Source organism: Dyadobacter tibetensis Y620-1 (assembly GCF_000566685.1).
GTDB lineage: Bacteria > Bacteroidota > Bacteroidia > Cytophagales > Spirosomataceae > Dyadobacter > Dyadobacter tibetensis.
Window position 1 is genome coordinate 403,701 of the sequence record NZ_AZQN01000004.1, and the last position, 57,671, is coordinate 461,371.

General features: G+C 43.3%; 47 protein-coding genes (1 of these 47 only partly in view). 24 read left to right on the top strand and 23 right to left on the bottom strand.

Annotation, left to right across the window (positions count from 1 at the left end):
• Nucleotides 1–231: 231 nt before the first annotated feature.
• Nucleotides 232–672: an RNA polymerase sigma factor gene (locus tag X939_RS0113605; RefSeq protein WP_025763829.1), complete on the top strand. Its 441-nt coding sequence runs from the start codon at nucleotides 232–234 to the stop codon at nucleotides 670–672.
• 12 nt (nucleotides 673–684) lie between these two features.
• A complete protein-coding gene (locus tag X939_RS0113610; protein ID WP_025763830.1) occupies nucleotides 685–1,167 on the top strand; it encodes a hypothetical protein in 483 nt (160 codons plus the stop codon).
• Here the strand turns inward: X939_RS0113610 and X939_RS0113615 are convergent.
• Nucleotides 1,164–2,258: an MBL fold metallo-hydrolase gene (locus tag X939_RS0113615; protein ID WP_025763831.1), complete on the bottom strand. Its 1,095-nt coding sequence runs from the start codon at nucleotides 2,256–2,258 to the stop codon at nucleotides 1,164–1,166. The genes X939_RS0113610 and X939_RS0113615 overlap by 4 nt on opposite strands.
• Nucleotides 2,259–2,539: 281 nt before the next feature.
• Between X939_RS0113615 and ispF the strand changes: the two genes are divergently transcribed.
• Both ispF and X939_RS0113625 read left to right on the top strand, forming a co-directional pair.
• Nucleotides 2,540–3,025, top strand: coding sequence for a 2-C-methyl-D-erythritol 2,4-cyclodiphosphate synthase (gene ispF / locus X939_RS0113620; protein WP_025763832.1), 486 nt, complete (start codon nucleotides 2,540–2,542; stop codon nucleotides 3,023–3,025).
• Between the two features lie 50 nt (nucleotides 3,026–3,075).
• Nucleotides 3,076–4,215, top strand: coding sequence for an amidohydrolase family protein (locus X939_RS0113625; RefSeq protein WP_044199405.1), 1,140 nt, complete (start codon nucleotides 3,076–3,078; stop codon nucleotides 4,213–4,215).
• Between the two features lie 86 nt (nucleotides 4,216–4,301).
• On the opposite strand, the gene X939_RS0113630 is transcribed toward X939_RS0113625, so the two are convergent.
• The 5 genes from X939_RS0113630 to X939_RS0113650 form a co-directional block, all read right to left on the bottom strand.
• Nucleotides 4,302–5,147, bottom strand: coding sequence for an arsenite methyltransferase (locus X939_RS0113630; RefSeq protein WP_025763834.1), 846 nt, complete (start codon nucleotides 5,145–5,147; stop codon nucleotides 4,302–4,304).
• A 63-nt stretch (nucleotides 5,148–5,210) separates the two neighbouring features.
• On the bottom strand, nucleotides 5,211–5,540 hold the full coding sequence (locus tag X939_RS0113635) for an ArsR/SmtB family transcription factor (protein ID WP_025763835.1): 330 nt from the start codon (nucleotides 5,538–5,540) through the stop codon (nucleotides 5,211–5,213).
• Between the two features lie 55 nt (nucleotides 5,541–5,595).
• A complete protein-coding gene (locus X939_RS0113640; RefSeq protein ID WP_025763836.1) occupies nucleotides 5,596–7,377 on the bottom strand; it encodes an SGNH/GDSL hydrolase family protein in 1,782 nt (593 codons plus the stop codon).
• Nucleotides 7,378–7,421: 44 nt separating this feature from the next.
• Nucleotides 7,422–7,874, bottom strand: coding sequence for a DUF4920 domain-containing protein (locus tag X939_RS0113645; RefSeq protein WP_025763837.1), 453 nt, complete (start codon nucleotides 7,872–7,874; stop codon nucleotides 7,422–7,424).
• Nucleotides 7,875–8,562: 688 nt separating this feature from the next.
• Nucleotides 8,563–9,525: a DUF4625 domain-containing protein gene (locus tag X939_RS0113650; RefSeq protein ID WP_025763838.1), complete on the bottom strand. Its 963-nt coding sequence runs from the start codon at nucleotides 9,523–9,525 to the stop codon at nucleotides 8,563–8,565.
• Nucleotides 9,526–10,939: 1,414 nt separating this feature from the next.
• On the opposite strand from X939_RS0113650, the gene X939_RS0113655 reads away from it, so the two are divergent.
• A complete protein-coding gene (locus tag X939_RS0113655) occupies nucleotides 10,940–11,236 on the top strand; it encodes a P-loop NTPase family protein (protein ID WP_025763839.1) in 297 nt (98 codons plus the stop codon).
• A gap of 175 nt (nucleotides 11,237–11,411) precedes the next feature.
• On the opposite strand, the gene X939_RS0113660 is transcribed toward X939_RS0113655, so the two are convergent.
• The 4 genes from X939_RS0113660 to X939_RS0113675 are packed head-to-tail and all read right to left on the bottom strand — an operon-like array spanning nucleotide 11,412 to nucleotide 14,405.
• Nucleotides 11,412–12,032 (bottom strand): ABC transporter ATP-binding protein, encoded by a 621-nt coding sequence (locus tag X939_RS0113660; protein WP_025763840.1) that lies wholly within the window; start codon nucleotides 12,030–12,032, stop codon nucleotides 11,412–11,414.
• Nucleotides 12,033–12,058: 26 nt separating this feature from the next.
• The gene (bla, locus tag X939_RS0113665; RefSeq protein WP_198034415.1) at nucleotides 12,059–12,955 is read right to left on the bottom strand and encodes a class A beta-lactamase, subclass A2; all 897 of its coding nucleotides are present in this window, start codon (nucleotides 12,953–12,955) and stop codon (nucleotides 12,059–12,061) included.
• A 29-nt stretch (nucleotides 12,956–12,984) separates the two neighbouring features.
• Complete coding sequence (locus X939_RS0113670; protein ID WP_025763842.1) at nucleotides 12,985–14,175, bottom strand: hemolysin family protein; 1,191 nt, start codon at nucleotides 14,173–14,175, stop codon at nucleotides 12,985–12,987.
• Nucleotides 14,172–14,405, bottom strand: coding sequence for a hypothetical protein (locus tag X939_RS0113675; RefSeq protein WP_025763843.1), 234 nt, complete (start codon nucleotides 14,403–14,405; stop codon nucleotides 14,172–14,174). Before X939_RS0113675 ends, X939_RS0113670 begins: the two co-directional genes overlap by 4 nt.
• 257 nt (nucleotides 14,406–14,662) lie before the next feature.
• Here X939_RS0113675 and fbaA point away from each other — a divergent pair, with 257 nt between their 5' ends.
• Together fbaA and X939_RS0113685 are read left to right on the top strand one after the other, a co-directional pair.
• Complete coding sequence (gene fbaA / locus X939_RS0113680) at nucleotides 14,663–15,742, top strand: class II fructose-bisphosphate aldolase (protein ID WP_025763844.1); 1,080 nt, start codon at nucleotides 14,663–14,665, stop codon at nucleotides 15,740–15,742.
• 183 nt (nucleotides 15,743–15,925) lie between these two features.
• Nucleotides 15,926–17,782: a M1 family metallopeptidase gene (locus tag X939_RS0113685; protein WP_025763845.1), complete on the top strand. Its 1,857-nt coding sequence runs from the start codon at nucleotides 15,926–15,928 to the stop codon at nucleotides 17,780–17,782.
• Nucleotides 17,783–17,851: 69 nt separating this feature from the next.
• Here X939_RS0113685 and X939_RS0113690 read toward each other — a convergent pair whose 3' ends face one another.
• Both X939_RS0113690 and X939_RS0113695 read right to left on the bottom strand, forming a co-directional pair.
• On the bottom strand, nucleotides 17,852–20,365 hold the full coding sequence (locus X939_RS0113690) for a DUF5686 and carboxypeptidase regulatory-like domain-containing protein (RefSeq protein WP_025763846.1): 2,514 nt from the start codon (nucleotides 20,363–20,365) through the stop codon (nucleotides 17,852–17,854).
• A 215-nt stretch (nucleotides 20,366–20,580) separates the two neighbouring features.
• The gene (locus X939_RS0113695) at nucleotides 20,581–21,288 is read right to left on the bottom strand and encodes a DsbA family oxidoreductase (RefSeq protein WP_025763847.1); all 708 of its coding nucleotides are present in this window, start codon (nucleotides 21,286–21,288) and stop codon (nucleotides 20,581–20,583) included.
• Between the two features lie 762 nt (nucleotides 21,289–22,050).
• Between X939_RS0113695 and X939_RS24170 the strand changes: the two genes are divergently transcribed.
• From X939_RS24170 to X939_RS23340, 3 genes are all read left to right on the top strand, one after another.
• Nucleotides 22,051–22,215 (top strand): T9SS type A sorting domain-containing protein, encoded by a 165-nt coding sequence (locus X939_RS24170; RefSeq protein WP_510185983.1) that lies wholly within the window; start codon nucleotides 22,051–22,053, stop codon nucleotides 22,213–22,215.
• Between the two features lie 499 nt (nucleotides 22,216–22,714).
• Nucleotides 22,715–23,077 carry a winged helix-turn-helix transcriptional regulator gene (locus X939_RS0113705; protein ID WP_025763848.1) on the top strand — a complete coding sequence of 121 codons (363 nt, stop codon included), beginning with the start codon at nucleotides 22,715–22,717 and terminating at the stop codon, nucleotides 23,075–23,077.
• Nucleotides 23,078–23,298: 221 nt separating this feature from the next.
• Nucleotides 23,299–23,463, top strand: a complete 165-nt coding sequence (locus X939_RS23340) for a DUF1328 domain-containing protein (RefSeq protein WP_025763849.1) — start codon at nucleotides 23,299–23,301, stop codon at nucleotides 23,461–23,463.
• Nucleotides 23,464–23,568: 105 nt separating this feature from the next.
• Here X939_RS23340 and guaA read toward each other — a convergent pair whose 3' ends face one another.
• The gene (gene guaA, locus X939_RS0113715) at nucleotides 23,569–25,098 is read right to left on the bottom strand and encodes a glutamine-hydrolyzing GMP synthase (RefSeq protein WP_025763850.1); all 1,530 of its coding nucleotides are present in this window, start codon (nucleotides 25,096–25,098) and stop codon (nucleotides 23,569–23,571) included.
• A 190-nt stretch (nucleotides 25,099–25,288) separates the two neighbouring features.
• Here guaA and X939_RS0113720 point away from each other — a divergent pair, with 190 nt between their 5' ends.
• A complete protein-coding gene (locus X939_RS0113720) occupies nucleotides 25,289–25,480 on the top strand; it encodes a cold-shock protein (RefSeq protein WP_025763851.1) in 192 nt (63 codons plus the stop codon).
• 97 nt (nucleotides 25,481–25,577) lie between these two features.
• Here the strand turns inward: X939_RS0113720 and X939_RS0113725 are convergent, their stop codons facing one another.
• Together X939_RS0113725 and X939_RS0113730 are read right to left on the bottom strand one after the other, a co-directional pair.
• Complete coding sequence (locus X939_RS0113725) at nucleotides 25,578–26,312, bottom strand: SIMPL domain-containing protein (RefSeq protein WP_025763852.1); 735 nt, start codon at nucleotides 26,310–26,312, stop codon at nucleotides 25,578–25,580.
• 168 nt (nucleotides 26,313–26,480) lie between these two features.
• Nucleotides 26,481–27,965, bottom strand: coding sequence for a glycine--tRNA ligase (locus tag X939_RS0113730; RefSeq protein ID WP_025763853.1), 1,485 nt, complete (start codon nucleotides 27,963–27,965; stop codon nucleotides 26,481–26,483).
• 198 nt (nucleotides 27,966–28,163) lie between these two features.
• Between X939_RS0113730 and X939_RS0113735 the strand changes: the two genes are divergently transcribed.
• Nucleotides 28,164–29,141 carry a ComEA family DNA-binding protein gene (locus X939_RS0113735; protein WP_025763854.1) on the top strand — a complete coding sequence of 326 codons (978 nt, stop codon included), beginning with the start codon at nucleotides 28,164–28,166 and terminating at the stop codon, nucleotides 29,139–29,141.
• Nucleotides 29,142–29,146: 5 nt separating this feature from the next.
• On the opposite strand, the gene X939_RS0113740 is transcribed toward X939_RS0113735, so the two are convergent.
• From X939_RS0113740 to X939_RS0113750, 3 genes are read right to left on the bottom strand one after another with little or no spacing between them, the layout of a single operon-like run.
• Nucleotides 29,147–30,136, bottom strand: coding sequence for a potassium channel family protein (locus X939_RS0113740; protein ID WP_025763855.1), 990 nt, complete (start codon nucleotides 30,134–30,136; stop codon nucleotides 29,147–29,149).
• A gap of 3 nt (nucleotides 30,137–30,139) precedes the next feature.
• Complete coding sequence (gene cysQ / locus X939_RS0113745; RefSeq protein ID WP_044199416.1) at nucleotides 30,140–30,922, bottom strand: 3'(2'),5'-bisphosphate nucleotidase CysQ; 783 nt, start codon at nucleotides 30,920–30,922, stop codon at nucleotides 30,140–30,142.
• 56 nt (nucleotides 30,923–30,978) lie between these two features.
• Entirely contained in the window at nucleotides 30,979–31,698 is a 720-nt protein-coding gene (locus X939_RS0113750; protein WP_229236064.1) for an LOG family protein, read from the bottom strand.
• Nucleotides 31,699–31,878: 180 nt separating this feature from the next.
• Between X939_RS0113750 and rpiB the strand changes: the two genes are divergently transcribed.
• Nucleotides 31,879–32,310 carry a ribose 5-phosphate isomerase B gene (gene rpiB, locus X939_RS0113755; RefSeq protein ID WP_025763859.1) on the top strand — a complete coding sequence of 144 codons (432 nt, stop codon included), beginning with the start codon at nucleotides 31,879–31,881 and terminating at the stop codon, nucleotides 32,308–32,310.
• 4 nt (nucleotides 32,311–32,314) lie between these two features.
• Here rpiB and X939_RS0113760 read toward each other — a convergent pair whose 3' ends face one another.
• The gene (locus X939_RS0113760; RefSeq protein WP_025763860.1) at nucleotides 32,315–33,736 is read right to left on the bottom strand and encodes a hypothetical protein; all 1,422 of its coding nucleotides are present in this window, start codon (nucleotides 33,734–33,736) and stop codon (nucleotides 32,315–32,317) included.
• 157 nt (nucleotides 33,737–33,893) lie between these two features.
• Here X939_RS0113760 and rbfA point away from each other — a divergent pair, with 157 nt between their 5' ends.
• The 3 genes from rbfA to X939_RS0113775 are packed head-to-tail and all read left to right on the top strand — an operon-like array spanning nucleotide 33,894 to nucleotide 38,180.
• Nucleotides 33,894–34,289, top strand: a complete 396-nt coding sequence (gene rbfA, locus X939_RS0113765; RefSeq protein WP_025763861.1) for a 30S ribosome-binding factor RbfA — start codon at nucleotides 33,894–33,896, stop codon at nucleotides 34,287–34,289.
• Nucleotides 34,290–34,304: 15 nt separating this feature from the next.
• Nucleotides 34,305–35,534 carry an FtsX-like permease family protein gene (locus tag X939_RS0113770; protein ID WP_025763862.1) on the top strand — a complete coding sequence of 410 codons (1,230 nt, stop codon included), beginning with the start codon at nucleotides 34,305–34,307 and terminating at the stop codon, nucleotides 35,532–35,534.
• 57 nt (nucleotides 35,535–35,591) lie between these two features.
• Nucleotides 35,592–38,180: a M1 family metallopeptidase gene (locus X939_RS0113775; protein ID WP_025763864.1), complete on the top strand. Its 2,589-nt coding sequence runs from the start codon at nucleotides 35,592–35,594 to the stop codon at nucleotides 38,178–38,180.
• 65 nt (nucleotides 38,181–38,245) lie between these two features.
• On the opposite strand, the gene X939_RS0113780 is transcribed toward X939_RS0113775, so the two are convergent.
• The 3 genes from X939_RS0113780 to X939_RS0113790 form a co-directional block, all read right to left on the bottom strand.
• The gene (locus X939_RS0113780; RefSeq protein ID WP_044199546.1) at nucleotides 38,246–39,316 is read right to left on the bottom strand and encodes a LacI family DNA-binding transcriptional regulator; all 1,071 of its coding nucleotides are present in this window, start codon (nucleotides 39,314–39,316) and stop codon (nucleotides 38,246–38,248) included.
• A gap of 317 nt (nucleotides 39,317–39,633) precedes the next feature.
• Nucleotides 39,634–40,215 carry an HPP family protein gene (locus X939_RS0113785; protein ID WP_025763866.1) on the bottom strand — a complete coding sequence of 194 codons (582 nt, stop codon included), beginning with the start codon at nucleotides 40,213–40,215 and terminating at the stop codon, nucleotides 39,634–39,636.
• An 829-nt stretch (nucleotides 40,216–41,044) separates the two neighbouring features.
• A complete protein-coding gene (locus X939_RS0113790) occupies nucleotides 41,045–42,256 on the bottom strand; it encodes a hypothetical protein (RefSeq protein ID WP_025763867.1) in 1,212 nt (403 codons plus the stop codon).
• A gap of 1,008 nt (nucleotides 42,257–43,264) precedes the next feature.
• Here X939_RS0113790 and X939_RS0113795 point away from each other — a divergent pair.
• The 7 genes from X939_RS0113795 (at nucleotide 43,265) to X939_RS0113825 (ending at nucleotide 56,122) form a co-directional block, all read left to right on the top strand.
• Entirely contained in the window at nucleotides 43,265–46,534 is a 3,270-nt protein-coding gene (locus X939_RS0113795; RefSeq protein ID WP_025763868.1) for a SusC/RagA family TonB-linked outer membrane protein, read from the top strand.
• Between the two features lie 8 nt (nucleotides 46,535–46,542).
• Nucleotides 46,543–47,973 carry a SusD/RagB family nutrient-binding outer membrane lipoprotein gene (locus X939_RS0113800; protein WP_025763869.1) on the top strand — a complete coding sequence of 477 codons (1,431 nt, stop codon included), beginning with the start codon at nucleotides 46,543–46,545 and terminating at the stop codon, nucleotides 47,971–47,973.
• A 132-nt stretch (nucleotides 47,974–48,105) separates the two neighbouring features.
• A complete protein-coding gene (locus tag X939_RS0113805) occupies nucleotides 48,106–51,255 on the top strand; it encodes a SusC/RagA family TonB-linked outer membrane protein (protein WP_025763870.1) in 3,150 nt (1,049 codons plus the stop codon).
• Between the two features lie 25 nt (nucleotides 51,256–51,280).
• Complete coding sequence (locus tag X939_RS0113810; RefSeq protein ID WP_025763872.1) at nucleotides 51,281–52,999, top strand: SusD/RagB family nutrient-binding outer membrane lipoprotein; 1,719 nt, start codon at nucleotides 51,281–51,283, stop codon at nucleotides 52,997–52,999.
• A 25-nt stretch (nucleotides 53,000–53,024) separates the two neighbouring features.
• Entirely contained in the window at nucleotides 53,025–53,876 is an 852-nt protein-coding gene (locus tag X939_RS0113815) for a hypothetical protein (protein WP_025763873.1), read from the top strand.
• Nucleotides 53,877–54,045: 169 nt separating this feature from the next.
• A complete protein-coding gene (locus X939_RS0113820) occupies nucleotides 54,046–55,290 on the top strand; it encodes a pyridoxal phosphate-dependent aminotransferase (protein ID WP_025763874.1) in 1,245 nt (414 codons plus the stop codon).
• A gap of 10 nt (nucleotides 55,291–55,300) precedes the next feature.
• A complete protein-coding gene (locus X939_RS0113825; RefSeq protein WP_025763875.1) occupies nucleotides 55,301–56,122 on the top strand; it encodes a queuosine precursor transporter in 822 nt (273 codons plus the stop codon).
• A 138-nt stretch (nucleotides 56,123–56,260) separates the two neighbouring features.
• Here the strand turns inward: X939_RS0113825 and X939_RS0113830 are convergent, their stop codons facing one another.
• Nucleotides 56,261–57,019, bottom strand: a complete 759-nt coding sequence (locus tag X939_RS0113830) for a TrmH family RNA methyltransferase (RefSeq protein WP_025763876.1) — start codon at nucleotides 57,017–57,019, stop codon at nucleotides 56,261–56,263.
• A 38-nt stretch (nucleotides 57,020–57,057) separates the two neighbouring features.
• On the opposite strand from X939_RS0113830, the gene tamL reads away from it, so the two are divergent.
• Nucleotides 57,058–57,671: the start of a translocation and assembly module lipoprotein TamL gene (gene tamL, locus X939_RS0113835; protein WP_025763877.1), read on the top strand. 1,810 nt of this gene lie beyond the right edge of the window; 614 of the gene's 2,424 nt are visible here — the first part of the coding sequence; the start codon lies at nucleotides 57,058–57,060; its stop codon lies off the right edge, out of view.

The following is a 57,671-nucleotide window of genomic DNA, read 5'->3' on the forward strand; positions in this document are numbered from 1 at the left end:
TGCAAAGCTAAAAAAAACTAATATCAACTTTACACTTCCTGCTTAGGATATGCTTGATTTTAAGGCGGGGTCCACAGCTATACGCAGTTAATTTCATTATAATTTGTAAGTTTTTTCTATCAAAATAATCGAAAATACTCTAATGTATTTGAAATTATATATATCTTTACTATCCTTTGAACTTGATAATCTTCATAAAATTACCTGAATGCTCCCAAAACGACCGAGGTTATGACCGATTTGAAAAAGCCCTCCATGACGGAAACTGAACTGAACAGAAATAAGCCCATAACCCCTGCAGAGGCATATGATCGCTATGGAGCAATGGCCTATGGGATCATACTTCAGATAGTGCCTCAAACTCATTTGGCTCAGGAAATTTTGGTAGAGGTCTTCGCCTCGCCCTTGTTAAAAGCCTGTAACAGTTATCCATTTTCATATGCTGTTTGCATCATTAAGCTAGCCAGAAGCAAGGCCATAGAGGCAAGGCGTAAAGTCGGGTCCTATATTTCAGATCCCTTGACTGAACCAGAGTTACTTACCGAACGCGTTTTTGAACTTACCTTCCGTCAGGGTCTAACTCCTGAAGAAGTAGCCGAGCGCCTGCAGATTACTAAATCAGAGGTCTTAAAATCATTCCATGCTTTTTTTGTCACTAGTAATAACATCTAATTTTATTAAAAATTGAAATTACAGGACCTAATTAGCAGTGGTTTGTTAGAAGCCTATCTCCTAGGCATGGTAGATGCCCAGGAGCGGCAATCGGTAAATGAAATTATTGACAATAATCCAGAGGCAATGGAATATCTTATTGCTCTGGAGAATAGAATGCAGAATTACTTTCTCCAAGGATCTGTGTCCCCTCCCGAAGCTACCCGTGAGATACTCACTTTGAGGTTGCAACAAGCTCGTTTCGAAAGGACTCCCAAGGGAGGAACTTCCCATGACAAAAAAGCTTCAGCTTCACCGGAATACCTGGACATAGAAGTTGAAGACACTCAGATGAAAGTACATAAATTCTGGCGCCCGGCATTTATTGCAGTTTTTATTCTTTCTAAAATATTCCTGATACTTGGCCTATACTTTTACTTTAAAACCGCAAGCCTGGAAAAGGAACTCGATGCCATGCGAAAGCAGGTAAAACCTACACCTACGGTTAATCTCTAACCAAGTTCCCACCATTCGGAATTGGGCCACGGTTTCCCGAGTATAATCTGTTCTCCAATCATTGGCGTGGCCAGGGGCATATTCAGCTCATGGGCCTTGTGGGCGATACGTCGGGCGGGCTCATTCCAATCGTGCATGGCCAGAGCATACTTTCCCCAGTGAACTGGCCATAATGCCTTAGCACCTAAATCAAAACTAGCTTGCACTGTTTGCTCGGGCATCATATGTATATAGGGCCACCAGCGATTGTATTGTCCGCATTCCAAAATCGCCAAATCGAAAGGACCAAATTTTCTACCTATTTCTTTGAAATGCTGCTCATAGCCAGAATCTCCACCTAAAAAGAGTGTCTCAGAAGCCGTTTTAAATACATAGGAAACCCAGAGGGTCTGTCCTCTTTTTAAACTCCTTCCAGAAAAATGCCTGGCAGGAGTAGCTGTAAGATTCACGTCCGGAATAATGGAAGTGGTCTCCCACCAGTCTAGCTCCGTAATTCTCTCTGCAGCAATGCCCCAGTATTCAAGGTGTGCCCCTACTCCCAGAGGAACAACGAATCTGGTGGGTGAGTCTATCATTGCTTTTATGGTATGATGATCCATATGATCATAATGGTCATGTGTCAGTACTACGAAATCAATGGACGGCAAATCTTCTAACCCATATGCAAGTGATCCCTTAAATCCCTTTGTACCTATAAACGAAACCGGCGAGATACGTTTACTAAAAACAGGATCGACTAAAATATTGATTCCATTTCGCTGAATCATATAAGAGCTATGACCGAAATAAGTGATGGTAGGATTGGGTGATGGAGCTATCAAAAAAGCGGTCCGAACAACAGGAACATCAGCTTTTGGCGAAACATTAGGATTGGGGTTGATCAGCATTTTATGAAGCATTTTGATCAGGCTTGCATCCTCCGATTGCACGGGGGTCGGCGTAAGGTTCTGGAAGCTTCCATCTTTATAATGCGGTGATTGCTTAATCCGGAGTAACCGATCCCCCTTGGGCGCCTTGCCCAGTGATTCCATCCGCAAACTAAAAAAGACGGTTCCGCCTAGTATGGCTAGAAAAATAGTAAAAGTGATCATGATAATCTTTTGAGATAAAAAACACAGACTGGAGGTCAGAAAAGCAAATGGAACGGATAAGAACCTAACTTACAACGGACTATTCCTTTTCATATATTTATATTCATATGGACAATTAAGGATTTCATTCCCTTTTTATGTCATACCCATTTCAATACAACGTACGAATAAATTAGGTTCCTCATAGCATTATAGGGCTTACGTGGAGGACTATACCGATAGCTTCTCACTTGCAATTACCAACTATTTTATAGATTCTTGCAAAAACATAAACCTCATTCATGTTTCCATTTCGTATAGGACAGGGCTACGACGTCCACCAGTTAGAAGAAGGCCGGCCCTTTTGGCTCGGCGGCATCCAGATTCCACATTCACACGGAGCCAAGGGACATTCAGATGCCGACGTGGTCTGTCATGTACTTTGTGATGCCCTCTTGGGAGCGGCAAATTTGCGCAATATAGGTTATCATTTTTCCGACAAAGATCCTCAATGGAAAGGTGTGGATAGCAAACTCTTGCTAGCAAAAGTCCTTGAGATGATCAGGGAAAAAGGCTATGAGGTTGGCAATGTAGATGTTACCATCGTATTGCAGCAACCCAAACTGAATCCCCATATCCCAGCTATGAAAGTCTGCCTGGCCCAGGTCATGCAGCTGGATGAAGAGGCAATTTCCATCAAGGCTACCACCTCCGAAATGCTAGGTTTTGTAGGCCGGGAGGAAGGAATAGCGGCACATTGTGTGGCCTTGATTCACCGTCCGGAATAACTTAATATTGATTACTTATTGAATTCTAACAGCTAAACAGCCCAGAATATATGTTGATCAAAAAAATGCTTTTCGCGGGAGTACTGGCGGTGGCTGGCCTCGGTAGTTTATGTGCACAACAGAGCCGACTTAAGGAAGAACCGCTGGGATTCGAAGAATACGACCCCGTGTCTACACTGATCGTGGAGGAGAATCCCGTTACTAAAGCGAAATATCCGTTTATCGATGTGCACAACCACCAATATCGGATGCCGACGCAGGATTTGGGCCAGTTAAAGCTGCAAATGGACAGTCTGAATATGGGCATCATGGTGAACCTCAGCGGCCGGGGCTGGTTTCAGGAGTGGGCCGAAGGCACCCAACATTTGAAAGGAGCCCTTGAAAATGTAAGTAAAAATGGCGGCAAAAGAATTGCCATCTTCACCAATTTGCAGTTTAAAGATTTTGGCGAGGAAGACTGGAGCAAAAGAGCCGTAGCCCAGCTTGAAGAAGATGTTAAAATGGGTGCGAAGGGGCTAAAGATCTATAAGAGCTTAGGCTTTAGCGGTATCCGCGACGAGAAGGGTAAGCGGGTAGCCGTGTCCGATCCCCGCCTCCAACCCGTATGGCAAAAATGTGGCGATCTGGGCATTCCTGTACTGATTCATACGGCCGACGTTCCTTCGTTCTGGGATCCGATGGATCGGTATAACGAGAGATGGCTGGAGCTTAAAACGCACCCAAATCGCCGCCGAGGTGATGTAGACCCTATACCCTTCGACTCCCTGATTGCGGAACAACATGCCATCTTCCGCAACAATCCCAAGACCACCTTCATCAACGCCCATATGGGCTGGTATGCCAATAACCTCAGGAAGCTCGATAGTCTCATGACTGTTTTTCCGAATACCTATGTGGAAATTGGGGCCGTGATAGCCGAGCTGGGACGGCAACCACGGACAGCCAAAAAGTTTTTTGACAAACACCAGGATCGGGTACTATTTGGAAAAGATAGCTGGGTACCTTCCGAATATTCGACCTATTTCCGGGTGCTGGAAACGGAAGATGAATATTTCCCTTATCACAAAAAATACCATGCCTTCTGGCGCATGTACGGTTTGGGACTCTCCGATGAAGTATTGAAAAAGCTTTATTATAAAAATGCTTTGAAGATTATCCCGGGCTTGGATAAAACGGCATTCCCCGACTGATGCCGTATATACTCAAGCAAGCAAAAAGCGATACAGCACCTTCCTTAGTTTAGGAAAGACTGTATCGCTTTTGTTTTAAGCATGCCTTAGCAGCAACCCGAGCCCGGAGCGCAGACCCCTGCCTCCAAGGGCTTTTGAGCAAAAACGGTAACACTCACAATACGTGCATCGCCATTTCTGTAAGTCTCAATTTCCTCGGCGGACAAATAATTGTTCAGAATATCATCGGGAATTTCAATAGGCTTTTGCTTCTGCACGGTTAATGCTGCAAAGCCATTATTGACGATTAAGTCCAGATATTCCGAACGTTGAATGGCCCCCGACACACAGCCGGCATACATTTCGGCAGCCTGCTGTATGGGCTCAGGAAGGTTGCCCTCCAGCACAATATCGGAAATACTAAAATGCCCTCCCGGTTTTAATACCCTATAAATCTCCTTAAAAACCGCATCCTTATTGGGTACCAGATTCAACACACAATTACTTACGATCACGTCGGCGACATTTGCCGTTACAGGCATGTGCTCTATGTCCCCCTGCCGAAATTCCACATTATTAAATCCCCTCTTTTCGGCGTTCTCTCGGGCTTTATTAATCATAGCCGGGGTAAAATCGATGCCGATGACCTTTCCCGACACTCCTGCCTCCTGACGTGCGACAAAGCAATCGTTTCCAGCCCCACTACCGAGATCGATTACCGTATCACCTTCCTTGATCAGGGCGAATTGAGTGGGTAATCCACAGCCGAGGCCCAAATCGGCCTCAGGTTGATAGCCTTCCAGATGCTGATAATCTTCACTCATAATATTATATACCTCGGTAGAGCAGCCCCCTGCCCCGCAACAAGAGGCCATATTGTCGGCCTTATCTTGTAGGGCTATTTCTCCATATTTTTGTTTTACCAGCTCTTTGAGTTCCTGTTCTTTTTCCAAACTATTCATTGCGATATTACGATTAAATGTTTATATTAATATACTACACTGACCACGACGGGGTTAGTTACAACAAGAGGTATTCAGATCGGCAGCAAACAGTCCACCAAACATCTGGCGGGCCTCCTCCCACACTACCTCGTTGATACAGTAGCAGACCCGAGGAGGATCAATCTCCCCTTTGATTAATCCAATCCCCTTCAGTTCTTTTAAATGTTGTGATACGGTGGCCTGTGCCAAAGGAAGCACATTGACCAGATCGCCACAGACACACGATTTCTCCTTTAACAAATGTTGCAAAATGGCTATTCTGGCAGGATGTGCTAAACCTTTCGCTAAATCGGCCATCCTATTCTGTTGCTCCGTAAAGCCTCCTGTTTTTGTTACTCCCATGCTGTAAAGGTAAGAATATTTTCATTAATCGCAATATTGCGATTAGTTATTATTGTCAAGGTCTAAGTAATCTGCTATATTCTTTACCCACTAAATCATATCCTTCGGTATTCGGGTGGAGCCCATCACTAAACCAGCGCTCTTCAATCTGTCCATTCTTCAGAAACACCTTTCCGGGATCAATAAACCTGACCCCTTTCTCAGAAGCCAAGCGTTTCATTGATTCATTAATAATCCGGATACGTTCCTCATCGTTGCGCCGGGGGTATATTCCCACCATATAGAGCTGAGATGCTGGTTGTCTGTGACGAATAGCTTCCAGGAGCATATCCCAGCCGGCTACCATCTCCTCATCGCTGGTGAGATGTAAATTATTGGTCCCGATCTGCAACAGGATTCTCTTGGGTTTCATTCCGTCCAGCTCTCCATGGTATACCCTCCAGAGCACATTTTCGATACGATCCCAGCCAAAGCCCATATTAAGGGTTCTGCTATAGCCAAATGTACTGTTCCATGAAGCCTTCCCCCTGGCCGTATGTCCTTCGGGCTGTCCGCCCCAGAAATGCGTAATAGAATTACCAATCACGACGGTTTCGATATTATTCTGAGTCGCGACTTGCAGCACTTCCTGATGTCTTTTCTCCCAGTCGTAACGCATCAACTCCCTAAGCTGGGTTACTGGAATGGTGGTACTTACCTTTCCTACAGGCATCGCCAAAATGGTCCTGATATGTCTTTCATACCCTTCTGCATAGCGCATCATCCCCAGATCGTTGGGGTGGGTACCATCCACCATGGTGTCGATGTCCTGCCCAAAATCGCCGATGGGTATGAGGTACAAATCCTTAATCCCCTCTTGCTGAAGCTGGGCGAAGGCTTCCCGAATCACCTTGTTTACCTCCTCGTAATACCCTTTACTCGTTGGATTGATGGCGGCATCGGTATAGCCCGCATGTTCCGACAGTATGATGGGACTGCCTGGCCGGCGTTGCCGGAGGGATCGTACGCTCTGCAAAATACGCTGACGCACATATTCTATCGTATAGGTTACGGTGGGCCGCACCGTCAGATTGGGCAGACAGTCCAGCACATACATGCGGGCGTCCTGTTCTCCAATCAGATCGATCAGCTCGGGCTCCAGACGTCCATTACCCGAAAAGGCCACGTTCAGCACGGGAACATCCAGTTTCCGACTCAGGATATTGGTCCAGGCCATTCCCGGGCGGGAGGTGCAGGCCCCCTGGGCGATGGAAGTACCATAAATAACGATGGGCTTTTCGGGCCTGGCCTGCAAGGGGGTAAAATCCGAACTATCCGCAACACCAATCTCCAACCATTTCACCCCGTTATAAAGTGGTAAATAAAGGCGATATTCTCTTCCGAGATCGTGTTGGGGATCATGAGCATTCAGGTTTGCAAACTGAAAGGAGACCGTATCCTTAAACGCATATTTCCCAGCACACCAAAGTTGTTCTCCATCGTTGGAAACGGCATACAAATCCACTCCACTAACCCCCGTAGCAGGCATATGGGGCAGTTCCATTTTTCCAGTTACCTGGTAGCGTATCCTTATTTCGGAAGCATTGCTACGAAAACGAATCATCATCCCAGCCGTTTGCCGGGACAGGTTCCAGACCGCCTCACGCACCACGCCATGGGCTTTAGCCGGCAGGCGGTCGTAAGGATTTTCGAGGCCGGTACGCCAGCCTTGCCCTTCCAGCACCGAATCCACTGAAGCAACGGGGTTGTACCAGGTAATGGGTGAATCCTGTGCGTAACCTTTCCAGGCGCAAATTTGAAGAATAAACAGGAATAAGAAACGGGTAATTTTCATCATTATTAGAAATGGTTTAGGGAGGGATAGTAAAGGTCAGGAATGAGCTATTTCACAATGAGGCCATTGGCTACGAAGGTAAGTTCCTCCGAGGGCTCTGTAATGGCATCGATCTCTGCCTGACTTTTGCCAGCATCCTTGGCATAATGCTGTAGGTGGTCGACAGAGACTATTTTCTTAAGCGCCTCCCCTTCCATAACTACTGTTTTACCGGCTATATCTTTGGGAACGAAAAAAGCATACTCCTTAAACATCACTCTCATGGTATGTCCATCATTTAAATTAACCTTCATCCAGCAGCCCTTCATCTGGCAGACCGACTCAACAGTACCCGTCACTTTGGCTTTCAAGGCCGGCTTGTCTCCCATTTTACTGGGCAAGTCTGTGGCTGCCATGGCCCTGTTTTCGTTTATTTTCTTACCAAAATATTCCCTATTCTGGGCCCAAGCAGCCTGACCCCAGGTAGACAGTGCCACCAGCATTATAAGTATCGCTTTCATCAATCCGTGTTGGTTGGTTCTAAAAGGCCCTAATTTAATTAAGTTTTGGCTATACTCTGAGTTTGTAGGTAAAAAGTGAGGTCCTGGGGGTGTAATGGCTAATGGACAGACGATATATAGAGCCCAGAGGATCAGGTAAAGCTTTAATCTCAAATTATTTCCTAGAAAATCCTATCAAGATACTTCAATAAAGGATATTTCTATATAAGTATTCTTACAAAGAATTAAATTTATTTTTGATATAAAACCATAATACATTATACTTACCCGTTGTGCGGTTTAAACGAACAAGACAGTTTTTAACAGCTTAATGGGCCTATTATTTTGTAAATTCAGGAACTGAAGTACTGCTACAGCAATCACTTTGGCAACCACTCTTGGCAAAAGACCATCTAAAGATTTAGAATAATTTCATTTAAACATCACCTGATCACAAAGTTGGGAGAATATAGTTTCGATTCTTTTTCGAATATATCTATGGGAGCTATTACATTCTATCCCACTCCCTAACATAAAGATTTCAAGTTTACGACTTTAGAAATTAAAATTGCAAATGATAGTGGTTCATTATACTGATATTTCAAGAATATATGTGGAACAAAAAAGCCCCGAAGGGCTTTAACTTTTTCATGATTCTGCAGATTTTGGTTCTTTGACAAAAGAATAAAATACTATTGTTGTAGGGATTTTATAGATCCATATTAACCTCTACTCCTACATAATGGAATATGGTCATATTGTACGTGCTGTTGTGATAAATAGTCCCAACATAATAGTCACCTGATTCCCATTCTTTAAGTCCAGAAATAGTGGCAGGGATTGGGGAATTATTATCTTTTTCGGCTCCAATTTTCAACCTTGAAATAATTGGAAATCCCTCTCTCTCAAAATTTATATGACTCCACCTTTCCGTCTGTTCCAAATTCTTATGTTCAAAAACATCTACTACCATAGCTTTAGTAAAATCAATTGCATCAATAGATTCAGGACGATGATTATGCTTTTTGTTGATAAGTAAAACATAGAGCTTCCCCTCCCCTTTTATGCCTCCAACTGTCGCAGCAGCATCAAGAACTTCGCCTTTATCTATACCCACTTGAAAATTACCATATTCTAAAGAAATTGGATCACGGTATCCACCCTTAGATAAAATATACAAGACTTTGAAACTTTCGCCTCGGGCAGAAACGGTAAACTCTGTAAGCTTCGGATCAACAGGCAGGTTTTCTGGAGCATATATGTTAATGGCTCTTTTTTCTTCTAAAGTGGTTCCGTTTTCATCCTGTATTACAATAATAAAATCATACCTCCCTTCTACCGCATCTTCGGGAATGGTGAAATGCTTATGCAAATTCGTATTCTTCGCCCCCTTGTATTGCTCCCAAGTCAGTTCAAATTTCCAAGGACTTGTGTAGTTTTCACCCTCAATAGGCAGCATTTTCACTTTGACTAAGTCAATCTTGTCCCCTGCAATTATATCTGCATTCACATGGAAGTCTCGTCCAATTATTCCAATCTCATTATTATTTAGACCTACCTCAACATTTTCAAGAGTGGGCATAGGCAATATTGGTTCTTGATCATTTTCACAGGAACTCATTAAGATGGATGACAGAACCATTAAAAGCAGTGCGTAGATTTTGTTTTTCATTCTAATTCAATAAAAGTTAAAATTGACGGTTTAGGGAAAGTCCATTAATCCTTTCTATCTCTGATAACTTGATCCATCTGTAGAATACTTTATCTGGTATATGTTATTATATAGATTCTTTACCTGGGCACCTACATGGATCTTTTTGTGGATAAATAGAAATAAATAAGAAATCCTAACCTAAAGTTGCTTTACTATGATGCACTTCATCTAAAAATTTTCCTACCAAAGAATTAACTTCAGCGGCTTGGTTAAAACAAGCTAAAAAGAAGCATATTAAAGTAGATTATTAAATAACAAATGCAACAATGTTGCAAATATAAAGATGCTGTTTGTGTTTTACCAGAATTCATAGTTTTTTTTTAATTTTAAATTATTGTTGCCAAAAAAACGGATGTGTGAAAATTATCCTCGTTTGTGTTGTGAGAAAGGTTGTTTTAGTCGGATTTTCAAAACTAAGCCTCTGTCATTTCAGGGAAAATAGGATTAAGAATTTTCATTTTTTGTTTATTGATAATAATCATCCTACTCTTCTCTTGATTTTACAGAAATGCGTACAACATGGAATAGTGCATTGGCTGCCCTCTGATGATGAACACCATGTTTGAAAAGACCCAATTCCTTTTTAGTGTGCTTCTTACGAGTGTAATTAACAAGTTGGCAAGCATCGTTATACACATTTGCCTTTCAATCGCATTTTCATTGTCCCCAAGAAAGTACTTGAGTGGAAAATTCTGCTTCTATTGCTTGAAAAGCAGTTCCATTTACCTTCTTTTTTTATTAATAAGCGCGATTCTTCCGGCTGACAACTCAAAATTATTACTCAGAAATATAAGTAAGCGCTCATTTTGAGTATTCCACTATGCTATTCGCCGGCAACGATGCTCTTTGTCCTTTCTATTGCCATATTTAAGCACACTTTGTTCATCCTTTAAGATGCCCGAATTCGTGCCCTCTGCAAGATCAAATTCCTTTTGAGCAAGGTAATTCGTATTATCTTTTTGGCGGTCACTTACCACATAGATTCATCTATAACGGTCAGATTACGAGCATAAACTAGACACCCTTTATCAAAGGTAATAATGGAGCCTGGAGCCAAACTCTGGACTTCATCTAAGAATAAATTGTCGTGGCTTGCGACTGCGCTGAAACGAGCCAAATAGGATAAGCCCAGATGTGAAAACTAATGGGCATTGGCCAATAGGCCAAAAATAGCTTATTGAATGAAGTAATACCCTTCAAAGGCAACGAAAAGCATCACAACTAGGTAGTTATCTACTTTTTTCGCAGTCGAACGATGGTAAAAACAGTATCCCATACCATTCCCTAGCCCTAATCGTGGGAATAATAGCTAAATCTGCGTTTTAATCGGCTGTAAGCATTTTCAAGCTTACTGTCCACCATAGAGGCAGCCATGTTCCATGCAAATAAGGACCAATGGCTGGCCGATTTTAAATTCACGGATAACCATAACCATCTGGATACCTATTCCACAGGAATGAAAAAGATTGTTGGTTTCCTCTCTGCTTTTGTAAACGATCCCGCTTACGTTATTTTGAACGAACCCTTTGAAGGGGTAGATGAGGACAATACTGGCCTGATGCTTCAAATTATCAGGAGCTACCATGCTACCGGAACCACATTTTTAATTTCTACACATCGACCTGATTTGCTTCAGTCCGTGACCAGTGAGCGGATTGTTTTGGGGTAAAAATCGTTGCAAAGAAAGGGTTCTTAATAATAGATTCAGTTTTAGATAACCAAGAAATCACTGAACCTTACTTTACAACCATCTAGAATCAAAAAAAACTAGGTACGCTTTTTATTAGGGAGTCGATCGGCGCAGACAAGAAAAACATCACTACAAAGTCTCAAATCGGCTTCTCCTACTTAAACTCCCCCACAGAAATGATATTCTTGCAGAATTCGTATTCCTGGAGGACGTTAGAACCTAAAATCAGGATCTGATGAGCGGAAAGCCCTTGGACATGGCGAAGATACCAGTCGATACCCTGCACGTCGAGGTTACTTGTTGGCTCGTCGAGGAAAACCACGGGAACATCCGACATAAAGGCCAGACCCAGCTTCACCCGCTGCTTCATGCCCGAAGAAAAATATCGGATGGTTTTATTACGGGCATGGGAAAGTTCTATAAAGTCTTCAAAGCCCGCAGCGGACAAATTATCCTTCATGGGTTTGAAATTGACATGAAACTCAAAAAGCTCCCGGAGCGTAAATTCTTCTATCAGCTCCAGATAAGGAGCGGCCATCACCAGTTGTTTATACCATTTGTCGATATGTATGCTGCGGTTGGCCTTATCGAAATACTGGATGGCCCCTTCGGAAACGGGAACCATGCCGGTCAAAAGTTGTATTAGTGTAGACTTACCACTGCCATTGGGCCCCACCAGGGTATAGGATTGCCCAGCCAATAGCTCAAAGCTGGCTTTACGGATGATCCATTCCCGAACAAATTTCTTCCCAATATTTTCGACGCTGATTCGCAAGACTTCTTATTCGTAAAATTCAAAAACTATTTTAATTGGCTATACTGGTCCCATACCGCCTTAGAAATTCGGGCGATTAGCCTTTCTCTTGCTGAGTCGCTGGCCTTGGAGTTGGACACAAAAATGACAAGGCCAACCGCCTTCCCATTCGGCAGTAATAGCACGCCAGCATCGTTGGTTGCCGCCGTAATGCCCTTCGCATTGGTGGCAGATCTACCCGTCTTATGCGCCACCTGGGCACCTTTGGGAAGTAACCCTTTCATACAAGCCTCGCAGGTATTTGTTTCAAACAGCACCTTTTTTAGATACTCTGTGCTGGCTGGGGATAGGATACGTCCGGCCCAGAACTTCTGAAAAAGATCCATCATGGCAACTGGTGTACTATAATTGCCAAATTGTACATCCCAACCCTTGGCCATACCAGCCTCATCAGCGACGATGGCAATTCCTTTGGACGTCATTTGAGCAACTGCTTTATTGACTTCTATGGGACCGTCCAGCAATCTAAAAAGAATATCGCAGCCATTATTATCACTTTGGGCAACCGTATACCGAATGATCTCTGCAAGGGTGAGGGTAATATTTCCATTGGGGTACCGCTCTCTAATAGGGCTCCAGGTATTTGGCAGTAGGTCAGCAGGAGTAACTTCTATGGGCATATCTAGTGACCATTCCCCTGCATCTACCCGCTGCAATACGGCCAAAGCCAAAGGAAACTTAAACACGCTTTGCATAGGGAAACGCTCCTGAGCATTGAAATATATGGATTCATTCGTTTCAAAATCCACAACCCCTACCCCTACCAAACCGTCTGATTCGTCAAGGATGGCCTTTATTTCCGTCCTTAATTGCTGCCCGCTAGCCGGAAGGTACATCCATAAGAGAGCAAAATAGATTAGAAACTTACTAAAGAAATTGTTCATAGGGAGAAATCCAGTTAAATAAGCATACATCAAGAGCCTGCCTGACCTACTGAAATTTTAATAAGTTCGATACGGGTATCCTGCATGGACACCACCTGGAAAAGATGGGGCTTTAATTCCAGCACATCGTTCACCTCCGGTAAGTCACCATAATGATCAATAAACATACCTGCCAAGGTATCATAATCTCCTTCGGGTAGTTCCCAGCCATATTTATCGTTAAGGTAATCTATTTCGTGTCTGGCACTGAAAATATAGGTATCTTCATCTACTTTTCTTTCAGTCCAGTCTTCGGTGGAGTCGTACTCATCCTGAATTTCTCCAAAAATCTGCTCTACCACGTCCTCTACACTCACCAGGCCAGAAGTACCTCCAAATTCGTCGACTACCAGGGCGATGCTTCTTCGTTCTTCCAGAAACTTTAACATCAGGTCGCGTACTGGCATAGCTTCAGGTACGATCAAAATGGGTGTAATAATACTGGCAATTTCCTTGGGTTTCTTAAAAAGTGCCAAGGCATGGCAATAACCCAAAATATTATCCACCGAATCGCGGTAGATAATTATTTTTGAGTGGCCGCTAGACAAGAAAGCCTTTCGCAAGTCCTCTATGGAGGCTGTCACGTTCAAAGCTGAGATTTCTGTTCTTGGGATCATACAGTCCCGAATCCGCAGATCCTTGAAATCCAGGGCATTGATAAACATACGCTCCTCAATGCTGTGGTCTTCAAAATCGGGATCATCTGCCGACGCGGCATCGTCGCGATAAGAGGTAGAAAGTATATTGTCCTTAACAAAGGGCTCTACCAGCCAGTAAATAGGGGTAATAAACCATTCGGCAAAGCGCACTGGAAAATTTGTAAGGGCGATCATCCCTGGAAAGATCCGGGCCAGTTTGACCCATAACGTATAACCAAACAACCAGCAAACAGCCATGACCACGAAAAGAATTAACACATTGATCCAGAGGGCCAGGTGCCAATATTGATCGATCAGCGGCGACAAGCAAGCCACAGTAAAGAATACCCCCAGGGCCACCACCATCAAGCGGGCCATTCGAAGAATACGACGCCAGTAAAGGGCCTTTACCAACTCTTCCGTTTTGTCGTAGCGCATCATATAACGATCCAGAGAAAGCTCTGAAAGTATAGAACGCACAGCGCCATAGTAACCGGCAAGCAAGAAGAATCCAAAGGTAATGATTAATATAAAGGCATTCATGGGAGGTTATTTTTTCGAGGTGGAGTTTTGCCGGATTTGGTATTGGTTTCGGATTTCTGCTCTCCACTATGCTTCAGGCGGTTGTACTGAAAGCTGAGAAAAGCCACGATACTTAGTAATAGCAGCCAATAACTGGCAAACATGCCAGCTCGGCGATATTCCATAATCCAAAGTATAAAAAAACCGATACCTGCAGCCAGAAGGATGGTGCGAATTAATTTCTGTGACATGAACTGAACTTCCTATGTTGAAACCAAGGCATTTGCTGTTTATTAAGGCCAGGCTTGTGATTATAAAAACAAGATGCCAAATATACACATTACAAATTAGGGGATTATAATTATTGCTGAGCTAGTTTTGATACGATAATAAAGCCCGCCAAGCCTTCACCTTTTCCTTAAAATAACTAACTTGCAAGCATTGTCATTATTCCAGCCCTTTAGATGTGAATTATGCAATTATTTCCTGAAATTTACAATATTTTACTATGAGCGAAACAACAAAACGCTTTGCACCAGGTGTAGTTACCGGTGACGGAGTTAGCGAAATTTTCCGCCATGCCAACGTTAATAACTACGCGCTTCCAGCCGTAAACGTGGTAGGTACCAATTCTGTAAATGCCGTTCTTGAAACAGCAAAAGCGGTAAACAGCCCAGTGATCATTCAATTCTCCAATGGAGGAGCAATATTTTTTGCTGGCAAGAGCCTGTCCAACGCCGATCAGAAAGCCGCTATCGCCGGAGGTATCTCGGGAGCTCAGCACGTTCATCAGATGGCAGCCTTATATGGTGTTCCTGTGATCTTGCATACAGACCATTGTGCCAAGAAATTACTTCCCTGGATCGATGGTCTTCTGGATGCCGGTGAAAAGCACTTTGATCAGTTTGGCGTTCCGCTTTATAGCTCTCATATGCTAGACCTTTCCGAGGAGCCTATTGAAGAGAACATCGAAATCTGTAGCAAATACTTCGAGCGTATGGCCAAAATGGGCATGACTATAGAAATCGAATTAGGTGTAACTGGTGGAGAAGAAGATGGTGTGGACAACACAGGCATCGACAGCTCTAAAATGTATACACAACCTGAAGAGGTAGCTTACGCTTACGAAGAACTAAGCAAAATATCACCTAATTTTACCATTGCAGCTGCATTTGGTAATGTTCACGGTGTATACAAGCCTGGTAACGTAAAGCTTGAGCCGAAAATTCTTTTGAACTCACAAGCTCATATTAAGGAGAAATTTGGCACTGGCGAACTTCCTGTAAACTTCGTATTTCACGGTGGATCAGGCTCTTCACGTGAAGAAATCCGCGAGGCTATCCAGTACGGTGCCATCAAAATGAATATCGATACCGATATGCAATGGTCTACATGGGAAGGCATTCTTAAATATTACAAGGAAAAAGAAGGATATCTTCAGACTCAATTGGGTAACCCTGATGGAGCCGATGTACCCAATAAAAAATTCTATGACCCTCGGGTTTGGCTAAGAAAGGGCGAAGAGAGCATGGCTGAACGACTTAAGTTGGCTTTCGAAGATTTGAACTGCATCAACCAATTGGGTTAAAATGCGTCAGGAGGCAAAATCAGCCCCCTAATAGTCATATTGATTATATCCCAGCAATCTTCATTGCTGGGATATTTTCTTTACTGAGCGAATCCCTTGCCCATAGAACGCTCTGCCTGATATGTTCACCAGAAATGAAAGGATTCTGACCTAATTAATACACTTATATCATTGACCAAATTAATGAAACAAACGTTTTTACTTTGCCTGATGGCCCTAGTTGCGGCTTCAAGCATGGCTCAGAGTGATCGCTGGCAGCAGCGTGCCAAGTACGAAATGAAGGTAGACTTCGACGCTGCCAAACATCAGTATAAGGGGACCCAAAAACTGACCTACACCAATAATTCACCCGATACGCTTACGAAAGTATTCTATCATCTTTATTTAAACGCCTTTCAGCCTGGTAGCCTGATGGACGTTCGCTCACGCACTATTGCAGACCCGGATCCCAGGGTAAAAGATCGCATTTCTAAGCTCTCTCCCCAGGAGATTGGCTATGAACGCATAGGTTCTTTAAAGCAAAACGGCAAACCCCTAAAGTATCATGTTCAGGGTACTATTCTGGAAGTGACCCTCAATGAGCCGATTCTCCCGAAGACTAAACATGTTTTTGACATGGAGTTTGAGGCACAGGTACCCGTACAAATTCGACGTACTGGACGTGATAACAAAGAAGGCATTGAATATTCTATGGCTCAATGGTATCCTAAAATGTCAGAATATGACTACGAAGGATGGCATGCAAATCCATATATAGGCCGCGAATTCCATGGGATATGGGGAGATTTTGATGTGAAAATAAATATTGATGCTGCCTATGTTCTTGCCGGAACAGGATACTTACAAAATCCTGATCAGATAGGTCACGGGTATTCCAAAAAAGCGGTAAAGCATAAGGTGGGTGATCGCCTCACCTGGCACTTCGTAGCTCCTGACGTTCATGATTTCGTGTGGGCGGCCCACAAAAACTATAAACATGACATCATGAAGGTTGATGATAACTTAGACCTCCATTTCTTCTATCAGTCGGATAGCTTGGCGGCTGTCTGGAAACAAATGGAGCCTCTTGCTGTTAAAGCCTTCAAAATTATGAACGAAACATTCGGTCGCTACCCCTATAAGCAGTATTCCATCATTCAGGGTGGCGACGGAGGAATGGAGTATCCAATGGCCACGCTCATCACAGGTCGTCAGACTCTTCCGGGACTGATAAGTGTCACCGTTCATGAGTTAATTCACAGTTGGTTCCAGGGTCTCTTGGGCACCAATGAATCTAAATATTCCTGGATGGACGAGGGCTTTACTTCATTCGCACAAAATATTGTAATGTCCGAATTATTTCCGTCTAAAAATGATCCTCAGGGCCGTAGTACCCAAGGTTATATCAATCTGGTGAAATCTGGTGATGAAGAACCTCTCACCACTCATGCCGACCATTATCATACCAATCGGGCCTATAGCGTGGCTAGCTATTCCAAGGGAGCCGTATTCTTAAATCAGCTAAGCTATATTATGGGTGAGGCCGACTTTATGAAGGGTATGAAGCGATATTTCAATGAATGGGCTTTCAAGCATCCTAATCCAACAGATCTTAAACGGATTATGGAGAAGGTTTCAGGGCTTGAGCTGGACTGGTATTGGGAAGATTTTGTTGGTACCACCCGTTTCATTGACTATGGTATCAAAGAGGTTGTTTCGGAGGGAAATAATACGCAGGTAGTACTCGAACGTATTGGCCTAATGCCTATGCCTCTGGATGTTGTGGTTAACTATAAGGATGGAAGCCAGGAGTGCTTCTACATACCTTTGGAAACCATGCGTGGTGAGAAGAAGGAGAATCGCTATACCAAAACCAGTCAGCTCAGCGACTGGGGATGGACCTATCCGGAATATGGCTTTGCCATATCGAAACCCTTCGATCAAATTATCCGGATCGAAATCGATCCCAGCAAACGGATGGCCGATATCAATCCAGAAAATAATGTGTATCCATCATTGCCCAAATCTACTCCGCGATTACAGGGCGATTTGGTAAAATAAGTTATATTAATAAAAAAATGACAGCTAGGATGAATTTCCAGGCTGTCATTTTTTTTATTATTTCATCTACTATCGCCGCCCCTTCCCTACCTGTATGGAAGTACCCACTCTGAAGCCCAGGCCTTGGAAACGCGCGCCATGGAATTGCCCAATCACCTCAATACGGGCGATCCTCAATACCTCATCGAGTCCATAACCCAGTTCCAGATAATTACCCATTGACGGCACCTTAAGAGCATGTAGCTGCAACGTTTCTTTCACACCCGTAAGCCTTACAGCCTCTAAGCGAGTCAGCATAAACCGCTGAAAGGTCCAGTACGCATGCGCCTGCGCAAACCATGAATTGGTACTATATCGATAATATGGTAGCATTCGAAAATTATTTAAGGGATCGCCAATTTGAAGAAAGAATTCATTCCCCATGAAATGCTTATAATCTGGAAAATACAAGGTTGATTTTCTTGTGAAGCCCCCTCCAGATACAGCATATTTCAGATTACTGCGAGGGCCTAACCTTGCGCTGTGCGTAACACCCGCTTCTAAAAAAGTATAGGACACATCTCCTAAACCACTAAAGGCTTGCTTATATTGCGCATTGAATACAGGACCCCTATTGGGCAAATAACGTTTCTGCCCATTACGGACAATATATTTTGCCCATGGCTTCAGAGTAGCCCTCAGAGATAACATAACTGCCCGATGCTCAGGAAAAGCTGTAGAGGAAATTTCATCATTGAGTGGTCGGTTGGGGGTATAACCATACCGATCCCATCTTATCCAAGATGCGGCACTTTCCAGATTATATAGCTCTTTTCTTGATTGCAATTCTAAGGAGCCGTACAGATCAAGGATGTCGCCCATATTGCGAAGAAAAAAATCGGTTTTAACAAATTGATTCTGGTATAACTTCACTAAATTTCTGTCAAAAAATCTGGATGCAACACTATTGGGAAAGGGCTCCACTGGATTCTCCTCATTGAGCTGTGATGCGAGTTCTCCACCCACCAGACTAAAATCCCAATTCCTATTGCCAGTTCTTAGTAGCAAAGTTCCGTAGAGTCGCTTGCGACCGATTGAATAGCGTAGATATGGGCTGGCTAGCAGATATCTGGATATGCCCCACTCCTTACGCCATTCAGTAAGAAAATTCAGAGCCGCTCCTTCCACTGAATTATAGTTCAGACTTACCACCGGACTTTCCAAGTAATTTCTGTTCCCCAAAGCATATGAATTGCCCAGTATGAGGTGTTGGAGTTTGAAATGTGTGGAATCAGGCTTTTTTACCTCATTTCTTACCTCCTTTACTAATTTGATACTATCCTGAATGGCATAGCTCTTTACTTCCAAAGGAGTCAATGGTACCGGCCTAAGCTCGGCCCAATAGGTCGTATCACGCTTATTGGCCATCGAGTCTATGGCAATCGAATCGCTTCGCACCATCCGCTTGCTCAGGCCGGGATTTTCCTTTATTTTCTCTTTGGCATATTCCTTACTAAGTTTGCGGAATGCTTTGGATGAAAATTGTTTTTGTTGTTTAATAAGATCTTCTAAATTTTTCTTTCCCGATAATTTGGGTTGTACAACCCTATCATTAATAATTACCTCTTCCTGCAGATTGGGATCCACGTCTAACTGGCTATAATTGACAGATACCAGATATTTAAACTGACCAGAGAATCCCAGATAGCCGCCCTGTAATTTAAATTGCTGATTAACAGGGAGCCAGACCCGTTTTACAGGACTAAAGATCTGCTTTGCTGCAATATCTAATCCACTCGTCGTCGTTTGTAGATCATAGCTATGAATAGCCCATAAGCCCTCAATGATATAGATGCTACCTTTGAAAACACCCTCTCCATACGCCTTCGGAATTACCTTGATTTTATTAATAATATGACCTTGGTCTTCGAAATAACCTTCATAGGAAAATCGATAATAGCTGAATGCTTGAGGGGAAAGTGGGGTGATTGCCCCTGCAACGCGCGGACTATATATGCTGGCCATAATGAACTCGTTTGGCGAAGGAAAGCTATTGTCCAGACTATTACGTGTAGACACTATCTTCTGCTTATAAGAATTAGGTCTTCTATACTTGACCTCCGCTACGCTTTCATTTAAAAATGCCTTTCCTTCTTCTATGCCCTCTTTTTTCAATCGTTTCTGTAAAAGAGTAGGTATCCCGGTTGCGACTGCGGAGGCTCGGGAGTATACCTTGGCAGTATAGCTCCGCACCTGGAGCTGATGGAATTTGGCCTTAGCAATCGTTTTGCGCATAATAGTAGTAGCCGGATCCTCTTTAAGATCACCAATCACTGCCTCCGAAAGATTAAGAGCCTGTACTTCCATGCTCACATTCTGCTCCTGAAAGTCGCCATCTACGATTACAGCCAACTCTTTAGTTTTAAAACCTAAATATTGGAAAACGAGTACATAATTTCCCGGCGCTAGCGCAAAAGCATACACACCTTCCTCGTTGGCCATGGTACCTTGCGATGTCCCTTTTACCGTAATTCCGGCGTAGGGCAAACTTTCCCCTTCCATAGTAGCCACTCGTCCCTTCACCCCTCCGGCGTAGGTAAGCATGGAAAAACATGTAAATAGGAGGAAAAGCAGATAACGAACCATACACAGGAATCAAATAAATACGAGAATTCACAAAACTAAGGTTAAAACTAGCAAACTAACATAGCTTTTGAATAGTCTTAAACATAAATAAAGCCATGCCGACAATTTTAATAGTCAGCATGGCCATAACTTTTCCCGCCGATCAGGCGTTTGGTATTCAGAATCATTGTCCTTTAATCACATACCCCGTCTGGCGAACAGCCAGGGCCATCGGCTAAGGAAGTGATTTTGACTCGATTATTTTCTGCCCACTGTCCGAAGGCCTGATGCAGAGCCCCTACAAATGTTTCGGGTTGTTGTGCTCCAGAAACCGCAAACTTACGATCTAGCACAAAAAAAGGGACCCCCCTGGCACCTACCTGATGCGCTTCGTAAGCATCCATTCGTACGGCCTCAGCAAAGTCATCGCTCTCCAGAACTGCCCTAACGGCCTCAGACTCCAGGCCGACATTCGCCCCGAGAGACACCAGGGTTTCAAGATCTCCTGTATTTTTTCCGTCTGTAAAATAGGCTTTAAAAAGCTGCTCTTCGGCTTCGTCACCCTTTCCCATTGTTTTTGCATATTGAACGAATCGATGAGCGTCAAAAGAGCTGGCCACAACAGCCTTATCCATATGGTATTCTAGCCCCACTTCAGCTGCAATTCCGGTAACATGATCACTGACCTCAGCAGCGTATTCGGGGGACCAGCCTTTCACTTCTGCCAGATAATCATTGATGCTGCGTCCAGGCTCCGTTTTCATAGCTGGATTTAGCTGGAAACTTTTCCACTCAATTTCAACCAGGTCCTTATGCTCAAAGTCCTTTAATGCCTTTTCAAATTTTCTTTTGCCTATATAACAAAAGGGACACATTACGTCACTCCATATTTCTACTTTCATTTTTTCCATAACCAATTCTATTTTGACAGACCCTATCTTTCTATAAATAAACAGTGTTTTTAACTTCTAGGATATCGCAACCCAATTCTTGACAGGTCCGCAGTAGGAATAGCGGGTCGTCTTGCAATTACAGATCGAGAACATCAAATGATTGACTTTTTTCGCGGAGTTGGTGCACCAAACGTAGGTAATAGTATAAGAAGGGTCTCTCCAATTAACCCTCCTGGTATAATATATCATAATTCATTTAACACTTATTTTGGTAACATAGCCTCTTATACAGTTTTTAAAAATAAAAGATATGAAAAGGATACCTACTTCTACAATTAGGAATAAATATTACAGTCTTATTGTCTTAATTTTTTCGTGCCAAACTTTACTGGCTCAAATAGTTTTCACTCATGCTGATGCTGGAAATCGCATTTAAAGAAAACAAAATGCCCCACTTCCCATAACTCTGATCAGCCTCACCGCTACCAAAGTATCCGGAGAAGCTGAAGGATCCATTGCGTTATTAAACTGTCAAAGGTCATCCGAAACCAACTCAACTCGGACGGTTTCGTCATCGAGCGTAGCCAAGATGGAAATAAATGAATCAATATCGGGAATGTAACAGCTAACGAGGATAAGAAATTCAACTCTTCCTACTCATTCCCAGATAAAAGCCCGATGGATGGAGATAACCTGTACCGGCTAAAAATGATCGACCGAGATGGCTCATTCTCATTCAGTCGGATACAAAGCGTGTAATTTGATGCTCAGATCACCTTTTATCCTGACCCGGTTAAAGACATGCTAAAAATAAAGGGCGCTACCGCCGGAAAGGTTCAGTTAATCAATAATGCAGGCAAAGTGGTATACAGTTCTGACAATAAACCAAGCGAAGGGTTTGAATGGGCAATCTATCCGCTGCTATTTACCCGATAAGAGTTACACATAAAGATGGCTGGTATACGATCGGGAAGGCCGTAAAACAGTAAGGCGGATATTTTTTACAAACTTATTGTAGACATCAGCGACAACATCACTGCGGAGATCGAAGTCAACGAGCATGTATACTTTATCATCAAATGCTCTAATTTCAGGAAGGAAGAACAATTAGAACACTTGCATATATTCGAAATCCAAGACGAGTAAGCCATCAGGGTCATCACTGAAATCATTTAGGGTACGATACATACCTGGTTAGATAGAAACGTTAACGTATTTTCTATAACGCGCTCCCGTAACTGTAGGGTTCTCACCCGAGGGATTTCACCCGAGGGTCTTCACCCGAGGGTCATCCTTTTCAGGAAATGGCGATATCGGTTTTACATAACCATTTCTTTCATAAACCTTCTCTAATGATTAGCAGCAGAAAAATTACTATATCTTTGTAAGTACTATACCATTGGATAGTATTAGTTTAAAAGAAAGTAGCATAATTATGAAAACAGAAGAAAGGAATTTCAGCACCTGCTCCAAGCATATGTTCCCAGTACACGACGCATTGGCGGTACTCAACGGAAAGTGGAAGCTTCCCATAATCATTTCTTTAATGTTTGGCAACAAGCGGTTTTCGCAGATTGGGCGGGAAATACCTAAAATAACAGACAAGATGCTATCTAAGGAATTGAGAGACCTGGAAATGAACGAGTTAGTTAAGCGAACGGTATACGACTCTATTCCTGTAGTTGTGGAATATACCCTCACCGATTATGGTCATACCCTGGAACCAGTTATAGAAGTGTTGCGAAAATGGGGCGAAAAACATAGAGAAAGAATTATGAAGGAAGAATCTACAGAATAAGGTCTTTCGATCAGAAATGCAAAAACAGACCCTTACCGGAACAATATATAAAACACTGTTTATCAGCGCTTAAACAAAAAGAATAAAGTATACCCATCATTCAACTCTTCATAAAAAAAATGGTCATTACAAGTAATTCTTTTACAGAATACTCTGCTTGTGGCACAACTTTGGTATCTGTTATAGCCAAACTCTATGTTAAACTTTAACCTTTGTCAATTATGTTAAAATGGACCATCACTTTTTTAGTAGTAGCGATTATAGCTGGTATATTAGGTTTCGGAGGAATAGCAGCAGGAGCGGCTGGTATAGCCAAAATTTTATTCTTTGTATTTATAGTACTTTTTGTACTAAGTCTGATCAGCAAAGGCTTCGGAAGGTCTTAGAAAGAGACCGGGAATTATACACAGCACTATATAGGAAAAGGCGGGATATACCCGCCTTTTCCTATATTATTGCCTTAATTTTATTCTTTAAATCAGAATCAATTATTATTCCCATTCAATGGTAGCAGGTGGTTTCGAGGAGATATCATATACCACCCGGTTTACGCCCTTTACCTTATTAATAATATCATTAGAGACTTCAGCTAGAAAGTCGTAGGGTAGATGCGCCCAGTCAGCTGTCATTCCATCTACAGACGTAACGGCTCTTAGAGCCACTACATTTTCGTAGGTTCGCTCATCACCCATTACACCAACGCTCTGAACCGGTAATAACATGACTCCTGCCTGCCAAACTTCCTTATACAAATCCCATTTACGAAGACCGCCAATAAAAATGGCATCCACCTGCTGCAAGATATGTACCTTCTCGGCGGTAACATCACCCAATATCCTGATGGCCAAGCCAGGGCCAGGGAATGGATGACGACCTAAAATATTTTCGGAGATACCTAAAGTGCGTCCAACTGCTCTCACCTCATCTTTGAATAATGTTTTAAGCGGCTCCACTACTTTCAATTTCATAAAGTCGGGTAGGCCTCCCACATTATGGTGAGATTTGATCGTGGCAGAAGGACCTTTTACGGATACGGACTCGATCACATCGGGGTAAATTGTCCCCTGACCCAGCCACTTTACATCTTCTATTAAATGTGCTTCTTGGTCGAAAATATCTATAAATGCCTTTCCAATTGCCTTTCTCTTGGCTTCCGGGTCCGATAAGCCTGCTAGTTCCTTATAAAATAGATCTTTGGCGTCTACTCCTTTAATATTGAGCCCCATATTCTCGTAAGAATGTAGAACCTGCTCATATTCATCCTTGCGTAGTAATCCATTATCCACGAAAATACAGAATAGGTTCTTGCCTATAGCCTGATGTACGAGTACGGCAGCTACAGAGGAATCGACACCTCCAGAAAGTGCCATCACCACCCGGTCATTACCCAGCTCCATTTTAAGCTCGGCTATGGTCTGCTCGGCAAAAGACTCAGAAGTCCAGTCCTGTGCACATCCACAAATTCCTACCACGAAGTTATGCATCAACTGCTTCCCTTCGGAAGAATGAGTCACTTCCGGATGAAATTGAATACCATAGGTAAGCTCATCCTCAATTTTATAGGCGGCTACACGCACAGACTCTGTAGAAGCAATCACATGAAAATTATTAGGTGCCTGCACAATGGTATCGCCGTGAGACATCCATACATGCGAAGACGAGGACAGGCCTACTAATAATGACGAGTCATGATCGGCAATATCCAACTTAGCGCGGCCATATTCCCGGTGCTCTGAGGCCTTCACCTGTCCACCACTCATATCGGCCATCATCTGGGCTCCATAGCAGATTCCCAGCACAGGTACCTGTCCGCGGATTCCGGTCAGATCGACCCGGGGAGAATCCTGATCACGTACCGAACAGGGACTTCCGGAAAGTATTACGCCCTTGATATTTGGAGTAAGTTCAGGAAAATTATTGTAGGGGTGAATTTCACAATATACATTAAGCTCACGGACACGGCGGGCAATCAACTGGGTATACTGCGATCCGAAATCAAGTATTAATATCTGTTCTGTCATGAAAATGCTGTCTAAAACGCAAAGGTAGCTACATTTGACCGAAACCAAAAGCGTGAACGCTGCGGATAGCCAACATTATTTGAACAGTATAAACCGTTATAAAAATAATGCTTAGCGGAAAATTGAAAATTATTTGTAGTTAATTACAAATATGAGTACATTTGTTCAAATTTATAATTTAATTGATAATATGAATCAAGGAACAGTAAAATTCTTCAATGACTCTAAAGGATACGGGTTCATTAAAGACACAGAATCAGGTCAGGATTATTTTGTACACATCTCAGGACTGGTTGACGAAGTTCGCGAAAACGACGAGGTTACTTTTGACCTTCAGGAAGGCCGTAAAGGCATGAACGCCGTTAATGTTAAGCTTGCATAATCGTAACTTAATATAAATGTAATACATAAAAGGCCTCACTTCGGTGAGGCCTTTTATTTTGGCTGAATTTATCTTTTCCCTCTTAAATTCCTAAGTATTATTCCGTTTCATACTCGAGTCTTACTGTAATATTCGCAGTCTTTCGCTTGGAGGAAGTATTGAAAGACCCGCCCCAGGAAAACTCTTCTGAAGAGTTTTGAGCTACGATTTGGAATACACCCATATCCGCCTTTTTAAGGTCGCCTACCTCACTATCTGAGTTTTGAGCAATTTTTTTGGCACGCATATTGGCGTCCTTAGTGGCCTCAGCTATCATCTCAATCTTCAATTCCTTAAGTTTAGTATAGTAATATTCGGGACTGTTGGAATAGAATTCTACGCCACTGTTGATAAGCTCACTCACTTGCCGAGAAATACTCTCTACCTTATCCACTTCATGCGATTCAATTTGTACATTCTGGCTTAAGTGATACCCCGTGAATGTGGATCGTATTTTCACCCCGTTATCTCCATATACCTCATCAAACTCTTTGGCTATCTGAACGGCAGAGAATATGATCTGATCATTTTGAATCCCTTTCGAAATTAGGTACTTCCGGATATGCTCACGATCCTGATCTACCATCGCATAGGCACTTTTCAGATCCACGCTTTTTTTACTAAACGAGCCGCTCCAGACAATCAGATCTGAAACAAAATCCTTGGTACCTAGCCCTGTTACATTAATGGTATTACCTGATTTATTCCGATTCTTAAAGGCATTTGATAGAATAAGGGCGGTAACTATGATGGACAGCCCGAGGATTAGGGCGTTCAGAGGTGATTTATTCATGCTTTGTGCGGATTAAGTTTTATTAGCAACGCTTGAATCCTATGTATATTTTCTGAGAACATTAGGAATATTTCTGCAAATGAACATCCTATGTAAGATAGCCCCGGATAAGAAAAACAGCCTCTTTTGTCATGGCAAAAGAGGCTGCTCCTGGTTCCTTTTCCTTGATCAAATCACCTCCAGAATGCGCTCCATAGCTACCTCATGGCCTATTTTGGTTTTAAGGTCAGAAATAGCGATTCGCTCCTGCTCCATACTGTCACGATGGCGAATGGTGACAGTATTATCTTCCATCGTTTGGTAATCAATCACAATACAGTAAGGTGTTCCAATCAAATCCTGACGGGTATAGCGCTTGCCAATTGCGGCACCATCGTCATATGTCGTCCTGAAAGATGACTTCAAGGAAGCAGCAACCTCCTGAGCCTTTTCGGCCAATCCATCCTTTTTCACCAATGGAAGCACAGCCGCTTTAAAAGGTGCCAAGGCTGGATGAAGCTTTAAATAGGTGCGCTGCTTAGCTTGATCACCTTCACCTACCTTCTCTACCGTATAGGCATTGCAAAAAGTTGCTAAGAATAAGCGGTCAGCCCCCACAGAAGTTTCTACTACATAAGGAATATAATTTCCATACGGCTTTCCATTCTCATCTAACTCGGCATCAAAATATTGTTGCTTTTTACGACTTAACTCCTGGTGATTGCGTAGATCGAAGTCGGTCCGGGAATGTATCCCTTCCATTTCACGAAAGCCGAAGGGGAATTTATATTCTATATCCACTGCAGCATTGGCATAATGCGCCAATTTATCGTGGTCATGAAATTTCAAACTTTCGGCCGGAAGGCCCAGAGCTATATGAAATTTCATCCGAGCCTCTTTCCAGGCATTATACCAGGTCATTTCGGTACCAGGGCGTACGAAAAATTGCATTTCCATTTGCTCAAACTCGCGCATACGGAAGGTAAACTGCCGGGCTACTATTTCATTCCTGAAGGCCTTGCCAATCTGAGCAATCCCAAATGGGACCTTCATTCTACCACTTTTTTGAACATTTAAAAAGTTTACAAATATCCCCTGTGCCGTTTCGGGGCGGAGATAAATGGTTGATGAATCTTCGGCAACTGATCCTACCTGGGTGCTAAACATCAGGTTGAATTGGCGAACTTCTGTCCAGTTTAGCGTCCCCGACACCGCACACTTGATATCCTGAGATATAATAAGCTCGCGAACCCCAGCAAGATCCTCTGCACTTAGCAACCGTCCCATTTCGGTCAGGAGTGACTGAGCCTTCTCTTCTTCTCCTGCTGCGGCAAGTTCTTCTGCTTTAGCTTCCAGAAGCTGATCGGCGCGATATCGCTTTTTGGAATCCTTATTGTCAATCATAGGGTCGCTGAAGCCATCGACATGGCCCGAAGCCTTCCAGGTAAGGGGATGCATAAAGATGGCCGCATCGATCCCAACGATGTTATCATGTAATTGGGTCATCGCCTTCCACCAGGCAGCCTTCAGGTTATTTTTCAGCTCTACGCCATTCTGGCCATAATCGTATACTGCCTGAAGGCCGTCGTAGATTTCCGAAGAAGGAAACACAAAACCATATTCTTTAGCATGCCCCACAATATCTTGTAGGGAAGTAGCAGGTGCCTGATCCATTATATTCGTTTATATCTATTAAAAAATTACTTCGCAATTTGATCCCCTCGCTGGGGAACGGGCAAAATTAGGAAATTTGATGGCAAAGGTGGAAGATGTACTGTTTTTTTGTAAATTAATGTTGCTGTAGTCGTCAAGTAGCGTGCCTGTCCCTCCCCGACCGCTGAATTTTATTCCGTTTTATTTAAATATCAGGCCATGTTCAGAGGGATCATCAACGAGCTAAAGGATTTTTTTGGCCTCACTCCTAAACAGGCCAGGGCCACGGTTTATACGATTTTTGTGATGATTCTCCTGGCAATTACCCCGATACTGTTCAACCGTTTTCTACTACCCCTGTTACCCATTGATGATCCGACTCTGGAGCCGGAAAGACTGGATAGCCTGGCCTCAAGAATTGAAGACGAACTAAACAAAGCCGATAAAGCTGATCAGAAGGTTGACGGGACCTTCCCCCAATCGCCCCATCGCCGTCCCATTCGACGTTTCACTTTCAATCCTAATTTGGCGTCCATAACGGATTTTGAAGACCTGGGCATTCCTGGTTTCCTTGCGAAGCGGATTGATAACTACAGACAAAAAGGTGGGAAATTCAGACGCAAAACAGACTTATTACAAATTTACGACTTCCCTTCAGCTTTATTCGAGGAGTTAGAACCCTATATTATACTCACTCCAGAAGTCAAAAATGAGCGAGCTGATAATAATAAAGAAAAAAGCTCAAATGCAGACCCACCCAAGAGCAGCATCAATAGCTTCAGCAGTAGCAAATCGATAGGGCATTTCGACATAAATTCTGCAGACAGTAGTCAATTGCTACCGCTCAAGGGCATAGGAAACAAGCTTGCCCAGCGAATCCTCAAATTCAGAGACGCTCTCGGTGGGTTTTATAGTAAGAAGCAGTACTCCGAAATCTATGGACTGGATTCGCTTACCTTACAAGAGTTGAGCCGCCATACAGATATTACATCACCCACCCAGAAAATCTCCATCAACACGGCGACAGTCGAACGCCTCACGTCCCATCCTTATTTAAGGAATAAGAAACTTGCCTCTGTAATCGTAAATTACCGCAATCAACATGGTCCCTACCACTCGGCAGAAGACCTTATGAAAATAAAAGTGCTGGATACTACCAGCCTGGAGAAAATCCTACCTTATATCTCATTTGAATAAACGAGTCAGGCTTGGGAGTTAAGCAATTTCTTCGCTTCGTCAAGCTGAATTTTAGTTCCCATTACAATCATACTTTCGCCCGAAGCAGTACAGTATTCCGGACCGGGATTTCGCAAATAGCTGCCTTCCTTCTGTTTGATTCCCAAAATGGTGCAACCCGTTGCCTGCCATAAATTCAGTTCCTTGAGCTGGGTGGACAAAGCTATTGGAATTTCGGTAATCTGAAAATTCTCGTTATGCTGCGTACTCATCAAGGTAATGAATTCCTGAACATCGGGAATAAGTACCAGGGTAGCCATATGAGCACCGCTGATCTTATCGGGCATAATGACATTATTTGCACCCGCAATTTTCAGCTTACTAACACTTTGATCATAGGATGCCCTGCTGATAATCAGTAACTCTGGGTTTAGCTGCCGGGCCGTGAGCACAACAAATAAGTTAGCGGAATCTTCTGGAAGTGATACTATTAAGGCTTTGGCTTTCAGGATGCCCGCTTCCAGCAGCACCTCATCACGAGTAGCATCCCCATGGATCATAATATCGCCCGGGAAAGGAGCAATACCGGGTACTTTTTCAATCACCACAAATGGTATGTCACTGTTCCTTAACACGGCACTGGATTCCCGGCCATTCCGGCCAAAACCACATACAACTACATGATCTTCCATTCTCATCAGACTTTTAAACTGTTTATATCGTCTATACTCTTTGGTCCACTCCCCATCGGCAATGAGTCGGGTTACGAAAGTAAGGTAGTAAGCTACTAATCCAATGCTGGTAATGATGAGCACGATAGTAAACAGTCGCCCCGCCGGACTCAGCTCCTGAACCTCTCCATAACCAACGGTGCTAACCGTAATTACAGTCATAAATAAGGAATCGATCCAGCTATAGCCATCGATCAAAACATATCCGATGGTCCCCAACAAGGTAAGTACCGCCAGGTATAGCAGTGGGAAAAGAAATTTACGAATGAGTACCCATCTATTCATAGGTTAATAAGGAGATAGGCCATTGTTTTCTGGAGTCGCCAAACATAAAAAGCTTTCATTTTGCAGACTTTCTTTGTTATAAAGAAAGGACCGACCATCAGGGCGAGTCAGACTGCCACCGCTATAATTAATTATGGCATGACCTGCGGCGGTATCCCACTCCATGGTGGGTCCCTGCCGATAATATATCTGAGCCTTTCCCTCAGCAATGAGGCCAAATTTTACCGCACTTCCTACTGTTTTCCGATCAACAACCGGATACCCTCTCAAAAAAACCTCCTCTTCGGGCAGTGCATGAGATCGGCTGCACAGGGCCGTCCAACCCGTGGGCAAAGACCTTACCTGAAGTTTTTGGGGGACTTCCCCTTCCAACCATTTCCAAGCCCCATATTCGGCGCTTGCCAGATAAGTTGTTTGAGTAACGGGCACATGAATCACCCCCAACTGAGGATAACCATCCTCTATAAGGGCTACGTTGACGGTGAACTCACCATTTCTATTAACGAACTCCCTGGTTCCGTCGAGCGGGTCCACGCACCAATAACGCTGCCAACCCTTTCTTTCTGAAAAGGGAATATCCCTCCCCTCTTCCGATAGAACGGGAATATGTGGATGTAATTTCAAGAGCCCTTCCGTCAGTACTCCATGGGCGACCCTATCGGCCAGAGTAAGGGGTGAAGCGTCGGCCTTCCAGGCAACTTGGTTAGCCAGCGCTTTATCATCATAAATTTCCATGATCCGCCGGCCTGCCAGGGCTGTCAAGTGAGCAATTTCAACAATATTCATGTACAAAGTTGAGGAAGATGGTCAGGTTAAACTTCAGGTCACATTCGAATCATGTGTTAAAAATTGGGTTTTAAAAGATATTTCGAATAAAAATCATCGATAACCTTCACCACTTCGTCGGGGGTATCAACCAGGTTTATGAGCTTCATATCCTCCGGACTGATATTCTTTTCTACAAGCATTACCTGTTTAATCCAGTCCAACAATCCCGACCAGTAGCTAGTCCCTACCAGAACGATAGGAAAACGGCCAATTTTCTTGGTTTGAATCAGAGTCATCGCCTCAAAAAGCTCATCGAGCGTGCCAAACCCTCCCGGCATGACGATAAACCCCTGGGAATATTTCACAAACATCACCTTTCTTACAAAGAAAAAATCGAAATTGATATTCTTATCTACATCAATATAGATATTACTTTGCTGCTCAAATGGTAATTTAATGTTTAAACCCACTGACTTTCCACCCTGTTCGAAGGCTCCTTTGTTTCCAGCCTCCATAATTCCTGGTCCACCACCTGTAATGACTCCATACCCATGACGAACCAATTTGGCGGCAATTTCTTCGGCCATTTTATAATGGGGATTGTCTGGCAGGGTTCGTGCAGACCCAAAGATGGACACGCAAGGGCCTATTTTGGCTAAACGATCGAAGCCTGCAACAAATTCTGACATCACCTTGAAAATTACCCATGAATCTGCGCTTTTGATTTCACTCCAATTTCGATCTGCAAATGCCTCCTTTATGCGTATTTCATCTTCTTTGACGGCCGGATTCATCAAAGACAAATCCGTGGCGTCTTCTTCATTAGTATGATTTAATTCTTCATTCATAATTTTATGTTTTTCAGTTTGTTTCCGAATTGATATTACCTTTGTATTTGAATAATTGGGCCTAATATCCAAGGATATTATCCAATATACAAAAACGGTAAGACAGCTACAATTAACAAAAAAGAAATGAGAAAAATTGCAATTGGGTCCGACCATGCCGGATTTCCATATAAGGAACCTATCATAAACTGGCTTACGTCCAAGGGTTATCAGGTGAATGATTATGGGACTTACAGTGCCGATTCGGCCGACTACGCAGATTTCGCCCACCCTGTGGCCGCTGCAGTGGAAACGGGCGAATATGAAAAGGGCATATTACTCTGTGGAAGCGGCCAGGGTGTATGTATTACTGCCAACAAACACCAAGGCATCCGGGCTTCCCTGGTATGGGACCCTGAAATTGCTGCCCTTTCACGCCAGCATAATGACGCCAATGTGATCTGTTTCCCTGTTCGGTTTATTGGACTGGAAACGGCACTGGAGAGTCTTGGTCTGTTTTTGGAGACTTCATTCGAAGGAGGAAGACATCAAAAGCGGGTAGAGAAAATTTCTTGCTAAAGGGCTACTGAGCGGTAGAGTCTTTCTTATAGATTCCCTTCCAGGCACTCAATTGAAACTGTTCTTTGAGTGCCGGAACACGCTCCAGCAGCTTCGGCATAATTCCTGATTTGTCAATAACATAATCGGGAGGATCCTTTTGAAAGTGATCATAAACCTGAATGACGTTTTCGAAATCGTCCAGGTTACTTAAGTATGGGCTGGCTAAATCCCAATTTAAATAAGGGGTGGCCGAATAATTTTTGAGGTACTCCCCTTCATGAGGGCCTAGTACCAGGATCTTCTGTCGTTGAATTTCGGCTGGCAATATAGCCTCTTTAGTCTGTAGATTCTCGAGGCGCCCCAGGGATAAGCCCGGTATCACTCCTAGCATTCCTTGCAGCTGAATGAGCACGATGACTGCTCCCATGGACATAAACAGTAGTTCATCAACATAATTTCTCTTCTTAAAGCTTTGGAAATAATAGCTGGCAAAAAATGCCAGAGGTGGTATAAAAATCACAAACTGCATGGGTGCCAGATACTGCATGAGAGGGACAGTAGCCAGGGCAGTTAAAAACCATAAGGCGAAGGACTGTTGTACGCGGGTTTGAAAATTGACAAAACGCATGGAAGTAGAAATCCTCAAAAAACCGAGAATCCCAAATAGAAAGGGTAAAAATATAGAAGCGAAGAGGGTAAAGAAATCATTTAGATTATATTGTTTTACCTGAAAGACGGAGGTTAGCAAATTTCGATTCAAAGCTTCCAGACTATCGGTCATATAAAAATAGAGGACTACCATAAGTAAGGGGAAAGCTCCGCCGAAGAAACCTAATAAATGATGACGAAAGTTAGCGCCCGTATAAAAAAGGAAGACTAAAAAACCCCAGATCATAAATACACAAGCAGGCAGGTAAAATAAGGTAGCGATGCCGATATATAGTCCCACTTCGAAAACCTGGACATTTACTTCCCGTCGTAATAATATCTGCACCAGCGTTCCAAAGGCAAATAAGAGAAACGTATTGGCCATGAGCATGGGAGAGAGAGTGCCCAGATCGAAAGATATATTCAGAAATATGGCATACACAGCCCCAGGAATAAAGGACCTGACCGTCAGTATATCCTTGGAACGAATCAGGTAATTAAAATATAAGAGTTGGATAATCGAGATCAGCAAGGCGGCAAGCTGATAAGCCCACTGCCCCCTTCCGAATAGGGTATCGATGAGCCAGTAGACCATGCCCGAAAGCGGACTGATATTATCCCACACGTCCCGGTAAAGCATAAAACCATGCCCCATCTGCTCTCCTACCAACATCCAACTCAGTTCGGGAACCAGCAAAGGAGCGTCACCGAGTAATAAAGGAAGTCGCAAAAGCAGGAAAAATACAACCAGACTGACAGATTGATAGCGGGCGTTAACTCTAAAAAAACTAAGCAAAAGACGCGGGCGTTATGAGTCCGAAATGAATAACTTTCACGAAATTACGATTTCAAGCCCCACAAAAACAAAATAAGTATGGATATTTGCAGTTATTTTAAATATAACCCCATTTGAGCTACCGCTCTGGAAAAGTTATAAAATTGAAACGCATCAGATGGAATCGAAAAGACAACAAAAGGTAGGAAGACAGATACAAAAAGACTTAGGTGAGATTTTTCAGAAAGATGCTCCACACCTTTCTTCTGGCTCATTTATTACCATTACGGCAGTGCGGGTGACACCCGACTTGGGAATTGCACGTGCCTATTTGAGCTTTCTTCCCGACAAGAATAAAGCAGAAATTCTAAAAAATATTCAGCAGAACACGAAATTTCTGAGACAGAAATTAGGCGATCGGGTTCGCCATCAACTACGGATTGTCCCCCATTTACAGTTTTATCTGGACGATACGGCAGAATATGCCTCGAAAATGGATCAGCTATTTTCCGATCTGGTGATCCCACCTGCTCCCCCTGAAGAAGACGAAGATCAGGATTCTACCCAGTCATAAAAGGCATATTCCCCGATGAACCTTCCATTCCGCATTGCATATCGGTACTTCATATCCCGACATAAACGGAGCTTTATTAGTTTAATTGCGCGGATTGCCATGGTTGGCGTGGCCGTGGGTACTATGGCCTTGGTGGTGGTACTCTCGGTGTTTAACGGTATGGAGGAACTGAATCGTAGTATTTTTAAAACCTTCGACGCAGATATCACCGTTACGCCGCAGAAAGGGAAAAGATTTACCATTAGCGATTCCCTGATGACTAAGGTTAAGTCTGTGCAAGGGGTGCACCTAGTGACTCAGGTAATTCAAGATAATGCTCTGGCACGTTATGGCGACCAACAAAGCATCGTCCGTCTTAAAGGAGTAGATAGTAGTTATATTCAGCGGAACCAACTCGACAGCGCACTGATTGAGGGCAAGCTCCGTCTTTATGGTAATCAGGGAACCCCTTTTGCCATTATATCTGAGGGGGTTCGTAGTGCGCTTTCTATATCACTGCAGGATATCATCATCCCATTGGAACTTTGGTACCCAAAAACGGGCGGAAGTACCATCAACCCCACCGCAACGGATGCCTTTAGGGAGATTCACGTTCGGCCCGGAGCCGTATTTTTTATAGAAACACGTTATGACGACTATGTAATTGTCCCTCTGGAAATTGCGGAGAATCTGCTCCAGTACCAGCAGGAGCGTACCGCCCTGGAGATACAACTTGTGCCGGGATCAGATGCAGAAGCGGTGAGCCGGGCATTGAGTAAGCAACTGGGAGAAACCTTCCTGGTGCGGGATAGAGACGCAATGAATGCCGATCTGCTACGCGCTATTGGGATCGAAAAGCTTTTTGTTACCATTACCCTCTCTTTTATTATTCTGGTTGCTGGCATCAATATTTTCTTTTCTCTGAGCATGTTGGCTATTGAGAAGAAAAAGGATATCGCCATGCTCTATGCCTTAGGGGCTACACAGCGTATGGTCAGAAGGATATTCCTTTTTGAAGGAGCCATTGTCGCTTTTAGCGGTGCGACGGTAGGCATTATCGCTGGAGTGGCGCTTTGCCTTGCTCAACAGCGCTTCGGCTTGGTTTCTATGGGAATGGTTTCCTCGCTGGTCGACGCTTATCCAGTTAAATTAATTGCCAAGGATATATTGGTATCGGCTAGCATCATCGTTCTGATCACACTGTTGGTCTCATATATACCGGCAAAAAGAGCATCACTGTCCACGGAAATATCGCGACAGGCATAAATTCAAATTTGTATAGCATTGAATAATTTTATCCAAATACCCAATCGAGTGGCGAACATGACCCTGAACATTTTTAAATTCGACAATCGTTTAGCACTATTCTTTAATTTCATATGGCTGGCAGTAGCCCCCCTGATGGGTTCTGCCTCAGCTATACCCGACAGCACTTTTAGGAAAGTCGCGGGCATGGTCAGCCCTGCCGGACCCTATCGGCCTGAGCGTCCTATGCCGCACCAACTTATTTATACCCGGCTCGACTTACAGCTTGATTGGCAACGGCAGCGGGTTCCAGGATCGGCCGTACTGGCATTTCGACCTCATTTCTACCCACAAAATATTCTGGAACTGGATGCAAAAGGATTTGATATTAAGTCTGTAGTCCTACTAGAAGACCGCAGCAATCTGGGTGATTTAAGTAAAAAGGAACTGGACAAGAGAAAGACAAAAAAGTTAAGCTACCAATACGACAACAGAAAGCTTACCATTCAGTTAGGCGCCAGTTATACGCGCAAAGACACCCTGGCTATCAGGATAGACTATGTGGCTAAGCCCAATGAACTTTCTAGGGACCAACCGGGAGATCACCCCACCGACAAAGGACTTTACTTCATCAATGCAGATGGTATGGACGAAGGAAAACCCCGGCAAGTATGGACCCAGGGGGAAACAGAGGCCAATTCGTGCTGGTTTCCAACCATAGACGCTCCTAACCAGAAATTCACCCACGACATACTGCTCACCGTGGAGGATAATTTCAAAACTCTCTCCAATGGGTTACTCATTCACTCTGAGCAGGAAAAAGAGGGTATGCGCACTGACCATTGGCGACAATCGATACCACATGCTCCTTACCTGGCGATGATTGCCGTGGGCGATTTCGCAGTGGCGAAAGATTATATGCCGAATGGCATGGAGCTGAGCTATTATGTGGAGCCAAAATATGCCGATGATGCTCACGCCATATTCGGTAGAACTCCAGCCATGATCGCCTTCTTCTCTAATATATTTGGCGTGGCCTTTCCCTGGGAAAAATATGCGCAAATTGCCGTCCGGGATTTTGTAGCCGGTGCGATGGAAAATACCACCGCCACTGTTCATGAAGAAAGCGTACAAAACGATACCCGGTCACTTGTAGATGGAAACTCCGACGCTGTAATAGCTCATGAGCTTGCCCACCACTGGTTTGGCGACTATGTTACGGCTGAAGAATGGGGACAACTCCCACTTAACGAGGCATTTGCTAACTATGCTGAATATCTCTGGGCGGAGTATAAAGACGGACTGGACGAAGCCGACTGGGTGAATCTACAAGAAACCAAACAATACCTGGCTGAGTCGGAGACTAAAAAGGTACCTTTGATTCGGTACTTCTACAAGAATAACGATGACATGTTTGATAGTCATTCCTATGCCAAGGGAGGAAGAATCTTGCATATGCTAAGACGCCAGGTAGGTGACGACGCCTTTTTTGCTTCTCTAAGAGATTATCTGAAAAATAATGCCCTTGGTAAGGCTGAGATTGCTCAATTAAGAATTTCATTTGAAAAAATTACGGGTCAGGATCTAAACTGGTTTTTCGACCAATGGTTCTTTAGACCAGGCCACCCGATTTTGGATATTAAACAAGAGTATTCACTTGCCGACAAGCAACTCAAACTAACCATCCAACAACAGCAAGACACTTTGGCTTCCACGGTATACCGTCTGCCCGTGCCCGTAGATATATGGGTGGGAGGAAAAAAAACACGCCACCAGATTGTAATCGACCAAGCCAAACAAACCTTTACTTTTCCCGCTACGGAAAAACCTAACCTCGTCCTTTTCGATCCCGAATCCAGCCTGCTCGCATCCATAGAACACGGCAAGGATCGACAGGAAATGAAATTTCAATATAATAATGCTGAACGTTTTTTGCCAAAGTATCTGGCCATAGCACAATTGGAAGGCCAACTTGCCGATAGTACGGTACGAAACGTGCTCATTAAGGCGATGAATGACCCATTCTGGAAAATAAGACAGATGGCTATTGCCAATTTTGCGGAATATGCGGGAGAAAATTTCGCAGCCATAGAAAAAACGATTCAAATGCGGGCTCGGGAAGACGCCCATCCACAGGTGCGTGCGGAAGCAATAATCACCTTAGCTACCTACGGCGACAATAATAGTGATAAGATTTTCAAGGAAGCCTTGGCCGATACTTCTTATCAGGTAGTATCAATAGCTTTAGATAAATATTTACTAAACCGTCCGGATGATGCTGAGCAAATTGCCCTGCAGTTTGAAAGCTCTCCCAATGACGCTGTCGTTACCTCGGTCGGGAATTACTATGCTGGACAAGCTCAACCGGAGCGCTACGAATGGTTTTTAGAAAAAATGAAAAGAATGAAACCTACGGAGAAATATAATTTTCTACAGGTTTTTGGAAAATATCTTATCAAATCTAAGGCCGACGTGCAGCGTCGTAGCATTCCCGTCTTGGAGAGTCTGGCAAGAAATAATCCAGCCTACTTCGTCCGGTTTGGTGCTTACCAGGCCCTGGGTCTACTGACCGACATTTCGGGTGTCACGGCCTTAAGGAAAGATATACGCGCCAAAGAAACGGAGCCCAAACTTAAGGAAATGTATGATCAGTTTAGTTCATTTTAAAAGAGGAGCCCTGGGGCTCCTCTTTTTGTCTACAAAATATTCTCTCCTCCAAGGCCTATACTTTGCTACATAGGATCCAAATAATAATCCAGATTTTCCTTGGTGATAATATCCAGTGGTAAAAATCGGATCGGTTGAATTTTCTTTTTGAAAATAAGATGGTTAGATAACTGCTGAATCCCCCAATAGCCCTGTCCGTGGGGGTTCTGGTTAATAAGAAACTGGATTACATCCATTTTCATATGACGGATGTTTTTCTCCAAAAGATCGTAACCGATCAGCTTAATGCTGGTCCTCTTCCGCTCTACCAGATAGTCCGCTAGCTCATAAGCCTTTGAATTAGTGACATATATTGCACCGATGTCAGGATTTTGCTCCAGAAGCCGATCCATATGTGCATACAGCTCTGTAGAGCCCGAAGCATTTATTTCTGTGCGAATAACCTGATGTGGAGCCCCTAAGTGATCTTCCTTAAAGAAAGTGGTAAATCCCAGCTCCTTATCCTGGAGGTGCACGGAATTGGGGATATCCTCATTGATATGCGCTAATAAAACCGATCGACTATTTTCCGACAACCCATAGCTAACCAACTTCCCAGCCAAATAACCGCTTCGGTATGAATCCTGACCTATATAGCTTAAAGGGCTTACATCTTCGATTTGGGTATTGATCAAAACAAAGGGAATGCCTTCTGCTTTCCACTTTTCAAAAAATGGTAAACCTTCCTTGTGAAAAACGGGTGCTATTAGAATCCCCTCGGGTTGATCTTTGGTCACCTCCTTGGCTCTTTGTATAAAGGAGTTGACATCGTGAGGATTGAATTTGTAAAAATTTATTTGCACACCATAAGGTCGAAGCTCCTTTCCCGCTTTACTTACCCCATCTTTGGGAGAAGACCAATAGGGGTCGTAGGAATCTGCCGGGATCAAGGCGGCAAAGTTGTATGTTTTCTGAGACTTTAGTGTTCGGGCCACTAAATTGGGTTCGTATTCGAGTTCCTTAATTATTTTCAGTACTCTCTCTTTCACTTCCTCGGCCACTCGCCCCCGGTTGTGAAGCACCCTGTCAACTGTTCCTTTTGAGGTTCCGGCTTTCTCGGCTATATCTTTAATTCTGGTAATCTTACGGTGACTCATCCTTTTTATATTAACTGCTCCCTCTCCTATTGACAAGGAATATGCATAGTGATTTGGTCGCTTAATACCCATAAACGTCCCACAGTATCTACTAAAAATAAAGAGTCAAGTGGGCTTATCTACTGATAAAACTCAACAAACCTACGCCAAACTCTTACCCTGGGTGTATCCACGGCGCCGCAATTTAACAAATCATGCAATGATGTTCTGTACCGCTTACTGAATATCTACACTTTTTATTGAGTTTTTAATTTATCTTAAAAACTAATTTGGCAAAGTGGCCTAATCAGGATACTAAAATATAGCAAGGAAGTGGTCTAGCGATATCTTCTACGCCAGAATTTATACCAATATTTATTGGCGGGATATTGACGGTGAGCCGCCCTGTTATTCACCAGAATAGCGACAATTAGCAAGATGAGCACCCCGGTAAGTACCGGACTTAGGACATACCAATAACCCATGGCCATAATTTTTTCTGACCCTATATTGGCTATCAATGCCGTAGCCCCTCCGGGCGGATGCATCGTTTTGGTAATCTGCATCACGACGATCGAACAAGAAACGGCCAAGGCGCTGGCCACCCATAGTTGCCCCGGAAACAAATAGTGAATCGTGACCCCCACTATAGCACTAAGTACATGCCCTCCTATGAGATTGCGAGGCTGAGCCAAAGGACTATTCACCAGGCCATATAATAATACAGCAGTGGCCCCAAACGAACCGATCAGGAAGACATTATCAACTTCTGACAAATAATCGGCATGAAAGAAGCCTATGAGTGCAATCCCTGTAAATGAGCCAAAAAAAGTCCAAAAATGATCTTTAAAATCTATTAATGTCTCTTTGTAAAATATATAACGAGCCGTTCGTACGTGTTTTTGAATGCGCTTCTTCAAAATATGGGCAATAATGATCTAACAATTTTTAGGAACGTGATTCAAGCTTCCTGAGTTCGCCATATGAACGATTATTATTCAAGAAATTTTGGTGTTTACCCCCTATCTTACCCCTGATGTGCTTACACGATTTTCAGGGAGAATACAGTATTGATCCATGTTGCCGTACTCCGTGGAAATAATCGGATAGCAAGGCTGGCGAGAAGGCAGCCGTGTACAGATAAATAAAGTTTGAACATGCTACCATTAACCTCCATGCGCCTATGCTCTCCAACTAATAAAAGTAGTAGGCATTTCCTCAGGTTCTAAGACCATAGGCGGATTCCGAATTTCACTGAATATCTTTGATTGATTGAAGAAATAGGACTACCACATGTCACTGTTCCGTTTTGACTCCATAGAGATTCTCCAAAGTTTGCAGATTATAATGCCGTTTATTTATCAATAATCAAGGGAAGTTTGTCTTCCAGCTTATGATTCGGGTTAATGCTATTAACCATTCCGAACACGATGGAAAGTAAAAGATTCATTAAAAAAGTATAATGGCAATATATAGCTATTCGGAAATGAATAATCTAGGTTTCTATTCCAAGTCAATGATCCTTCACAAAAATCGTAATTTTCATCAGTAATTCCGATATTCATTCTGTATTCGATAGTGATGGCGCATTGGCTTTTCAATATAAAATCCCTGGGCGTAAAAAACGCCGTTCGACGGGTCGGATTCTTCTAACATACAAAATTTATCATTAAAAAAACCGACAGCAAAAGCTGTCGGCATCACTTCTAGACTCAGTAAAGAGAAATTGGGATAGGCACTGTAGTCGAACTAATGTCCAGCATCCGTTTCTCCACCAAGGAGCGCCAACCGATAAGGAGTAGCGGTAACTTTATGTTTTTTCACGACCTTCAAGTCTTTGCGATCGACCTGCCATAACTCCCCCGATTGAGGTTGAGTTATATAAATATAACGAGCCGTGGCTTCCAGCTGGGGTTTTTGAGTCTGCTCTTTATCAATAGTCGTAAGAGGGCTTCCGCTCATTGCCACGGTATTTGTGTTTAAATCTATAACTTTTATTGAACCATCATATTGGAGCACAACCAAACTCGATCCTGAATAATCGACCTTTGCCTGCACGATCTCCTTCGACTCTAAGATTGTGTTAATTTTATTGCTTTCTATATCAATGTCAAATAAGCCTAACGCCGCGCTGTACCCTAGAAAGCGTTTTACTTTTTTAGCATACATGATCGTTCCCAACCATTGTGTACCAAATTGCTGCGGATAGGCAATTAGTTTTTGCTCCCCTTGCTGGTGCACCACCAGAATGCCACTACTCGAACCAAACACTGCATACTCGCCATTACCGGCATTCCCGTGAATCCCACCGGTAGCCAAGGTGGAGCTATAACGGACAGATCCATTCTTATCAATAATTTTAACCCGCTCTGGAAGAGTCCCCGTAACGCTGCCATCCTTTTCTGTAACGGCATAAGTCCCGTTGTCAAAAGGTGCCATAGCTCCATGATGTGCAGAATTTCCTGTTTCTAACTTACTCATTTTGGCCCCTACCACATGAAAATCGGCCTCATCGGCCACACTCATACTCCCGTCTCCGTCATTGAAGGTAATAACTTCGTTACCCTTGCTTTTAAAATGCGTTGGCTTGGCCGACTCTCCGGTTAATGCTGCAAACTTGGCTGTACCTTTGGTATCCATATGGTCTCCGTGATTCTCGAGCCCCGAATCAAAAAACTCAACATAATTATTCTGGGTATGTACCAAAGCGGCATATCGTCCAGCATCGGTTCCATACATTGCAGCCTTGGGGAATTTAGAAGTAAAAATGGCCGTCTCACCATTCGAGGGGTTAATTAAGGTAAGATCATTACTCACTTCATCGCTAATCAATACACGTACATACTGATACTCTGCCGAAGGGATCTCGGGATCTACTTTGTCTTCGTTCTGACAAGCTCCAAGTCCAAGTCCTAGTGCAGCGGTGTAGACTAAAGACCATTTCGAAAAATTCATTTTCATAAAATAATAGTTAAATGCAACAATGATGCAAATATAATGTTTAAAACTTAAACAATGCAACATTGTTGCAACCCAAAAAATTAGCGAGCATTATCAGGTGCTACAGGAATCTTTAGATAGGGGGCTCGATGCCGAACGTTAGCTGCTCGAAATGAACAATCAAACCCAATCCACATCAGTACTCCATTTTCGAAGACTTAACTCTTATTAGGTAAAATGGAATAGACCATTATACAATTTCACTGTTCAATATTTTTCAGCTATCCCAGAGGTCGTCATCAACTCACGGCCATCTCAAGAGCTTTGGTGGTCAGACGGAGCAACTTCGTATAAAATATTATTCAGTTCCGGTCATTATCAGGGCTAGAAACATAAAAAAAGTACAGAGCCCTATGTACGGGTCTGTACTTTTAAAAGGTTTGCAAATGTAGACTGACGAAATTCTGAATTGACTTTACTTTTTAAGAATTGCTAGAAGCACATTTATAATTCACACTTCAAAATCTCCCAGGGCATAGGCGAAAAAAAATTACTAATCCCCTGGTAAGCCCCTGGGCACAAATCATGGGCTAGAGCCTAACTCGACCCAGAATAGTCCAATTCGTTATATTATTAAAATTTTTCAAAAAAATTCAGTGGTGTTTTGTCAACTGAAATTATTCAATTTAAAACTATTATAAATTAGCAGTTACCTAGATAGAACAATTGCTTATATTCTAATTAGTTCATTCAATTACGTTTAGCCTACAATGCTACGAATAAGTTAACAAATCCTTCATTTATTTACAATATAGTTAAATTCTCCAAGTGGAATTATGAATTTCGTAAAAGCTGGATTTTTTCGAAAATCACAAAAAATGGGCAAAATCTGATAGAATATTTTCCAATCTAAGCACTAAAACCGTAGTTTATTTCGAAATTTTTCAAAGAACAAATTGTAATGGTCAAAACAATAATTAATTTTGCAATATTATGTTATCATAACAAACCTAACATTTTAATTTACGTATGAGGAAGACTCTATTAACATTACTGGGGGTCCTGTTGCTCTTTTCAGCGCAGGTATTTGCCCAGGAACGTGCAGTAACCGGAAAGGTTACGGCCACAGATGGCTCCATTCTACCAGGAGTGAACATTTCTTTGAAAGGTACTACTCGAGGTACCACCACCAATGCACAAGGAGAATACGCAATTACTGCAAATCAGGGATCTGCACTTATTTTCAGTTTTATCGGATTCGAAAGCAAAGAAGTTATTGTAGGATCACAATCAATTATCAATATTGAACTTAAAAGTGATGTCAGTCAGCTTCAGGAAGTTGTAGTAACCGCCCTAGGGCAAGAGCGTAAGCGAAATGAGCTCGTTTATGCAGCCCAGCAAGTTACCGCTGAGCAAATGACACAGGCGCGCGGAGGCAATGTCATGAATGCCCTTTCCGGAAAAGTAGCCGGTCTGGACATCAAAACTGCCAATACAATGGGAGGCTCTACAAGCACTATTATCCGGGGATACAAATCCATCACTGGTAATAATCAGGCCTTGTATGTGATCGATGGTGTACCCGTTTCCAATGCCAACACAAACACAACAGATCAGCAAAGAGGACGTGCAGGAACGGATTATGGAAATGCGGCGTCGGATATTAACCCCGACAACATCGCCTCCGTTAACGTTCTGAAAGGAGCTGCGGCAACGGCCCTTTATGGTTCAAGAGCTGCCAATGGTGTCATTATGATCACTACCAAGCAAGGCAGAAAGAACAGTCTGGACGTAACCGTAAATACGGGTGTTACCTGGGGTACCATCAACAAAAACACCTTCGTTAAGTATCAGGACCAGTATGGAGCCGGCTACGATGGTGCCATTACCCCAACTGGAGCGCCTCAACCAAGCAGATTTTATACAGGCGACCTAGGTTCAGGAACGGGTAATATCGCATTATTCGATGCGGATGCATCCTTCGGAGCTAAATTTGACCCCAGTGTAATGGTGTATCAATGGGATGCTATCGACCCATTCTCCCCTAACTTCGGTAAGATGACTCCTTGGGTAGCGGCAAAAAATGGCCCTGCTAGTTTCTATGAAACAGGAATTAACTCTAATCAGAGCATCAGCATCACCGGCGGTGGAGAAAACTCAACTTTCAAACTGGGTTACACCAGAAACGATGAGAAAGGTGTTCTTCCCAACAGTAAGCTAGGTAAGAACCTATTAAACTTCTCAGCATCTTACGATTTGACTCAGAAATTGAAAGTGTCGGCTAGCGCCAACTACTCTCAGGTGAAGGGTCTAGGTCGTTATGGTACAGGTTATCAGGGGAAAAATCCGAACCAACAATTCAGACAATGGTTCCAGACTAATGTTGATATCCTTGAACAAAAGGAGGCCTATTTCCGTAACGAGCAGAATGTTACCTGGAACTGGGGTAGCCCTACCAAGCCTTTTGCTGAAAATGGTCCAATCTATTCGGAAAACCCTTATTACTCACGGTATAAGAACTACTCCAACGACTCACGGGATAACTTCTTTGGTTATACTCAGTTGAACTATAAAATCGCCTCCTGGGTAGATTTCACCGGTCGTTTCGCCTATAATGGTACCAACGATATGCAGGAAGAGAGAATCGCCTCTAGCTCTGCTGATCCCATGGAATATTCTCGCTTCAACCGTTCGTTCAACGAAACTAACTTAGACCTTTATTTTAACTTCCGTAAGAGTTTCGCCAACGACTTTAACTTTAATGGTCTTTTAGGAAGCAGCATGCGTCGCTCAAAAGAGACCTCGATTCGTGCGGCCACCAACCAAGGTTTGGTAGTTCCTGATCTTTTCTCTCTTTCAAACTCTTTGAATCCAGTAGAGCCTCCAACAGAGATCTACCGCCGTATTGGAGTTGACGGTGTTTATGCCCAGGCATCTTTCGGATACAAGAGTCTTGCTAACTTAGAACTTACAGCCCGTCAGGACAAGTCTACAACGCTACCTACGTCCAATAATACTTACTTCTACCCATCTGTTGGTGCCAACTTTGTATTCTCAGAATTGAGTGGATTACAAAACAATTGGTTGACACTTGGGAAGTTTAGCGTAAACTATGCTGAGGTAGGTAATGATGCTCCCTGGGGAAGTGTTTATGACGTATATGATAAGCCAACTGCAATTGGCTCTATTCCATATTTCTCATTGCCCAACACCAAAAATAATAGCAACTTAAAGTCGGAGCGTACTAAAAACCTGGAATTTAGTCTGGAGACAGCCTATTTGAACGATCGTCTTGGTTTAAACCTGACGTACTACAAATCAAGCACTTTGGATCAAATCTTGCCGGTATCGATTTCCACAGCAACTGGTTACGCCTTCCGTTATGTAAATTCAGGAGAAGTTGAAAATAAGGGTGTAGAAATCTCCGCTTATGTTACTCCTGTGAAAACAGAAGACTTCTCATGGACCATGAACGTGAATTTCTCGCGCAACCGCAACAAGGTAATCAGCCTTTATGGTACGGGTGAAAATCGTGTTAAGAATGTCGTTATTGCATCTCTTCAGGCAAGTGTTAGCCTCAATGCAGCCGAAGGCGAGCCCTTTGGTGTACTTAGAGGAACTAATTTCGTGTACCATGAAGGAACCGGCGAAAAAATCGTAAAGGCTAATGGTATCTATCAGGCTTCTGCTACTGCTAACGAAATCATCGGAAATCCAAATCCAGATTGGATAGGTGGTGTTTCTAATAATTTTAGATACAAGAATGTGGCTCTAAGCTTCCTGTTAGACATCCGTAAGGGTGGAGATCTATTCTCTCTTGACCAGTGGTATGGAGAAGGAACCGGTATGTACCCTGAAACTGCAGGCTTGAACGAACTTGGAAATGACAAGCGTGATCTAGTAGCTAATGGTGGTGGTGTGCTATGGCCAGGGGTTCAGGCCGATGGTACAGTCAATACCGTAAGAGCTGAAAACTACGATGGAAATACCCATTCGGCTTTCGGTTATTCGTCCAATGCGCCAAGAGCCATGTATGTATACGATGGTAGTTACGTAAAACTTAGAGAGCTGGCCCTGTCTTACACCCTGCCTCAGGCATTGGTAAACAGACTTCAGGCTTTCAAATCTATCGATGTTTCGTTAATTGGTCGTAACCTGCTCATCCTACATAAGAACATGAAGTACTCCGATCCTGAAGATGGACTTGGTTCAGGGCTTTCCAACGGTGCTGGTGGCTACCAAAGTGGTGCTTACCCTGCTGTTAGAAACTATGGTTTCAATGTTAAATTCCGTTTCTAGAAAATATTATGAAAAAAATACTCATACTTTTATTCCCCGTCATGCTGCTAACGGCATGCGTGGATAGTTTGGACGACTATAATGTGGATGAAAAGAAGGCGAGCACTGTACCAGCAGTTACCCTTTTCTCCAATGCACTTAAGAATTACACGGATGCATTAACCACGCCCAACGTTAATAATAATAACTTCAGGCTTTACATGCAGCAGTGGACCACCACGACTTATCTGGACGAGCCTCGTTATAATATGACGGCCAGAACGATACCTTTGAATATTTGGTCGAGCCTATACAAGGATGTGCTTTCAGATCTGAATGCATCCAAAACGATTATTAATGCCAATGTTATCCTGACACCTAAGGTGAAAGCCAACCAATTGGCTCAGGTGGAAATCATGGAAGTGATGGCTTGGTCGGTACTTGTGAATACCTTTGGAAACGTTCCTTATTCGGAAGCTTTAAATCCTGAGAATTCACTACCCAAGTACGATGATGCCAAAACGATCTATGACGACCTACTGAATCGATTAGCTGCTGCAATAGGCAAAATTGATACCTCAGCAGGAGGATTCGGAGAAGGTGACTTGTTCTATGGTGGCAACATGACCAAATGGTCCATGTTCGGAAACTCGCTTATGTTGAAGATGGCTATGGTCATCGCCGATAGCGATGCAGCCAAAGCTAAATCTTTGATCGCCGCTGCTGCTCCAAAGGCTTTTACTTCTAACAGTGACAATGCCGCTTTCCCTTACATAGCTAGTCCTCCAAACAACAATCCTGTTTCGACGAACCTGAATAAATTGTTCACATCTCGTCAGGATTTCATACCTACTTCGGTGATCATCGATAATATGAATTCACTGAACGACCCTAGAAGATCAGCGTTTTTCACGATGATCAATGGAGAATACAAAGGAGGTAATTATGGTTTTACTAATACCTACTCTGCTTTCTCTCATATCAGCGACAATATCATCGATCCTACTCAGGAAGGACTGGTATTAGACTATTCGGAAGTTTCTTTCCTACGCGCTGAGGCCATCGAAAGAGGTTTTATCACGGGTGATGCAGCAGCTGAATACGCCAAAGGTGTTACGGCTTCCATCAACTATTGGGGAAAAAGTGACGAAATGGCTGCTAGCTATCTAGCTCAGCCGGGTGTAGCATATGCCACTGCCGGTACGAACTACAAAGAAAAGATCGGCAAGCAATTATGGCTGGCTCTTTACAATCGTGGCTGGGACTCCTGGTTAAACTGGAGAAGACTGGATTATCCGCAGATTAAAGCACCAGTTGTTACCGGCTTAGATCTTAAGTTACCCGTTCGTATGATCTATCCTCATACCGAACCTTCTCTAAATGGTGATAACTTTACTGACGCTGCCACTGCCATTGGTGGAGACTTGGCTACTACCAAATTATGGTGGGACAAGCAGTAAGTAATTAAAATTTTTTATGAAAGGGTGTCCATTCCGGGCACCCTTTTTTTGTAAACAAGCATTTCCAATTCCTTGCGAAAATTCAAATTATATCTTAACTTATGACGACAAATCACCAAACGAATACTACATATGAGGAAGACTCTATTTTTGATGGCAGCCTGCATATTGCTGATTGCCAGCCTAGGATTCGGTCAGAACCGAACCATTACAGGAAAAGTCACGGATTCGGACGGATCCATTTTACCCGGAGTGAGTATTTCTATTAAAAATACAACACGGGGTACGCTTACTGAGGCCAACGGAACCTACTCTTTGGAGGCCGATCCCAACGCTACCTTGGTATTCAGTTTCATCGGTTTCTTGAACCAAGAGGTTCAGGTAGCAAATCGTTCTGTTATCAATGTCTCATTAGAAACAGACGTTAATCAACTTCAAGAGGTAGTTGTTACCGCATTGGGAATAAAAAGAGATGCGCGGGCAGTGGGATATTCTGTTGCGCAGGTCGATGGCTCAGAACTCGTTCGCAAAAGCGAGGTCGACCCACTAAAATCCCTGCAGGGTAAAGTAGCAGGTGTAGATATCCGAACATCGCAGGGAACACCTGGAGCTGCGACTAAAATAAGCATTCGGGGAAATACCTCTTTCTTCGGATCCAATGAGCCCTTAATCATTGTAGATGGTATTCCCTATAACAACCGACAGGTAACGACTTCCAGTCAGACTTCCGGTGGAGGAGCCTACTCCAATGGACTATCCAGTCTGGATCCTAACGATATAGCCTCGATGAACATCCTCAAGGGAGCTGCGGCTGCGGCCCTGTATGGCTCTCGGGCATCTAATGGGGCCATTATTATCACCACCAAGTCGGGAAGTTCTTCGCCCGGGCGAAAAGGAATGGAAGTTACCTATTCGGGTTCTTTTGCCGTAGAAAACATTGCTAACCTCCCGGATTATCAAAATACTTATGGCCCAGGATCCACCTTCAATTATGCCAATGCCAATGGCTCCTGGGGCCCGAGATTTTCATCTCTGGATAGCATACCCGTTTGGGGTAATTATTTATCTGCTTTCCCTGGATTATTTCCTGCAAGTGGAAAAATCGCCTATGAGGCCATACCCAATAATGTGAAGGACCTTTTCAGAACAGGAAAAGTCTGGGATAATTCTGTGACTGTAAGCGGCGGGAACGAAAAATCCTCTGTCAGCGCCACCATGTCGTTTTTAAAACATAGTGGATATGTACCAAATTCAAACTTCGATAGAGGAAGCATAGGGCTCGGGGGGAACACCAAGCTCGATAATGGCCTTACCGTAGGAGGAAATTTCAGTTATTCCCACACCAATCAAAAGGGAAGTACATTTGGAGAAAATCAAGTTGAAGGCGCTTCATCTTCCTTCGCCAGAACCTTGTTCTTGGGAAGGAACTGGAATATAGCCGGATTACCGTTCGAAGATGCCAATGGGTTTCCCGTGTCTACAAGCAATGCCCAGTACGACAACCCTTTATGGGCCTGGAAACATAACGTAGTAGATACTAAAAATGACCGTGCAACAGGAAATATTAATTTATCCTACGATATCACAAGCTGGTTGAACACCAGTTATAGAATTGGAGTCAATACCTATAGCATGTTCCGCCGGGAAGTTGTTGACCTCGGATCCAGAGGAGCGGGCGGTCTTGGCGTGGTAAAAGAGCAAAATTTCAATAACAAGGAAATAGAGTCTATTTTCTTGCTAAATTTCAATCCTGCCCCTATTGGCAAATTTGACCTGAAAGGTTTCTTAGGGCATAATGTTAACAGTCGTGACTGGAGGGATCAACTAACGACTGGAAATCAGATTGTGGCTCCAGGAATCTATACGCTTACCAACACCAAAACACAGGTAGCAGAAGCATCTAGTTTTTACCAGAGAAGACTTTGGGGAATATTCGGAGAAGTGAGTCTGGGTTATGATGACATCGCCTATCTAACATTGACAGGGAGAAATGATTGGTCGTCGACCCTGCCTCGAAACAATAGAAGCTACTTCTACCCAAGTGCCTCCTTGGCAGTAAATGTTACCAAAGCCTTTAATATTCCCGAACAAACATTTTATGGGAAACTAAAAGCCAGTTGGTCGAAGGTTGGACGTGATGCCGATCCCTATTATCTTCAAAATACATATGCCATTAATACACCCTTCACCGGGACCAGCAGTGCCTCTATCTTCCCCACAGCGGCGAATCCAAACCTGAAGCCGGAATTTACAACTGACCAGGAAGTAGGCGCGGAAATGTGGATATTGAAACGAAGAATTGGAATCGATCTAGCTTTATACAAGCGTATTTCCAAGAATCAAATCGCCCCAATTACCCTGCCTCGGTCCACAGGATTCGACGAAACGTATGAAAATTTTGGAGAAATTTCCAATAAGGGTATAGAGGTAGACCTTAAGTTGATTCCCATTCAAAGTAATGATTTTGAGTGGAATCTACATTTGATCTATACCAAAAACAAAAGTATAGTAGAAAAGCTGCAAGATGGTGTTGAGCAAATCCAACTGGCTGGTGTGCTAACCGACATCAGACCCGTTGCCATCGAAGGGGAACCATATGGAGCTTTATATGGAACAAAAAGTGCTAGAGATGAAGATGGAAATCTCCTGATTAATCCTACAACCGGCGAACTTATCCCGGCCTTGGAACCAGGCATCGTAGGCAATCCTAATCCGGATTATAAAATGGGATTTGCGACCGGGGTCAGCTATAAAGGTTTTTCTTTGAATGCGTTATTAGACTATACCAAAGGCGGAGACATGTACTCGGTGACCGTAACATCAATGATGGGAAGAGGGGTTACCAAAGACACCGAAGATCGTGAGACCAGCTGGATAATTCCTGGTTATTATGGCGATGCCAACACGGGTTTACCGATTTTGGTCGACGGCCAAAAGGTGGCCAATACCACTGCGGTCAGCACTAATAACCTCTATTTTGGGGAAACTTTCGCCATTAATTCCGCCACCGAATGGAATATCTACGATGCTACCGTATGGACGCTGCGGGAGATAGCGCTGGGATACGAAATACCTAAAAAATTCCTGACCAAATTACCCTTTGGCAGTGCCAATATATCGGTGAGCGGGCGTAATTTATGGTACCTGGCACCTAACATGCCCAAGCATACCAACTTCAATCCTGAGTCGGCGAGTTTCGGATCTACCAACATTTCTGGAATAGAATTGTCGGCTGCACCAACGACCAGACGATTTGGTGTCAACTTGCGTGTTTCATTCTAATTTACCATCTAAGCTTGAACAAAACATGAAAAATTCAATCATATACCTTATGGCTGTGTTGTTTGTTTTGTCGGGATGTACCGAAAATTTTCTCGACATCAATACCGACCCGAACAGCCCTACCGATATATCAGTTAGTCAATTACTGCCTAGTGCCGAACGGGGCCTTGCCGCTGTCATAGGCCATACCAACGACGCCAGGGGTGCCCGGGGCATCACGACTGTTTTGTCAGTATATATGCACCAAACGGTGGTACGGGAAACACCTGATCAATATGGTGCAACAGGATCCGAATTTAATATTAACGGATCCTGGAGGGGAATGTATAGCCCCCAGTCTTCCCAATCCTCCCCGGATTATGTGGGCTGTCTGCAAAACGCAGAAATCCTGATAGCAAAAGCGGAAGAAGCAGGAAACCTACGTTATGCCGGAATTGGCAAAATCATAAAAGCTTATGCCTTTAGCTTGCTGGTAGATCTCTACGGAAATGTGCCTTACTCAGAAGCTAATAAGTTTGCCACAGAAGGAATAAAATATCCCAAATTCGATAATGGTGAAGATATTTATCCTTCTTTGATCGCCTTGTTGGATGCAGGAATTGCTGATATTACCAATACCTCAGCCGCTAATGTTCTCGTACCAAGCACCAACGACTTATTTTATGCGGGTAGTATGGCCAAATGGGAAAAGGCCGCCAATACTATCAAATTAAAGCTATATAATCAGATACGACTCACAAGAGATGTTTCTACAGAAGTAAAAGCCTTGCTGGCTTCGGGTAAATTGATTGCCTCCACAGCCGATGGACTCATGTTTAATTATGGAACCAGTCTGTCTCCCGAAGACAGAAATCCAGCCTATTCTGATTATCCGGCTGGTCAAAAGGGCAATTATATTAGTCCCTGGTTCTATGGAGCTATGAAAGGATATAATAACACCGTATTTACCGGAATAGAGGATCCTCGCATCCCCTATTATTTTTATAAACAATTGAAGCCCACTGAAAAATCTCAAAATACGGCTGAGTATCGTGACGGTGGATTCCTATCCATCTATTTTGGATCGGTAGGTCGTAACCGCGACTGGTCACAGGATGCCAGTATGACTCTTATGGGCGTATACCCGGCCGGAGGAAAATACGACGATGGGGGAGCGGCGAAAATCGGTGCAACTTCCGGAACAGGGGCAGCCCCCCTTCGCCTGTTAACTTATGCAGATCGCCTTTTTATCGAGGCCGAACTCATTAATGTTGGTCTGGCTACTGGGGACGAGGCGGCAGTATTCAATAAGGCTGTTCTGGAGTCCATTAAGCTTGTGGATTATGTGTCGGGCAAGGCAGCGCCAACCGCTCCTAAACTCGAGGGAACGGAAGCCTCTACCACTTTCCTTGCTAAAATTGCAGCAGCTTTCGAAGCCGCTACTAAAGCAAAACGTCTGGAGATGATTATGACCCAAAAGTGGATATCAAGCTTTGGATTCAGCGTGGATCAATATACCGATTACCGCCGAACAGGATACCCGGTGCTGTTCAATCCGAATAATCCCGACATGGCTCCGAATGGCTTCGTTCAACCTCCCATTAACGGTAATTTTGAAACACCAGGAGCCCAGCCGCCCGTACCCGTACAACTGTCACGAGACTATCCACGCTCTTTACCCTGGCCTAACGATGAGCTCAGGGTAAATCCTTCAGCGCCAGCTCAAAAGGCTCCTTCTACTTATAAAGTATTTTGGGATAAGTAATCACCACTCATTTGAATTTAGACATATGAAAAAGATATTAATATATTTTCCAATATTAGCAATTCTGGCTATAGGCATCAGTTCTTGTAACGATGACGGAAAAGGCAATATACCCGACCTCGCCAGAGTGCCTATACCTTTGCTTACTCAGGCAGATAATTCCGATGTCCTTATTCAGGAACCTGCAGAGTTTAAGGGGAAGTTCTCAGTCGACCTATTATTCCCCGATGACACCCCACCCAAATCTATTGATGTGGTGATAACCAAAAACGGGGATTATAAAAATATCAAGGTTCTACAGGCCGATGTTACTTCGCTGCCTATTTCCATTGACCTTGATGCAGCAAAGATTGCCACAGCCTTTGGAATAAACGTTGCCGATATTGTGCCTGGCGACTATTTTGAAGTGGGAGCAACCATCTATACCCAGGAGGGTGCGGTGGTTCCTGCTTTTTCAGAATTAGGGAATCAGTTTTCAGCAGATATTTCAAATTTCCCGGGATCAAACCTGAAGTTAAAATATCCGGTTGTATGCCCCTTGGATTTAGACAATTTTGTCGGTGAATTCACCATCGACGATCCCAACTTCTGGGAAGCCTCTTATCCCGTAACCGTCACCAGGGAAGGTGATAACGTACTGGTGATCAAAGGTTTTGTAGAAGACCCAGATGCGGTAATAAAGATCACAATTGACCCCAAAACCACCAAGGTCGCCGTAGCTAAGCAGGTATTTGCCGCTTCATTTGTAGGATATACTAACGGGGCAGTTCAAGGAACGGGTGAGATTAATGCCTGTAACAACAGCATTTCGCTAAATTTGACCTATACAGTAGACCAGGGGAGCTTTGGAACCTATGGCCTTACCATTGTAAAGTAAAGTAGTCAGGATTCTTTAAAAGGCCTCCCACCCCTATGGGAGGCCTTTTTCCGTCCTTCTTAGAAGGAAATCTAAGTTTTTTTGATCATATTGTCCTTTTAAACAAAAGAGCCATTACCAAATGGAGCCTTTTGTCCTTAAATTTGTACTAGGATTAGCGCAGTAATATATGAACTTCCAGAAAAGCAACCGGCTGAATAACCTTCGATATGAAATTAGAGGGGCTACTTATGAAAAAGCCCTGGAACTTGAGAGCCAAGGCTACAAGATCCATAACTTAAATATTGGAAATCCCGCCCCTTTCGGCTTCGACTCACCCGACGAGATCGTTCATGACATCATCATGAACCTTCGGAATGCCCAGGGATACTCCGATTCCCGCGGACTTTTTGCGGCAAGGAAAGCCATTATGCATTACACGCAGACCATTGGCATTCCTGACGTAGAAATTGGTGATATATTTGTAGGGAACGGGGTAAGTGAACTAATCCTACTTTCCATGCAGGCATTGCTCAATCCGGGCGATGAAATATTGGTCCCCTCCCCTGACTATCCCCTTTGGACTGCGAGCATTGCCCTTAGTGGAGGCACCCCCGTTCATTACGTTTGTGATGAAGCCGCCGAATGGAATCCCGATCTGGCAGATATGGAACGGAAGATCACGCCTAAAACAAAAGGAATTGTATTGATCAACCCCAATAACCCTACGGGAGCCGTTTATAATAAGGATATTTTACAGGGCATTGCACGACTGGCAGAAGAGCATGGCCTCATCATATTTTCGGATGAAATCTATGATAAAATTCTTTTTGATGATGCCGTCCACTACCCCATGGGTACCCTGGTTCATGATACGCTTTGCGTAACTTATGGAGGTCTTAGTAAAAATTATCGTTCAGCTGGCTTTAGAGGAGGCTGGATGATTATGAGCGGAGCCAAGCAAAAGGCAAAATCGTATATGGAGGGAATTTTATTGCTGGCGAGCATGAGGCTCTGTGCGAATGTACCCACCCAGTATGCCATTCAGACTGCATTAGGTGGTTATCAAAGTATTAACGAATTGGTGGCACCTGGCGGTAGGATATATAAACAGATGAATCTGATTTACGATCGTTTGACCGCAATTCCCGGTATCAGTTGCGTTAAGCCTAAAGGCTCTCTTTATGTATTTCCTAAAATTGATTTGAAAAAATTTGGGTTGGAAAACGATGAAAAATTCGTTTATGACCTGCTTAGCGAGCAAAAGGTACTGGTTGTTGCGGGTACCGGCTTTAATTATATTTCTAACGACCATTTCCGTATTGTCACGCTTCCTACTATTGACGAATTAAATCAGGCAATGGATAAGCTCCAGTATTTCCTGGAAAATCGGAGGGTACTTTCCAGTAAAACTATTGAGGAAATTCTAGCCTAATCTTGCACACGTGATCAGTAATTCTCCCTCCAAAGTATTGGTATTACCTGCAACGGAACGAAAAAGACAAAGACTCTTTCTGGTTCTCTGTGGGGTATTTCTTACCAATGCTCTAATTGCCGAAATTGTAGGAGGAAAAATTTTTTCCGTCGAAGCATTACTCGGACTAGCCCCATTGCAGATACCAATTGCAGGTCAGAAGATGGACTTCAATATGACCGCAGGTGTGGTAAACTGGCCCATTGTTTTTATTACTTCGGATATTATTAATGAGTATTTTGGTAAGAAGGGGGTGAAGCGAATTTCCTATCTTACGGCCGTATTCATCGTATATACTTTTATTACGATATATATAGCCACTACCCTTCCCCCAGCCCAGTTCTGGCTTGATCTTAATGGAACGGATAGCCAGGGAAATTTTTTTAACATAAACGATGCATTTGCGAAGATTTTCAATCAAGGATTAGGTATTATGGCTGGCTCTATTATCGCATTCCTATTGGGGCAGCTCTTAGATGTTTATGTATTTTCGTGGCTGAGAAAAAAGACAGGAGGTCGTTTCATATGGTTAAGGGCAACAGGTTCTACGCTTTTCTCTCAACTTTTCGACAGCTTCGTAGTCATCGGAATTGCCTTTTATGTCTTCGGTAATTGGGATCTGAAGCTTGTCTTTTCTGTCGGGAGTATTAATTATCTTTACAAGGGAATCATTGCCATATTAATGACCCCTCTACTATATATCGCACATCATTATATTGATCGGTACCTGGGAAAAGAATATGCCGAAGAACTCATGGAGGATGCTGTAAGATCCGACGAAGCCTCTTATTGAATTACAGAGCCATTGATCGACTAATAAAAATTTCAACGGGAGGACAGCATCGAAATATCCTGCCCCCCCGTCGTTTCATTCTTCCTCGTAGTAATGATAGGATAGACCTTCCCTAGCCAATACTAATTTAACAAAATGCTATTTGCCTAAGCCTCTTCGGAGATTATCTATGATGACTGCCGTTGCCATGCCTACATTCAATGACTCCGCTTCTCCAAAACGAGGTATTGTGATGCGATGACTAATGAAGCGGCTAACCCCTTCGCCAATACCATTCGATTCATTTCCCATAACAATAAATCCTCCCTCACCGGGAAAGTCGAATCGATGCAAGGAATCTCCACCTAGAAATGCTCCGGCTATGAAAGTTGATTCAGGTTGTTGCATAAAATACTCCTCCAGATTGGTATAATAAGGCTGCACACGGGTAAATGATCCTTTGCTGGCAGCTATTACCTTAGGATTGTACCAGTCGGTAGTATCCTTTGAACAAATGATCTTGCTGATACCATACCAATCGGCAATACGGATGATAGCACCTAGGTTGCCAGGATCACGAATATCATCCAAGGCCAACAAATATTCACCGGATTCTCGCTCTAATGGCATGTTATTTTTCAACTTTGCCACAGCAAGGCAAGAGTCATTGGTTTGAAAAGTACCCACCCCTTCCAGATCCTTCTGACTCACGCTTTCGAGAGGAGCAGTATGTCCTGATAAAATTGTTGCGTATTTTTGTCGGAATTCATCAGTCACCAGCACGAATTCTATTTCGTAATCTGACTGAATCAGCTCTATCACGCTTTTTGCTCCTTCCACGGTAAAAGCGGAATAGGCCTGTCTGAACTTCTTATTTTTCAGGGCGTTGATATATTTAATACGATTTTTAGACAGCATTGAACACAAATAGGTTATTTTTTAATACGTTAATTTTCTTGCTTATTCTGGCAGGATTAAGTTCCTGCGCCCCTAAGTCAATTCCGGGACAAGAATCCTATTTCTTGGGAAATACTGTTTTCGAAGGAAATCAAGCCATCAAAAAATCGGAATTAGATGCACTTATTCCACAAAAGCCCAACAGACGATTTTTAGGACTTCCCTTTTTCCCCTACGTGGGTTTATATCGCTTCGGGGCGTTATTCTACAGCAAGGACGACCGTCAGCGTCAACTTTTGGAAATAACCCAAAATTACCAAAACGAAATCCGAAATCACGAACATGATGCACGCAAAACCGAAAAAATAGAGCGTAAATATGAAAAGAAAATAGCCAAAGCAAGAGTCAAAATTGAAGAAGGCAATTTTTGGATGCGTGTAGTAGGCGAGAAACCAGTTTATTTTAACTCGGAAGAGGCAAGTAATAACGTATCCAAAATAAAAAGATACCTGTACAATAATGGCTTTTTCCAGTCAAAGGTGGTCTTTATTCCAGACTCCTTGCGAAACCGCATTAGGCCAATCTACCGGATTGAGGAAGGTCGTCCAACCCTATTGAACGACATTTCTTACCGAATCAATAACAATCGAATCGATAGCTTGATCAATCAGTC

Bases quoted from the DNA above. Each gene is read 5' to 3' on its own strand.
- X939_RS0113605 (WP_025763829.1), top strand. From the start codon at position 232: ATGACCGATTTGAAAAAGCCCTCCATGACGGAAACTGAACTGAACAGA.
- X939_RS0113615 (WP_025763831.1), bottom strand. From the start codon at position 2,258: ATGATCACTTTTACTATTTTTCTAGCCATACTAGGCGGAACCGTCTTT.
- ispF (WP_025763832.1), top strand. From the start codon at position 2,540: ATGTTTCCATTTCGTATAGGACAGGGCTACGACGTCCACCAGTTAGAA.
- X939_RS0113625 (WP_044199405.1), top strand. From the start codon at position 3,076: ATGTTGATCAAAAAAATGCTTTTCGCGGGAGTACTGGCGGTGGCTGGC.
- X939_RS0113635 (WP_025763835.1), bottom strand. From the start codon at position 5,540: ATGGGAGTAACAAAAACAGGAGGCTTTACGGAGCAACAGAATAGGATG.
- X939_RS0113640 (WP_025763836.1), bottom strand. From the start codon at position 7,377: ATGATGAAAATTACCCGTTTCTTATTCCTGTTTATTCTTCAAATTTGC.
- X939_RS0113645 (WP_025763837.1), bottom strand. From the start codon at position 7,874: ATGAAAGCGATACTTATAATGCTGGTGGCACTGTCTACCTGGGGTCAG.
- X939_RS0113650 (WP_025763838.1), bottom strand. From the start codon at position 9,525: ATGAAAAACAAAATCTACGCACTGCTTTTAATGGTTCTGTCATCCATC.
- X939_RS0113655 (WP_025763839.1), top strand. From the start codon at position 10,940: ATGTTCCATGCAAATAAGGACCAATGGCTGGCCGATTTTAAATTCACG.
- bla (WP_198034415.1), bottom strand. From the start codon at position 12,955: ATGAACAATTTCTTTAGTAAGTTTCTAATCTATTTTGCTCTCTTATGG.
- X939_RS0113670 (WP_025763842.1), bottom strand. From the start codon at position 14,175: ATGAATGCCTTTATATTAATCATTACCTTTGGATTCTTCTTGCTTGCC.
- X939_RS0113675 (WP_025763843.1), bottom strand. From the start codon at position 14,405: ATGTCACAGAAATTAATTCGCACCATCCTTCTGGCTGCAGGTATCGGT.
- fbaA (WP_025763844.1), top strand. From the start codon at position 14,663: ATGAGCGAAACAACAAAACGCTTTGCACCAGGTGTAGTTACCGGTGAC.
- X939_RS0113685 (WP_025763845.1), top strand. From the start codon at position 15,926: ATGAAACAAACGTTTTTACTTTGCCTGATGGCCCTAGTTGCGGCTTCA.
- X939_RS0113690 (WP_025763846.1), bottom strand. From the start codon at position 20,365: ATGCTTACCTACGCCGGAGGGGTGAAGGGACGAGTGGCTACTATGGAA.
- X939_RS0113695 (WP_025763847.1), bottom strand. From the start codon at position 21,288: ATGAAAGTAGAAATATGGAGTGACGTAATGTGTCCCTTTTGTTATATA.
- X939_RS0113705 (WP_025763848.1), top strand. From the start codon at position 22,715: ATGAAAACAGAAGAAAGGAATTTCAGCACCTGCTCCAAGCATATGTTC.
- X939_RS23340 (WP_025763849.1), top strand. From the start codon at position 23,299: ATGTTAAAATGGACCATCACTTTTTTAGTAGTAGCGATTATAGCTGGT.
- guaA (WP_025763850.1), bottom strand. From the start codon at position 25,098: ATGACAGAACAGATATTAATACTTGATTTCGGATCGCAGTATACCCAG.
- X939_RS0113720 (WP_025763851.1), top strand. From the start codon at position 25,289: ATGAATCAAGGAACAGTAAAATTCTTCAATGACTCTAAAGGATACGGG.
- X939_RS0113725 (WP_025763852.1), bottom strand. From the start codon at position 26,312: ATGAATAAATCACCTCTGAACGCCCTAATCCTCGGGCTGTCCATCATA.
- X939_RS0113730 (WP_025763853.1), bottom strand. From the start codon at position 27,965: ATGGATCAGGCACCTGCTACTTCCCTACAAGATATTGTGGGGCATGCT.
- X939_RS0113735 (WP_025763854.1), top strand. From the start codon at position 28,164: ATGTTCAGAGGGATCATCAACGAGCTAAAGGATTTTTTTGGCCTCACT.
- X939_RS0113740 (WP_025763855.1), bottom strand. From the start codon at position 30,136: ATGAATAGATGGGTACTCATTCGTAAATTTCTTTTCCCACTGCTATAC.
- cysQ (WP_044199416.1), bottom strand. From the start codon at position 30,922: ATGAATATTGTTGAAATTGCTCACTTGACAGCCCTGGCAGGCCGGCGG.
- X939_RS0113750 (WP_229236064.1), bottom strand. From the start codon at position 31,698: ATGAATCCGGCCGTCAAAGAAGATGAAATACGCATAAAGGAGGCATTT.
- rpiB (WP_025763859.1), top strand. From the start codon at position 31,879: ATGAGAAAAATTGCAATTGGGTCCGACCATGCCGGATTTCCATATAAG.
- rbfA (WP_025763861.1), top strand. From the start codon at position 33,894: ATGGAATCGAAAAGACAACAAAAGGTAGGAAGACAGATACAAAAAGAC.
- X939_RS0113770 (WP_025763862.1), top strand. From the start codon at position 34,305: ATGAACCTTCCATTCCGCATTGCATATCGGTACTTCATATCCCGACAT.
- X939_RS0113775 (WP_025763864.1), top strand. From the start codon at position 35,592: ATGACCCTGAACATTTTTAAATTCGACAATCGTTTAGCACTATTCTTT.
- X939_RS0113780 (WP_044199546.1), bottom strand. From the start codon at position 39,316: ATGAGTCACCGTAAGATTACCAGAATTAAAGATATAGCCGAGAAAGCC.
- X939_RS0113790 (WP_025763867.1), bottom strand. From the start codon at position 42,256: ATGAAAATGAATTTTTCGAAATGGTCTTTAGTCTACACCGCTGCACTA.
- X939_RS0113795 (WP_025763868.1), top strand. From the start codon at position 43,265: ATGAGGAAGACTCTATTAACATTACTGGGGGTCCTGTTGCTCTTTTCA.
- X939_RS0113800 (WP_025763869.1), top strand. From the start codon at position 46,543: ATGAAAAAAATACTCATACTTTTATTCCCCGTCATGCTGCTAACGGCA.
- X939_RS0113805 (WP_025763870.1), top strand. From the start codon at position 48,106: ATGAGGAAGACTCTATTTTTGATGGCAGCCTGCATATTGCTGATTGCC.
- X939_RS0113810 (WP_025763872.1), top strand. From the start codon at position 51,281: ATGAAAAATTCAATCATATACCTTATGGCTGTGTTGTTTGTTTTGTCG.
- X939_RS0113815 (WP_025763873.1), top strand. From the start codon at position 53,025: ATGAAAAAGATATTAATATATTTTCCAATATTAGCAATTCTGGCTATA.
- X939_RS0113820 (WP_025763874.1), top strand. From the start codon at position 54,046: ATGAACTTCCAGAAAAGCAACCGGCTGAATAACCTTCGATATGAAATT.
- X939_RS0113830 (WP_025763876.1), bottom strand. From the start codon at position 57,019: ATGCTGTCTAAAAATCGTATTAAATATATCAACGCCCTGAAAAATAAG.